The 57671-nt window shown below is 47.2% G+C and carries 54 protein-coding genes and 1 rRNA gene (1 of these 55 running past the window's edge); 10 read left to right on the top strand and 45 right to left on the bottom strand.

Annotated features, from left to right (window positions below):
* On the bottom strand, positions 1 to 2568 hold the 5' portion of the coding sequence (locus FTT64_RS07095) for a DNA translocase FtsK (RefSeq protein WP_160242864.1). 492 nt of this gene lie to the left of the window's left edge; the window shows 2568 of its 3060 coding nt (coding positions 1-2568); it begins with the start codon at positions 2566 to 2568; its stop codon lies beyond the left edge, outside the window.
* A gap of 247 nt (positions 2569 to 2815) precedes the next feature.
* Here FTT64_RS07095 and trxB point away from each other — a divergent pair, with 247 nt between their 5' ends.
* From trxB to FTT64_RS07080, 3 genes are all read left to right on the top strand, one after another.
* Positions 2816 to 3772 (top strand): thioredoxin-disulfide reductase, encoded by a 957-nt coding sequence (trxB, locus tag FTT64_RS07090; RefSeq protein WP_104472558.1) that lies wholly within the window; start codon positions 2816 to 2818, stop codon positions 3770 to 3772.
* 80 nt (positions 3773 to 3852) lie between these two features.
* Positions 3853 to 4584 (top strand): leucyl/phenylalanyl-tRNA--protein transferase, encoded by a 732-nt coding sequence (gene aat, locus FTT64_RS07085; RefSeq protein ID WP_005179830.1) that lies wholly within the window; start codon positions 3853 to 3855, stop codon positions 4582 to 4584.
* A gap of 16 nt (positions 4585 to 4600) precedes the next feature.
* Positions 4601 to 5416, top strand: a complete 816-nt coding sequence (locus FTT64_RS07080) for an arginyltransferase (RefSeq protein WP_005179833.1) — start codon at positions 4601 to 4603, stop codon at positions 5414 to 5416.
* 19 nt (positions 5417 to 5435) lie between these two features.
* Here FTT64_RS07080 and rimI read toward each other — a convergent pair whose 3' ends face one another.
* From rimI to FTT64_RS07045, 7 genes are all read right to left on the bottom strand, one after another.
* Positions 5436 to 5900 carry a ribosomal protein S18-alanine N-acetyltransferase gene (rimI, locus tag FTT64_RS07075; protein WP_160242862.1) on the bottom strand — a complete coding sequence of 155 codons (465 nt, stop codon included), beginning with the start codon at positions 5898 to 5900 and terminating at the stop codon, positions 5436 to 5438.
* Positions 5901 to 6003: 103 nt separating this feature from the next.
* Positions 6004 to 6885: a metal-dependent hydrolase gene (locus FTT64_RS07070; protein ID WP_045796116.1), complete on the bottom strand. Its 882-nt coding sequence runs from the start codon at positions 6883 to 6885 to the stop codon at positions 6004 to 6006.
* A gap of 212 nt (positions 6886 to 7097) precedes the next feature.
* Positions 7098 to 8288 (bottom strand): elongation factor Tu, encoded by a 1191-nt coding sequence (gene tuf / locus FTT64_RS07065; protein ID WP_160241040.1) that lies wholly within the window; start codon positions 8286 to 8288, stop codon positions 7098 to 7100.
* Between the two features lie 94 nt (positions 8289 to 8382).
* Positions 8383 to 10518, bottom strand: coding sequence for an elongation factor G (gene fusA, locus FTT64_RS07060; RefSeq protein WP_005179843.1), 2136 nt, complete (start codon positions 10516 to 10518; stop codon positions 8383 to 8385).
* Between the two features lie 132 nt (positions 10519 to 10650).
* Positions 10651 to 11121 carry a 30S ribosomal protein S7 gene (rpsG, locus tag FTT64_RS07055; RefSeq protein WP_005179845.1) on the bottom strand — a complete coding sequence of 157 codons (471 nt, stop codon included), beginning with the start codon at positions 11119 to 11121 and terminating at the stop codon, positions 10651 to 10653.
* A 179-nt stretch (positions 11122 to 11300) separates the two neighbouring features.
* Positions 11301 to 11675: a 30S ribosomal protein S12 gene (gene rpsL / locus FTT64_RS07050; RefSeq protein WP_002050319.1), complete on the bottom strand. Its 375-nt coding sequence runs from the start codon at positions 11673 to 11675 to the stop codon at positions 11301 to 11303.
* 163 nt (positions 11676 to 11838) lie between these two features.
* On the bottom strand, positions 11839 to 13287 hold the full coding sequence (locus tag FTT64_RS07045; RefSeq protein ID WP_180182212.1) for an EcsC family protein: 1449 nt from the start codon (positions 13285 to 13287) through the stop codon (positions 11839 to 11841).
* A 276-nt stretch (positions 13288 to 13563) separates the two neighbouring features.
* Between FTT64_RS07045 and FTT64_RS07040 the strand changes: the two genes are divergently transcribed.
* Positions 13564 to 14793, top strand: coding sequence for a beta-ketoacyl synthase N-terminal-like domain-containing protein (locus FTT64_RS07040; protein ID WP_180182211.1), 1230 nt, complete (start codon positions 13564 to 13566; stop codon positions 14791 to 14793).
* A gap of 19 nt (positions 14794 to 14812) precedes the next feature.
* The gene (locus tag FTT64_RS07035; protein ID WP_005179856.1) at positions 14813 to 15265 is read left to right on the top strand and encodes a CopD family protein; all 453 of its coding nucleotides are present in this window, start codon (positions 14813 to 14815) and stop codon (positions 15263 to 15265) included.
* A gap of 55 nt (positions 15266 to 15320) precedes the next feature.
* Here the strand turns inward: FTT64_RS07035 and FTT64_RS07030 are convergent, their stop codons facing one another.
* The 4 genes from FTT64_RS07030 to FTT64_RS07015 form a co-directional block, all read right to left on the bottom strand.
* Positions 15321 to 16784 carry an amino acid permease gene (locus tag FTT64_RS07030; RefSeq protein ID WP_016659472.1) on the bottom strand — a complete coding sequence of 488 codons (1464 nt, stop codon included), beginning with the start codon at positions 16782 to 16784 and terminating at the stop codon, positions 15321 to 15323.
* A 148-nt stretch (positions 16785 to 16932) separates the two neighbouring features.
* Positions 16933 to 17295, bottom strand: a complete 363-nt coding sequence (locus tag FTT64_RS07025; protein WP_005179861.1) for a RidA family protein — start codon at positions 17293 to 17295, stop codon at positions 16933 to 16935.
* A gap of 24 nt (positions 17296 to 17319) precedes the next feature.
* Positions 17320 to 18432 (bottom strand): alanine racemase, encoded by a 1113-nt coding sequence (gene alr, locus FTT64_RS07020; RefSeq protein WP_180182210.1) that lies wholly within the window; start codon positions 18430 to 18432, stop codon positions 17320 to 17322.
* A gap of 22 nt (positions 18433 to 18454) precedes the next feature.
* Complete coding sequence (locus tag FTT64_RS07015) at positions 18455 to 19708, bottom strand: D-amino acid dehydrogenase (protein ID WP_075167990.1); 1254 nt, start codon at positions 19706 to 19708, stop codon at positions 18455 to 18457.
* 139 nt (positions 19709 to 19847) lie between these two features.
* Here FTT64_RS07015 and FTT64_RS07010 point away from each other — a divergent pair, with 139 nt between their 5' ends.
* Entirely contained in the window at positions 19848 to 20315 is a 468-nt protein-coding gene (locus tag FTT64_RS07010) for an Lrp/AsnC ligand binding domain-containing protein (RefSeq protein WP_005179867.1), read from the top strand.
* Positions 20316 to 20413: 98 nt separating this feature from the next.
* Here FTT64_RS07010 and FTT64_RS07005 read toward each other — a convergent pair whose 3' ends face one another.
* Complete coding sequence (locus tag FTT64_RS07005) at positions 20414 to 21094, bottom strand: HAD-IA family hydrolase (protein WP_045795528.1); 681 nt, start codon at positions 21092 to 21094, stop codon at positions 20414 to 20416.
* A gap of 92 nt (positions 21095 to 21186) precedes the next feature.
* On the opposite strand from FTT64_RS07005, the gene FTT64_RS07000 reads away from it, so the two are divergent.
* Complete coding sequence (locus FTT64_RS07000; protein ID WP_016659477.1) at positions 21187 to 21954, top strand: hydroxymethylpyrimidine/phosphomethylpyrimidine kinase; 768 nt, start codon at positions 21187 to 21189, stop codon at positions 21952 to 21954.
* Positions 21955 to 22032: 78 nt separating this feature from the next.
* On the opposite strand, the gene FTT64_RS06995 is transcribed toward FTT64_RS07000, so the two are convergent.
* From FTT64_RS06995 to rpe, 8 genes are all read right to left on the bottom strand, one after another.
* On the bottom strand, positions 22033 to 23127 hold the full coding sequence (locus FTT64_RS06995) for a catalase family protein (protein WP_180182209.1): 1095 nt from the start codon (positions 23125 to 23127) through the stop codon (positions 22033 to 22035).
* Between the two features lie 153 nt (positions 23128 to 23280).
* The gene (locus tag FTT64_RS06990) at positions 23281 to 23937 is read right to left on the bottom strand and encodes a nuclease-related domain-containing protein (RefSeq protein WP_180182208.1); all 657 of its coding nucleotides are present in this window, start codon (positions 23935 to 23937) and stop codon (positions 23281 to 23283) included.
* A gap of 234 nt (positions 23938 to 24171) precedes the next feature.
* A complete protein-coding gene (locus FTT64_RS06985) occupies positions 24172 to 24657 on the bottom strand; it encodes a methylated-DNA--[protein]-cysteine S-methyltransferase (protein ID WP_005179878.1) in 486 nt (161 codons plus the stop codon).
* Between the two features lie 32 nt (positions 24658 to 24689).
* Positions 24690 to 25007 carry a multidrug efflux SMR transporter gene (locus FTT64_RS06980; protein ID WP_180182207.1) on the bottom strand — a complete coding sequence of 106 codons (318 nt, stop codon included), beginning with the start codon at positions 25005 to 25007 and terminating at the stop codon, positions 24690 to 24692.
* A 303-nt stretch (positions 25008 to 25310) separates the two neighbouring features.
* On the bottom strand, positions 25311 to 26012 hold the full coding sequence (locus FTT64_RS06975) for a copper resistance protein B (protein ID WP_286420608.1): 702 nt from the start codon (positions 26010 to 26012) through the stop codon (positions 25311 to 25313).
* Positions 26013 to 26268: 256 nt separating this feature from the next.
* Positions 26269 to 28083, bottom strand: coding sequence for a copper resistance system multicopper oxidase (locus FTT64_RS06970; RefSeq protein ID WP_180182205.1), 1815 nt, complete (start codon positions 28081 to 28083; stop codon positions 26269 to 26271).
* A 41-nt stretch (positions 28084 to 28124) separates the two neighbouring features.
* Positions 28125 to 28538 (bottom strand): hypothetical protein, encoded by a 414-nt coding sequence (locus FTT64_RS06965; protein WP_171525177.1) that lies wholly within the window; start codon positions 28536 to 28538, stop codon positions 28125 to 28127.
* A gap of 461 nt (positions 28539 to 28999) precedes the next feature.
* The gene (gene rpe, locus FTT64_RS06960; RefSeq protein WP_180182204.1) at positions 29000 to 29686 is read right to left on the bottom strand and encodes a ribulose-phosphate 3-epimerase; all 687 of its coding nucleotides are present in this window, start codon (positions 29684 to 29686) and stop codon (positions 29000 to 29002) included.
* Between the two features lie 178 nt (positions 29687 to 29864).
* On the opposite strand from rpe, the gene FTT64_RS06955 reads away from it, so the two are divergent.
* Positions 29865 to 30149: a DUF2218 domain-containing protein gene (locus FTT64_RS06955; RefSeq protein WP_104472524.1), complete on the top strand. Its 285-nt coding sequence runs from the start codon at positions 29865 to 29867 to the stop codon at positions 30147 to 30149.
* A gap of 16 nt (positions 30150 to 30165) precedes the next feature.
* On the opposite strand, the gene FTT64_RS06950 is transcribed toward FTT64_RS06955, so the two are convergent.
* The 9 genes from FTT64_RS06950 to FTT64_RS06910 form a co-directional block, all read right to left on the bottom strand.
* Positions 30166 to 31203, bottom strand: a complete 1038-nt coding sequence (locus FTT64_RS06950) for a M48 family metallopeptidase (RefSeq protein WP_180182203.1) — start codon at positions 31201 to 31203, stop codon at positions 30166 to 30168.
* Positions 31204 to 31214: 11 nt separating this feature from the next.
* Positions 31215 to 32318, bottom strand: coding sequence for a YjgN family protein (locus FTT64_RS06945; protein ID WP_104501053.1), 1104 nt, complete (start codon positions 32316 to 32318; stop codon positions 31215 to 31217).
* 119 nt (positions 32319 to 32437) lie between these two features.
* Complete coding sequence (gene fghA, locus FTT64_RS06940) at positions 32438 to 33274, bottom strand: S-formylglutathione hydrolase (protein ID WP_005179891.1); 837 nt, start codon at positions 33272 to 33274, stop codon at positions 32438 to 32440.
* Positions 33275 to 33288: 14 nt separating this feature from the next.
* Complete coding sequence (locus FTT64_RS06935) at positions 33289 to 34695, bottom strand: C13 family peptidase (protein ID WP_035363274.1); 1407 nt, start codon at positions 34693 to 34695, stop codon at positions 33289 to 33291.
* A 113-nt stretch (positions 34696 to 34808) separates the two neighbouring features.
* A complete protein-coding gene (locus FTT64_RS06930; protein WP_005179895.1) occupies positions 34809 to 35636 on the bottom strand; it encodes a class I SAM-dependent methyltransferase in 828 nt (275 codons plus the stop codon).
* Positions 35630 to 36454 carry an undecaprenyl-diphosphate phosphatase gene (locus FTT64_RS06925; protein ID WP_016659491.1) on the bottom strand — a complete coding sequence of 275 codons (825 nt, stop codon included), beginning with the start codon at positions 36452 to 36454 and terminating at the stop codon, positions 35630 to 35632. Before FTT64_RS06925 ends, FTT64_RS06930 begins: the two co-directional genes overlap by 7 nt.
* A gap of 12 nt (positions 36455 to 36466) precedes the next feature.
* On the bottom strand, positions 36467 to 37132 hold the full coding sequence (gene tsaB, locus FTT64_RS06920) for a tRNA (adenosine(37)-N6)-threonylcarbamoyltransferase complex dimerization subunit type 1 TsaB (RefSeq protein WP_005179899.1): 666 nt from the start codon (positions 37130 to 37132) through the stop codon (positions 36467 to 36469).
* Positions 37133 to 37255: 123 nt separating this feature from the next.
* On the bottom strand, positions 37256 to 37783 hold the full coding sequence (locus FTT64_RS06915) for a gamma carbonic anhydrase family protein (RefSeq protein WP_180182257.1): 528 nt from the start codon (positions 37781 to 37783) through the stop codon (positions 37256 to 37258).
* A gap of 12 nt (positions 37784 to 37795) precedes the next feature.
* Complete coding sequence (locus tag FTT64_RS06910) at positions 37796 to 38404, bottom strand: CoA pyrophosphatase (protein ID WP_005179902.1); 609 nt, start codon at positions 38402 to 38404, stop codon at positions 37796 to 37798.
* Positions 38405 to 38526: 122 nt separating this feature from the next.
* On the opposite strand from FTT64_RS06910, the gene FTT64_RS06905 reads away from it, so the two are divergent.
* A complete protein-coding gene (locus FTT64_RS06905; RefSeq protein WP_104470910.1) occupies positions 38527 to 39075 on the top strand; it encodes an NUDIX hydrolase in 549 nt (182 codons plus the stop codon).
* A 70-nt stretch (positions 39076 to 39145) separates the two neighbouring features.
* On the opposite strand, the gene FTT64_RS06900 is transcribed toward FTT64_RS06905, so the two are convergent.
* The 6 genes from FTT64_RS06900 to FTT64_RS06875 form a co-directional block, all read right to left on the bottom strand.
* A complete protein-coding gene (locus FTT64_RS06900) occupies positions 39146 to 41080 on the bottom strand; it encodes a flagellar protein FilF (protein ID WP_180182202.1) in 1935 nt (644 codons plus the stop codon).
* Between the two features lie 18 nt (positions 41081 to 41098).
* Positions 41099 to 42346, bottom strand: a complete 1248-nt coding sequence (filE, locus tag FTT64_RS06895) for a putative pilus assembly protein FilE (protein ID WP_005179905.1) — start codon at positions 42344 to 42346, stop codon at positions 41099 to 41101.
* Complete coding sequence (locus FTT64_RS06890) at positions 42340 to 44004, bottom strand: OmpP1/FadL family transporter (protein ID WP_016659496.1); 1665 nt, start codon at positions 44002 to 44004, stop codon at positions 42340 to 42342. Before FTT64_RS06890 ends, filE begins: the two co-directional genes overlap by 7 nt.
* Positions 44005 to 44016: 12 nt before the next feature.
* Entirely contained in the window at positions 44017 to 45186 is a 1170-nt protein-coding gene (locus FTT64_RS06885) for a hypothetical protein (protein WP_180182201.1), read from the bottom strand.
* Between the two features lie 48 nt (positions 45187 to 45234).
* The gene (locus tag FTT64_RS06880) at positions 45235 to 46068 is read right to left on the bottom strand and encodes a C39 family peptidase (protein WP_045795549.1); all 834 of its coding nucleotides are present in this window, start codon (positions 46066 to 46068) and stop codon (positions 45235 to 45237) included.
* 195 nt (positions 46069 to 46263) lie between these two features.
* Positions 46264 to 47232, bottom strand: coding sequence for a DUF6160 family protein (locus FTT64_RS06875; protein WP_180182200.1), 969 nt, complete (start codon positions 47230 to 47232; stop codon positions 46264 to 46266).
* Positions 47233 to 47481: 249 nt separating this feature from the next.
* Between FTT64_RS06875 and FTT64_RS06870 the strand changes: the two genes are divergently transcribed.
* Positions 47482 to 48819, top strand: coding sequence for an anthranilate synthase component I family protein (locus FTT64_RS06870; RefSeq protein ID WP_160242847.1), 1338 nt, complete (start codon positions 47482 to 47484; stop codon positions 48817 to 48819).
* Between the two features lie 122 nt (positions 48820 to 48941).
* On the opposite strand, the gene hisC is transcribed toward FTT64_RS06870, so the two are convergent.
* The 9 genes from hisC to rrf all read right to left on the bottom strand — a co-directional run bounded on the left by hisC (position 48942) and on the right by rrf (position 57664).
* Entirely contained in the window at positions 48942 to 50030 is a 1089-nt protein-coding gene (gene hisC / locus FTT64_RS06865; protein WP_005179917.1) for a histidinol-phosphate transaminase, read from the bottom strand.
* Positions 50031 to 50129: 99 nt separating this feature from the next.
* Positions 50130 to 51431 (bottom strand): histidinol dehydrogenase, encoded by a 1302-nt coding sequence (hisD, locus tag FTT64_RS06860; RefSeq protein WP_168370025.1) that lies wholly within the window; start codon positions 51429 to 51431, stop codon positions 50130 to 50132.
* Between the two features lie 184 nt (positions 51432 to 51615).
* Positions 51616 to 52317, bottom strand: coding sequence for an ATP phosphoribosyltransferase (gene hisG / locus FTT64_RS06855; RefSeq protein ID WP_005179926.1), 702 nt, complete (start codon positions 52315 to 52317; stop codon positions 51616 to 51618).
* Positions 52317 to 53573, bottom strand: a complete 1257-nt coding sequence (murA, locus tag FTT64_RS06850) for a UDP-N-acetylglucosamine 1-carboxyvinyltransferase (RefSeq protein ID WP_005179929.1) — start codon at positions 53571 to 53573, stop codon at positions 52317 to 52319. Before murA ends, hisG begins: the two co-directional genes overlap by 1 nt.
* A 7-nt stretch (positions 53574 to 53580) precedes the next feature.
* Positions 53581 to 53832, bottom strand: coding sequence for a BolA family iron metabolism protein IbaG (gene ibaG / locus FTT64_RS06845; protein WP_005179933.1), 252 nt, complete (start codon positions 53830 to 53832; stop codon positions 53581 to 53583).
* 136 nt (positions 53833 to 53968) lie between these two features.
* On the bottom strand, positions 53969 to 54301 hold the full coding sequence (gene hpf, locus FTT64_RS06840; protein ID WP_005179935.1) for a ribosome hibernation-promoting factor, HPF/YfiA family: 333 nt from the start codon (positions 54299 to 54301) through the stop codon (positions 53969 to 53971).
* Between the two features lie 175 nt (positions 54302 to 54476).
* Entirely contained in the window at positions 54477 to 55928 is a 1452-nt protein-coding gene (locus FTT64_RS06835; protein ID WP_127798820.1) for an RNA polymerase factor sigma-54, read from the bottom strand.
* 145 nt (positions 55929 to 56073) lie between these two features.
* Positions 56074 to 57324: an esterase-like activity of phytase family protein gene (locus FTT64_RS06830; RefSeq protein ID WP_227554608.1), complete on the bottom strand. Its 1251-nt coding sequence runs from the start codon at positions 57322 to 57324 to the stop codon at positions 56074 to 56076.
* A 225-nt stretch (positions 57325 to 57549) separates the two neighbouring features.
* Positions 57550 to 57664: ribosomal RNA gene (gene rrf / locus FTT64_RS06825) — 5S ribosomal RNA — on the bottom strand.
* Between the last annotated feature and the right edge of the window lie 7 nt (positions 57665 to 57671).

Raw genomic sequence — 57671 nt, 5'->3', positions numbered from 1 at the left:
GGTAATGACATCCACCGATGGACGCTGGGTAGCCAGCAATAAGTGAATCCCAGCTGCACGTGATTTCTGCGCCAGACGGGTAATCATTTCTTCGGCTTTTTTACCGACCTGCATAATCATGTCGGCAAACTCATCCGCCACAATCACAATTGATGGTAACGGCGTCAAGCGCGGTGCGCGTTCCTGGGTTGCTGAATCGCCCGGTTTCCAGGTCGGATCAATCAGGTCTTCGCCATTGGCTAGGGCTTCTTCGACTTTGCGGTTATAGTCGCTGAGTTTACGGATTTTCAGGAATGACATCAGCTTATAACGGCGTTCCATTTCATTGACACACCAGTTCAGGGCGCTGACGGCATCTTTCATATCCGTCACTACCGGCGTTAACAAATGCGGAATATCGTTATAGTTGGCCAGTTCCAGCTGTTTCGGGTCAATCAGAATTAAACGCAGTTGATCCGGCTTGTATTTAAGCAGCATCGACAGAATCATCGAGTTCACCGCCACCGATTTACCCGAACCGGTGGTCCCCGCAACCAGCATATGCGGCGCTTTGCCCAGTTCGGTAATCACCGGATTACCAGAAATATCTTTACCCATCGCCATCGACAGGATGCCATCCTGATCTTCAAATTTCGGGGTTTGCACCAGCTCAATCAGACGCACCATTTCACGGGTACTGTTTGGCACCTCAATACCGATATACGGTTTACCCGGAATCACCTCGACCACGCGTACCGAGGCCATCGACATGGAACGGGCCAGGTCACGGGAAATATTGGTGACTTTCGAGGCTTTTACCCCCGGCGCCAGATCCAGCTCAAAACGTGTAACTACCGGTCCCGGCTGCGCTTCCACCACTTTGGCTTTGACATTAAATTCCTGCAGCTTGATTTCCAGCAGTTCAGATAAACGCTCCAGCTGCTCTGCGGTGAAGTTGACCTTTTTATTTGGATCGACCTTATCCAGTAGCTCCAGACCCGGCAATGGTGATAAATCACGACGTTTCTCTGCGACCTGCATGGCACGCGACATTGGACGGCCCATGGCATCGGTTAATGGCGCATCAAAGTCAAATTCATCTTCTTCTTGCGGTTTGCCGGCAGTTTCATGCCACGCCTCAATGAATTCTTCTTTCGATAGGGCTTCTTTCACCGCGTCATTGACCACTGGTGCAGCCGCTGTGGCACTTACCGCAGCCTGATGCTGAATAGGCGCCTGTACAAAAGTCGAAGACTGCGCATAACTGCTGGTAGTTCTTGGGGCAGGTGCTTCTGGCTTCAGATCATCAACCAGCAGATCATCCAGCCCTTCAAATTCTTCATCACTCAGACGGTTTTTCGGGCTTGCATACTGCGCTGTGGCAGCCGATGGCATTTCAACCGCTTGTACGTCTGGCACCGGCTGGATGTGCGGTGCAGGTTCAGGCTGCGACTGACTATTAAATGGACTATGCAGATCCTGAGCAGCTTTCCCATTCGGTACAGCAGCCAGCAATTCGTCAAAGATTTCGTCATCATCCCAGTCAATATTAGACTGCGGCGTATTCGATGCAGGCGGTGCATCATGCACGGGCTGGACCACTGCATTAAAATGATCTTTCGGTGCGTGCGGAATCTGATCCTGAGAAGCACGTAACAGCTCATGAATATCCTGACTGTGCTTCTGGTCAGCATCATCATTCAGCGCACGCCAGACTTCACCGGTTGCCACCACACGCTGACTGTCCTGGGTCAGGCGATGGGCTTTTTCGACCGTCTGCTCAAAGACCTGCTCTTCTTCATCCAGCAGATCCTGCTCTGCAGAACGCTGCTGTTCACGCTCGACCATATCATCAAACAGACGCTCGGCCACTTGTTCATGACGGGACACCGCTGGTGCCACCGGAGCTTCTTCGACTTCACGATGTTCTGGTGCCGGCGTAACCACTTCGGCTGCAGCCGGTGCAGCGGCCACCACTGTTTTTTTAACGACCGGTGCCGGTTGATCAGCTTTAGGCACATCACGGTAAAACAGGTCTTGTAAATAAGCTGGCGTGGCTTTTAAAGTCACCCAGGTCCGGTTCCATTTAATCCCAAAGGCCAGTGTAAACAGGACACCCCAGAACACCAGCAGGAAAAAAGCTGCACCATAAATAGTGAGCAGCTGCGACAGGCTCTGCCCCAGTTCATACCCAATAATCCCGCCAGAAGCATTTTCCAGTGTATCGGCCGGCACTTGCCAGAACAAATACAATAGACTGGCAGTGGCCAGCAAAATAAAGAACTGCGCCGCATAACGGAAAGGACGGTTCAGGAAACTACGCGGCCACCACACCTGAATGGCTTCAATAAACAGGTACAGCGGAATCAGCAGACTGGCCCAGCCCAAAAAGCCGAACAACAGGTCGGCAATCCATGCGCCGGCGACCCCGCTGGCATTGGACACCTGCTGGGTATCACTAGACAAATGCATCCAGCCCGGATCAAAAGGGGTATAGGTGACTGTCGCAAGGAACAGATAAATCCCGAATGAAACCAAAAATAATGTCATTATTAAGCGCTGTGCATAAGCACCCGACACCGCAGTCATATACTGTCCTGTAACCAATTTTTCATAAATGTTCTTGTGCAACCCGCCAGTTTGGCATGGCCATAAAATAGATATTATGCACCTGTTGCAGCAAAAAAGATGCAAGATTATTGAAGTCTGTTGTTAACTTTTTCTATATAGCTTAAATCGATTTCTATGATCAATAATATCCACTGAATCTCACACAACTGTTATACAGTTTCACGTATAATTCCATAAATTGCTCAATAATAAAAGGATGCTACAGATGGGTGCTCGTCATTCACGTTTGATTATTTTAGGTTCAGGACCTGCAGGTTATAGTGCTGCCGTTTATGCTGCACGTGCCAATTTAAAACCGACCTTAATTGCAGGTTTACAACTCGGTGGTCAACTTACGACGACAACAGAAGTAGATAACTGGCCGGGTGATCCGGAAGGTCTGACAGGACCAGTGCTCATGGAACGTATGCAGGCCCATGCAGAACGTTTCGGGACCGAAATTGTCTATGACCATATCAATGAAGTCGATTTAAGTGTGCGTCCATTCGTCCTTAAAGGCGATATGGAAGAGTTCACCTGTGATGCCTTAATTATTGCCACCGGTGCTACGGCTCAATACCTCGGTCTGGAATCTGAAGCCAAATTCATGGGCCAAGGCGTTAGTGCCTGTGCTACCTGTGATGGTTTCTTCTACAAAAACCAGAACGTGATGGTAGTCGGTGGTGGTAATACCGCAGTTGAAGAAGCGCTGTATCTTTCCAATATCGCCTCTCACGTGACCCTGGTACACCGCCGTGACAGCCTGCGTTCAGAGAAAATTCTGCAAGATCATATTTTTGCCAAAGAAAAAGAAGGCAAAATCAGCATTCTCTGGAACAACCAGGTCGATGAAGTCCTGGGTGATGCACAATCTGGTGTGACTGCCGTACGTTTGAAATCTACTGTCGATGGTTCAACCCAGAATGTAGATGTATCTGGTATGTTCGTGGCGATTGGTCACAAGCCAAATACGGGCATGTTCGAAGGCCAGTTAAACCTGCGTGATGGTTATATTCAGGTTCAAAGTGGTACTGCCGGTAACGCAACCCAAACCTCTGTACCGGGCGTATTCGCAGCCGGTGACGTGGCAGACAGCGTCTATCGTCAAGCGATTACATCAGCTGGTTCAGGCTGTATGGCAGCCCTAGATGCTGAAAAATATCTGGATGCCCTAGGTGAATAATTTTGCCTAAAGCACGAGCCGCCCAATCCGGGCGGCTTTTTTATGTATGATAGAGATCTGTTTCGATTCAGAGTAGCTGTATGACCGCACTTGCACCCTCACAATTTATTTTCCCCCATCCTGATGAAGCTGATCCACAGGGTGAAGGACTGATTTGTATTGGTGCAGACCTGTCCCCCTCGACCCTGTTTGAAGCTTATACCCACGGCCTGTTTCCGTGGTTTTCCGACGGTGATCCGATTTGCTGGTGGAGTCCCGAGCCGCGCTGCATTATCCGCCCTCAGGATTATCATCCAAGCAAGTCACTGCTGCGTAACATGAAAAAAGGTGATTACCGGATTAGCATCAATCAGGCCTTTGAACGGGTGATTCGCTGTTGTTCGCTGCCACGGGCCTATGCCAATGACACCTGGATTTCCGAAGACATCATTCAGGGCTATATTGACCTGTTTGAGGCCGGTTATGGCTATAGTGTCGAAGTCTGGGAGCAGGATGCGCTGGTCGGTGGTTTGTATGGCGTCACCATTGGCCGCGGCTGCTTTGGCGAGTCAATGTTTAGCCAGCGCACAGATGTCTCTAAAATGGCGTTTTATACCTTAATGCTGATTGGCCGCGACAACGCCCTGCCCTGGATTGACTGCCAGCTGGTCAATGACCATCTATTAAGTCTGGGCGCCTGTACAATAACTCGCCAAGCATACTTAAAATCGTTACAAGATGTTGTAAAACAGCCGGCGATAGATTGGAAAAAATACCAGGAGGGTGTATTTTCAAGTAAAACAATAGCGCAAAACGACTCACTGGATGAATAAATAAAGAGGGATTGCCATGAATTCATATCAACCGAAATCCCTGCTCAACGAATTACAATATTATATTACGCCGCCGCATAACTGCAGTTATCTGGATGATAAATCTGCTCGCATGGTGTTTTTAGATCCGGCGCACCGGATTGATGTGGTGACCCTGTCTGAACTGTCACGCATGGGCTTTCGTCGTAGCGGTGACTTTGTCTATCGGCCGGAATGCCATTTATGCCGTCAATGTCTGTCTTCGCGCGTGCCGGTACACGAATTTCAAATGAACAGCACCCAGAAAAAAGCCTGGAAACGCAATCAGGACCTGCACGTCACCATCCGCTCTACCCAAGAAGCCAATGAACAGCATTATGCGCTGTATGAGCGTTATATTAATGAACGCCATGCCGATGGCGATATGTATCCGCCAAGTCAGGATCAGTTTGAAAAATTTCTGGTGCACAGCTGCACCGACAGTTTCTTTTTAGAGCTTTGGCACCAAGACCGGCTAATTGCGGTCTCGACCTGCGACCTGCTCGATGATGGCCTGTCTGCGGTGTATACCTTCTTTGATCCGGATGAAAACCGCCGCTCCTTGGGCGTATTTGCGATCTTAAAGCAGATTGAACACACCCAGAAACTCGGACTGCCTTATGTTTATTTAGGCTATTGGGTGCCGCATTCCAATAAAATGAATTATAAATCGCAGTATGTACCGCTGGAATTGCTGATTGATGGCCAATGGCGCCGGCTCAACCGCAGCTTAAGCAGCGAAGAAATCCGGCAATTGGGAAACTCTCTCATGACCACCCTGCCCAGTGGTTGGAATAATTCGATTATCAAATAAAACCCAATAATTTTAAAAATTAAGGTGATGAGAAGAGCGCGGCAAAATCATCACTACAGGCTTTAACCATAATAACCGCATGTTCACGTGTGCCATCCGGATTTGGATAATAATTTTTGCGCACATCAATCTGATGAAAGCCAGCTTTTTCATACAGACGGATAGCCGCGGTATTGCTTTCACGCACTTCCAGAAAAATTTGTACCGGCTGATTCGGCAACTGCTCAATCGAATGCTCCAACAGCTGATAACCTAGTCCCTTCCCCTGCTGGTCAGGCGCAACCGCCATCAGCAACAGGTTGGCTTCATCCAGCACCGGCTGCAAAATACAGAACCCGACCAGCTGTCCTTGCTGCTCGATTACGGTACATTGATAGCTGTCTACCGCTTCAGCAAACTGTTTCAAGCTCCAGGGATGGCTTTGTACCTGTTGCTCAATGTTAAATACACTATGGATATCAGCGTGTTGCATTAAACGAATCATCTTCGTTCATCATCGGTCAAAACAAAGTTCGCATTATAAGAGCTCTGGATAAAAAATCGAGCAAAAAAAAGGGCAATTTTCATTGCCCCAAGAGTCAACACCGTTAGAAGCCCAATTTGGCTTTCCATGTGTCCAGCAGACTGACGGTATCTAAATCGTTCGGATGAAAGCCCGGGCGGAAATATGCCAGCATCTCACGGCCCATACCGGTAATAATGCCCTTAGAGGGACTATAAGCATAGGTATAAATGGCCTTGAACGCCTCCAGATTTAGCTGTTTGTCTTCTTTTAACAGACGGAACAGGAAATAGTTTTGCACCACAAATAAGGTCAGCATGGCGGCCACCAGTGAGCTGGTGCGCAGTAAATAGGCTTTGGTGCCTTGGCCGAATACACCCTCAAACACATCATAAGCTACCGCTTTATGCTCGTTTTCTTCAATCGCATGCCACAGCCACATGGTTTTCATGGTGTCATCGCTCATCAGTTCCTGAATATGCGAATTACGCAGCAACTGGGTGGCAATGGTCGCGGTAAAATGTTCCAGTGCGGTGGTTGCAGTCAAATCAACCATTTCTTGGGTAATGCCAAAGGGTTTACCGACACCGGCAAATACCTTACGCGCACCTTGAATCACTTTATCGGTATAACGATCTAAACGTTCTACATCATGGCCATATTTTTGTGCCGAGGCATTAAAGCCAACATGCTCCTGGGTATGCATGGCTTCCTGGCCAATAAAGGCTGAAATTTCTTTTTGCAGCTCCTGATTATCTTTAATTGCCGGGTGGTAACGCACTGCACGTACACTATCAATAAAGAATTTTTCACCGGCTGGAAACAAGGCAGATAAAGCGGTCATAAAATGCGTCAGGCCAGCCGAACCTTGCATCCAGTATTCTGGAACCTGATCAAACTCAAACGCCATACGACGTACCGGGAAACTGGCACCTGCGCGGTTGGTAATATTTACTTTAGCATTCATGACCTCAACTCCTTTCAAGTGAAGCGTCTCACCTGAAACTTTTATTTATTTTCTTCAGCTTTATCTTACGTGGTTCTGATATGGGGATAAGTGCAGTTAAGGTCAGGCGAATATCAGTTTAGGACAGCTTACAATTAAATTGTCTGACAATTTAATCTGCAGAGATAAAAAAAGCGTCCCAAAGGGACGCTTTTTTCACACTATAGAAGTGATTATGCAGTTACTTTAGAAACTACACCAGCACCTACAGTACGGCCACCTTCACGGATCGCGAAGCGTAAGCCAGCGTCCATTGCGATTGGGTGGATTAATTCTACTGACATTTCAACGTTGTCACCTGGCATAACCATTTCAACGCCTTCTTTCAGCTGGATCGCACCAGTTACGTCCGTAGTACGGAAGTAGAACTGTGGACGGTAACCATTTAAGAATGGAGTGTGACGGCCACCTTCGTCTTTAGAAAGTACGTATACTTCTGCGTCGAATTTAGTGTGCGGCTTGATTGAACCTGGTTTAGCAAGTACTTGACCACGTTGAACTTCTTCACGCTTAGTACCACGTAGAAGAACACCACAGTTCTCGCCAGCACGACCTTCGTCAAGAAGCTTACGGAACATTTCAACGCCAGTAACAGTTGTTTTCGCTGTATCTTTGATACCCACGATTTCAACTTCTTCACCTACTTTAACGATACCAGTTTCTACACGGCCAGTTACAACTGTACCACGACCAGAAATAGAGAATACGTCTTCGATTGGCATTAAGAATGCTTGGTCGATTGCACGTACTGGCTCTGGAATGTAAGTGTCAAGCGCTTCAACAAGAGCTACAACAGCGTCTTCGCCATATTGACCTGATTCACCGTTAAGTGCTGCAAGAGCAGAACCACGGATTACTGGAGTGTCGTCGCCTGGGAAGTCGTAAGTAGAAAGAAGTTCACGAACTTCCATTTCAACTAATTCGATTAACTCTTCGTCATCTACGATATCGCATTTGTTTAAGAATACAACGATATAAGGTACACCTACCTGACGAGAAAGAAGGATGTGTTCACGAGTTTGTGGCATTGGACCATCAGTCGCTGAACAAACAAGGATCGCACCGTCCATCTGAGCAGCACCAGTGATCATGTTTTTAACATAGTCGGCGTGACCTGGGCAGTCAACGTGAGCGTAGTGACGAGTTGGAGAATCGTATTCTACGTGAGAAGTATTAATTGTAATACCACGTGCTTTTTCTTCTGGAGCAGAGTCGATTGCAGCGTAATCTTTCGCTTCACCACCGAATTTCTTCGCACATACAGTTGCAATTGCAGCTGTTAAAGTTGTTTTACCATGGTCAACGTGACCGATTGTGCCCACGTTAACGTGTGGCTTATTACGTTCAAACTTAGCCTTAGCCATGTTCATCTTCCTTTGTAGATTACTCATGCAGGATCACTGCATGAGCATTAGATTTTAACTATAAAATTAGTTAGGCAATATAGTAATCGAAAGATTACTCGTCGTCACCTTTTTTACCGCCAGCTTGGAACTTAGCGATGATGCCTTCCGCCACGTTACGTGGAGTTTCAGCGTATTTAGCAAATTCCATAGAGTAAGTCGCACGACCTTGAGACATAGAACGCATTTGAGTCGCGTAACCGAACATCTCAGCCAGTGGAACTTCAGCACGGATTGCTTTAGTACCGCCAGGTAAATCGTCCATACCTTGAACCATACCACGACGACGGTTTAAGTCACCCATGATATCGCCCATGTAGTCTTCTGGAGTTTCTACTTCAACTTTCATGATTGGTTCAAGAAGAACAGGATCTGCTTTCATGAAACCGTCACGGAATGCGTAAGAACCCGCCATTTTGAACGATAATTCGTCAGAGTCGACATCGTGGTAAGAACCGTCGAACAATGTCGCTTTGATGCCAACGACTGGATAACCAGCAAGGACACCATTCTTCATACGTTCTTGGATACCTTTGTCAACCGCACCGAAGAATTCTTTAGGTACTACACCACCAACAACTTCTTCAGCGAACTCGTAGTCTTTACCAGTTTCAGGATCAAGCGGTTCTAAACGTACGTATACGTGACCGAATTTACCTTTACCACCAGTTTGACGAACGAATTTACCTTCTTGTTCGATTGATTTCTTGATCGTTTCACGGTAAGCAACCATTGGTTTACCAATGTTCGCTTCAACGTTGAATTCACGCTTCATACGGTCAACGATGATGTCAAGGTGAAGCTCACCCATACCAGCGATGATAGTCTGACCAGATTCTTCGTCTGTGAATACGCGGAACGATGGATCTTCTTTCGCTAAACGGCCAAGCGCAACTGACATTTTTTCTTGGTCAGCTTTGGTCTTAGGTTCAACAGCCAATTGAATTACTGGCTCTGGGAATTCCATACGCTCAAGTGTGATTACGTTGTTTTCGTCACACAGTGTATCACCCGTAGTCGTGTCTTTAAGACCTACACACGCCGCGATGTCGCCCGCACGAATTTCTTCGATGTCGTGACGGTCGTTTGCGTGCATCTGTACAATACGGCCAATACGTTCACGTTTCATTTTCACTGGGTTGTAAACAGGGCTACCTGCTTTCAGAACACCTGAGTAAACACGTACGAACGTTAAGTTACCTACGAATTTGTCGTTCATGATTTTGAACGCAAGCGCAGAGAACGGAGCATCGTCAGACGCTTCACGAGAACCTTCAGTTTCGTCTTTGTCGTCTAGGATACCTTTGATCGCTTCTACGTCTGTAGGCGCTGGAAGGAATTCAATCACTGCGTCCAACATACGTTGAACACCTTTGTTTTTGAACGCCGAACCACACATCATTGGTTGGATTTCACCAGCCAAAGTACGTTGACGAAGACCAGCTACGATTTCTTCTTTAGAAAGGTCGCCTTCTTCCAGGTATTTGTCCATGAGTTCTTCTGATGCTTCAGCAGCAGCTTCAACCATGTTTGTACGCCATTCTTCAGCTGTATCTTGCAGATCAGCAGGAATGTCGCCGTATTCAAACTTCATACCTTGAGAAGCTTCGTCCCAGATGATTGACTTCATTTCGATTAAGTCAACAACACCTGTGAATGTGTCTTCTGCGCCCACTGGAACAACGATTGGCACGGGGTTCGCACCAAGACGTGTTTTCATTTGCTCAACAACGCGGAAGAAGTTCGCACCAGTACGGTCCATTTTGTTTACGAACGCAATACGAGGCACTTTATATTTGTTTGCTTGACGCCATACAGTTTCAGACTGAGGCTGTACACCACCTACAGCACAGTAAACCATACACGCACCGTCAAGAACACGCATAGAACGCTCAACTTCGATTGTGAAGTCAACGTGTCCCGGGGTGTCAATTACGTTAATACGGTGTTGGTCGAACTGGTTAGCCATACCTTTCCAGAAGCATGTTACAGCTGCTGAAGTAATGGTAATACCACGTTCCTGCTCTTGTTCCATCCAGTCAGTTGTTGCTGAACCTTCGTGAGTTTCACCTAGTTTGTGGCTCTCACCTGTGTAGAACAAAATACGTTCAGAAGTGGTTGTTTTACCTGCGTCAATGTGCGCAGAGATACCAATGTTACGGTAACGAGAAATTGGGGTTTGACGTGCCATGATTTCTAGCATTCCTAAATTTTGTTGTTTAAAACAGGACGCTTTAAGCTGCATAGCAACTTAAAGCGCTTTGATGACAAACTAGTGACAACTAAATTCATCACCCTCCTGATTAGGTCCTGTTTTATCCGCTTAGAAACGGTAGTGAGAGAAGGCTTTGTTGGCTTCAGCCATACGGTGCACATCTTCACGTTTTTTAACCGCTGCGCCTTTACCTTCAGCTGCATCAAGCAACTCACCAGCAAGACGTAAAGCCATAGTTTTTTCAGAACGCTTAGCAGCAGCATCTACTAACCAACGCATCGCTAGAGCAGTACGACGGGATGGGCGTACTTCCATAGGAACTTGATAAGTAGCACCACCAACACGGCGTGCTTTTACTTCAACCATAGGACGAACTTTTTCAAGCGTAGCTTCAAAAAATTCAACTGGGTCTACTTTGTTTTTTTCTTGAACGCGGTCTAAAGCACCGTAAACGATACTTTCAGCAATAGATTTTTTACCATCTTGCATTACGTGGTTCATGAATTTAGCGATTGTTTGGCTGCTGAACTTAGGATCCGGAAGGATTTCACGAGCAGCGACTACGCGACGTCTTGGCATTTTAAAACTACCTATAAATATGACACTTCAGGTTAATCCAGCAGTAGCATAAAGTGTCGTATGCATTCGCTGGCCTTACTATACGTCGCTTGAATATTCACAAAATAAATGCAGAAATCAGACAAGCGAGACGATAAAGGATTGCAGTTCTAACGAACTAAGAGCTTAATCTCGAAAGATTATTTCTTAGGACGTTTAGTACCGTATTTAGAACGTGACTGGTTACGATCTTTCACGCCAGCACAGTCTAAAGAACCACGAACGGTATGGTAACGTACACCTGGCAAGTCTTTAACACGACCACCACGGATCAGAACAACACTGTGCTCTTGCAGGTTATGGCCTTCACCACCGATATAGCTAGAAACTTCGAAACCTGAAGTTAAGCGAACACGGCAAACTTTACGCATTGCTGAGTTAGGTTTTTTAGGTGTAGTTGTGTAAACACGTGTACAAACACCACGACGTTGTGGACAAGCCTTCAACGCAGGAACTTTAGATTTTTCAACTAAAGTCGTACGACCCTTACGGATCAACTGATTTGTTGTTGCCATGTGGCAATTCTCCCGTTAATAAAAAGCCCCAAAAACATACTACTTTTTGAGGGCATGCAATTGTAAGTCAAGATACTAAAATGGTCAATATTCGACAGACCGGCAAATATTGACCATTCCCGCATTAAAGGCTGATTTTACTGCTTTTTAAGGTATTAGCACCTTATTGCGCTTTTTGCTTTTTTGTAACCTTCTTCGCTACCGGTTTCTCAGCGTCTGCTTTTTGCGGTTCAGCCTCCGTTTCAGGTGGCTCTTCCACTGCCGGTGGCGTGTCGTCAAACTCGTCATCCTCTTCAGGTTCCGGCTCAATCGATTCCGGTGGAATTGCCGGTTTTTGCGGCTCTACCGCAGCATTCGGTTCAACCATTTTATCGGCCAGTTGCTCTAAGCCCTGCTGGATATCCTGATCGACCTGTTCCGGCTCCGGCTTTTCCTCTGCCGATTTTTTCTGGATTTTCACCTTGGAGATGGTGCTGTTTTGCTGCAGCTCAATATCCTGATCCAGCTTTAGCTCCTCGACGGCTGGTGTAGCCGCAGCTGGCTGTTCCAGTAATTTTGGTGCGGCCTGTGCCAGTAAGGCTGCGGCTTTTTCATAGGCATCGACCGGGGACAGCTGACTGCCCTTATGCTGGATGAGATATTCACGGGCATGCGAGAACACTTCCTGCGCTTTCTGGTGCACATGCTCGACCAGCTTCCAGCTGTAGGCGGCACTGACCGAGGCTGTCGCTACCGGGGTTAATTTGCTTAACAGCGAGAACTTCGGCATTGAGTTCATCCATTGCCATTTCATTTCGCCCTGCTCATTGACCAGATATTTGCGTAGCGCTTCCATGTCATTGCTGGAACCAACCAGCTGCTGCAGCTGATGCACATCATGGGTTTGCAGCATGTTCAGCACGCTTTTAATGCCCAGCAAGACCGCCTGCTTTTCGGCAATCAGGCCCAGATCGACCTGTTTGAAAATATATTGCACAATGGCCTGGCCTTCTTCTTTATTCAGCTCAAAGCCATACGAACGTCCAACCTGATAGATGGTACGTAACGACATGATCATCGAAACCGGCACATCTACCGCGGTTCCAATCACGCCGGTAGCCCCGGTAATTGCGCCCTGAATTGAGGCCAGCCATTTATTCTGCTCTGCCAGCGCCTGGCTGATGCGTTTGGAACGGTTCACATCCTGGGTCAGTTCTTCTAGATCACGTACCCCGGCTTCATCTAGAACTGCATCGACCGAACTGATATTGGAGGTAAAGGTATTTAGCTGGTGAAAGAAGTAATCCGACACCTTGTCAGAAAACTGAGGCGCCACAAAATGGGCAAGATTATTGACCTTATTATAATGACGACCTAGCAATTGACGTGAGACCTGCGGCAAATGTGCCTTCAGTACCTGCTGCGGATTGTCATAACGCGATGAATGGCGGCCGAATACCGGGCTGGCACTGCCTTCCACCACCCGCCCCTGACTGCTACCCGCCTCTTCTTTACTGGTCGAACCGGGCGCCACATGCTGAACCAGGTCAATGCCGGTATGACTGAGCTTTTTAGCCACTCCAAACGCACTCGAGAGGAATCCGCCTGATTGCTTATTATTAGAATCTGTCATTCTTGCTCCTCATTTTCTTTCTTAAGATTTATTGCTAAATACTAGGTATAGTCTGCGTTTATCTCAACCTTATTGTGTTTCTTTTGGTTATGTTCACGTAGTCTGCTCCCCAAATCTGGTCATTCCCAAAGAGGCATAGGATTTGCCATAAGAATTCAAAATTCTTTCTGTTATTATGAATCCAATTGAAAAACTTGGGAAATGCACTGGACACCGGCATTTGCGCCGACAGTCTCCAGGGTTGGACCCGATAATATCACCATAAGGGAACTGTAGATGAAACGTGTTGTAATCACTGGCATGGGCATTAATTCGTGCATTGGTAATACATTAGAAGATGTAACCCACTCTTTGCAAAATGGTATTTCAGGCACACGTTTTAACCAGACTTATGCTGAACTGAATTTTAAGAGCCATGTCAGTGCAGCTGCAGAACAGAATTTTGACAATATCGACCGTCGTTTAAAACGCTTCATGGGCGTGTGTGCAATGTATGCCTATAACGCAGCGGCAGCAGCCATTGAACATGCCGGCCTGAAAGTTGAAGATTTAGCTGGTAACCCGCGTTACGGTATTGCCGGTGGTTCAGGCGGCAACTCGACTGCATCTGTGGTTGAAATGGTGGAATTACTGGAAGAAAAAGGCGCGCGTAAAATTGGCCCATTCTTTGTACCACGTAACATGTCAAACACCATTACGGCCAACCTGGGCGTTGCCTTTAAACTGCAAGGCGTTGCACACTCGATTACCAGCGCATGTGCAACTTCTGCCGATGCGATTGGTTATGCCTACAACCTGATTCAACTGGGTAAACAGGATCTTATGCTGGCTGGCGGTGGTGAAGAAGATCACTGGTCACAAAGCCTGCTGTTTGATGCGATGGGTGCGCTGTGTGCCAAATACAATGACTCCCCAGAAACTGCTTCTCGTCCATATTCAGCAGACCGTGATGGTTTCGTGATTGCCGGCGGCGGTGGCTTCCTGGTACTGGAATCGCTGGAACATGCACAAGCACGTGGTGCCAACATTCTGGCAGAAGTGGTCGCGTATGCAGCCAACTCGGATGGTGCTGACATGGTTGCGCCAAGCGGTGAAGGTGCAACACGCTGTATCCTGATGGCGCTGGATGAAGCCAAACAGCATGGTGTTGAATCGATTGACTATGTGAACACACACGGTACATCTACCCCTGCAGGTGACGTGACTGAACTGAAAGCCATGGAACGTGCCTTTGGTGAAGGCCAGGTACCAGCCCTGAGCTCGACCAAATCTATGACCGGTCACAGCCTGGGTGCTGCCGGTGTACAGGAAGCGATCTACTCTGTCCTGATGATGCAAAACGACTTTATTGCGCCAAACATCAACGTGACCGAGCTGGATGAAGGCGCGAAAGGCTTTGATATCGTACTTGAAAAACGTGACGCAAAATTGAATACTGTGATGAGTAACAGTTTTGGTTTTGGCGGCGTAAACGCTTGTCTGATTTTCAAGAAATGGGATGCATAATCCCTAAATAGGATTTTCGATGGATGCACCTTCTGATGCTTTTTTATGGGTAAAAGCATTACATATTATTGCCGTGGTGTGCTGGTTCGCTGCACTGTTCTATCTGCCACGGTTATATGTTTACCATGCCATGAGTGAAGATGCGGTCAGTCATCAGCGTTTTGAAGTCATGGAACGCAAGTTGTACCGCGGAATTATGTGGCCTTCCATGATTGCCACCCTAATTACCGCCCACTTTCTGGTAGATTGGGGTGATGCCACCCGGAACTACCACGATGCCTTGTGGTTTTACCTGAAAGTGGCACTGGTCGGATTATTGGTGATTTACCATCTGGTTTGCGGTTATTACCGTCTGAAACTGATTGGCAATGCCCATTACAAGTCACACAAGTTCTGGCGCTTTTTCAATGAAATGCCGACAGTGCTGTTATTTGCAATTGTGATTCTGGTGGTGGTGAAACCTGTGTTCTAGCTCCATCGAAGAACAGATAAAAAAAGCCTCGTTTGATACGAGGCTTTTTTGTGGGCTAGCGAAGGGTTTCTGACTTGGCATATTGCTCGGTCTGGGCATATTGCTGGTATTTACGCAGCCGCGGTTTATATAGACCATAGTAAGTCACGGTTAAAATCACCAGCCACAACGGACTGACCAGCAGTGCTTTCAGCGTATCCGGCTCCAGACTGAGAATCACCAGTGCAAACAGCAGGAAGGCCAACACCACATAGCTCATCAGCACCCCGCCCGGCATTTTAAAGCGTGAAGCAGCGTGTAACTGCGGCTGCAGTTTACGATAGCGCAGGTAACACACCATAATAATGCCCCAGATGCTAATAAACAGAATCACGCACAGCGAGCTGGCCAAGGTAAAGGCTTCAACGGTATTCGGCACAAAATACTGCAAGGCTGCACCGGCCATAATAAACAGACAGGAGAACAGCAGACCTTTGGCCGGTACTGCCCGTTTTGACAAGGTCGCCAACGCCTGTGGCGCCTGCCGGCCACGCGCTAGGCCAAACAGCATGCGGCTGGTCGAAAACACACCGCTGTTCATGGAAGACATCACCGAAGATAACACCACCAGATTCATAATAATCGCAGAGGTGGGAATACCGGCATGTAAAAACAACGACACAAACGGACTACGGTCTGCCGGAATCTGGTTCCACGGCGTCACCGACATCACCACAAATAAAGACAGCACATAAAACAGGATAATCCGGGTCGGAATTGCATTGACTGCTTTGGGTAAATTCTTTTCCGGATCTTTGGTTTCAGCCGCCATGGTGCCCAGCAGCTCCACCCCGACAAAGGCAAACAGCGCAATCTGGAAACCGGCCAGAAAACCGTTACCGCCTTGTGGAAACATACCACCATGTGACCAGACATGCTGAAAACTGGCAGTGGTGCCATCTGGCGCGGCAAACTGGTTAAAGACCATATAGCCACCAATACCAATCAGGCCTAAGATGGCCAGAATCTTGATCAGGGCAAACCAGAACTCGATTTCACCAAACAGCTTGACCGTCAGTAAATTCAGTCCCAGTACAAACAGCACACAACCAACACTGATCAGCGCCTGCCCCATGGGAGTAAACGTGGTATCTGGTGGCAGCCAGAAACCGAGATAATTGATGATGGCTGCCAGATCGGCAATTCCGACCAGAATCCAGCCCAGCCAGTAGGACCAGCCAATATAGTAGCCCGCACCCGGCCCGATCAGCTCATGCGCCATATCAATAAAGGATTTATAGTGCAGATTGGACAGCAGGATTTCACCCAATGCGCGCATCAGGAAGAAAAACATCAGGCCAATAATCATATAAATAAACAGGATGGACGGGCCAGCCAAGGCAATGGTTTTGCCGGAGCCCATAAACAGTCCGGTGCCAATAGCGCCGCCAATGGCAATTAACTGCAGATGCCGGTTGGAGAGTTTGCGTTGTAATTCATGTGGCGACGAATGAACGTCATCGTGACGAGAGGAAGTCATGTTCAATATCCTTATTGTGCCCTGACCCTGCCATCAGCGCAGGCTGTGCATACGTCATCCTGCAATGATGGTCCTGTACATCCCAACAAATCCTATCTTGGGCTGTACGCAGCGTCAGTGGCTGGGAGAGAAAACCAAACCAGACGGCTTATTTCTGTGCAGCGGTCACTGCAATTTCAATCAGCCAGTCCGGGTTGACCAGTTCCGCCTGAATGGTTGCGCGTGCCGGTGTGGCATGGCCCTGCAACCATTCAATCCAGAGCGCATTCACGGTCTGGAAATCGGACAGATTCTTTAAAAAGAGTTGCGCAGATAAAATCCGGCTTTTATCGCTATTGGTTTCGGCCAGCAGCGTATCAATAGTCTGCAGCACTTCTTGCGTTTGCGCAGTGATGTCCTGCCCGGCAGTGGTTTTCGGAATCTGACCCGACAGATAGACCACCTGATTAAATACCGTTGCCGCACTCATCACTTCAGTGCTGTGAATACGTTGAATATCTTGAGAACTCATGTTGTGATCCTGTTGAATAAAATTTTATGCCTGCACCACAAACGGCACCCGGGCGGTGATTGCGCACATCAGCTCATAGCCAACGGTACCGGCTGCCTGACTGACCTCATCGACCGGCAAGATGGCACCACTGCTGGAATAGCCCCACAGCACCACTTCAGCGCCAATATCGGCGTCAGGAAGATGGCTGAGATCGACCGCCAGCATATCCATACTGACCCGACCCAGCGTCTGGCTGCGCTGCGAATTGACCAGTACCGGTGTACCGCTTGGAGAAATTCGCTGATAGCCATCGGCATAGCCACAGGCCACTACGCCAATCCGCATGGCTTGTTCAGCAACAAAGCTGGAGCCATAGCCAATACTTTCTCCAGCCTTCAGCTGCTGGACAGCAATAATTTCACTGCGCAGGCTCATGCTCGGTTTCAGGTTCCAGTCCTGAATTGTGTGCTGTGGAAAATCGGGGGAACTGCCGTACAGCATGATGCCGCTACGCATCACATCGCTGTGCAGGGCCGGCGCATGACGTAGCAGCGCCGCGCTATTACAGAGCGAACGCTGGCCAGGCAGGCCGGCAATGGTCTGTTCAAAACACTGCTGCTGATAGTCAATGCCCGGCGCGCCAAAACGTTCGCCGTCGGCATCGGAGAAATGCATCATGTGGGTAATAGAGGCGATAATTTCCAATGCCTGTAACTGGGCGAAGGCGTCCCGGTAAGTGGCGGGTGCAAAACCCAGACGGTTCATGCCACTGTTCATTTTCAGATAGACATGAAAACGTGCTTCCGGATGCTGGCGCTGGAACTGCTGTAACCAGTCAATTTGATGGGCGCTGTGAATGCTAAAGCTCAAGCAATGTTGCTGACAGACAAATAAATCTTCCAGACAGAAAATACCTTCCAGCAACAGAATATCGCCCTGCCAGCCCAGCTGGCGTAATCTCAGCGCCTCGGCCAGATCCAGCAAGGCAAAGCCATCGGCGGACTGAAAAGCCGGATAGACCCGCTCGATGCCATGACCATAGGCATTGGCCTTGACCACGGCATAAACTTGGCTGTCCCCGGCATACTGCCGGGCAATCTGCAGGTTATGGCGCAGTGCATCGAGATGCACCACCGCCTGAATTGATCTGGACATCGTTCTTCCTTGAATCAATACCTTAAGCAGCGTAACGCTGTAACGATAAGCCTTCAGTGCTAATTTCCGGTTGCTGCTGCATCACCAGATCACTGATTAACTTGCCCGAACCACAGGCCATGGTCCAGCCTAAAGTCCCGTGACCGGTATTCAGGAACAGGTTTTTATAGCGGGTGCCACCAATAATCGGGGTGCTGTCTGGCGTCATTGGACGTAAACCGGTCCAGAAGCTGGCCTGCGGTAAATCACCACCCGGGAATAAATCTTTGGTGACCATTTCTAAAGTGGCACGACGATCCTGATTCAGACCGAGGTTAAAGCCGCTTAATTCAGCCATACCACCAACACGAATCCGCTGGTCAAAACGGGTAATGGCAATCTTGTAAGTTTCATCCAGAACTGTTGATTGTGGCGCCATGGCCGGATCGACAATTGGCACAGTCAGCGAATAACCTTTCACCGGATAGACCGGCAGGTCCAGATGCAGCGGTTTCAGGAATTCACGTGAATAACTGCCAAACGCCAGCACATAACGGTCTGCGGTCAGCACTTTGCCATTGACCAGCACGCCTTTAATCTCGTCGCCTTCAACCAGCAGTTTTTCTACATTCTGGTTAAACTGGAAATCGACACCCATCTCCTGTGCCAGTTTGGCCAGCGCATTGGTAAACAGATAGCAATCACCGGTTTCATCATTAGGCAAGTGCAAGCCACCAACCAGTTTATCTTTGGCCGCAGCCAAAGCCGGTTCAACCCGGGCCAGACCATCACGGTCTAACAGCTCATATTCCACACCGCTTTCTTTTAATACTTCAATGTCACGCTGTACGGCATCGAGCTGGGCATCTTTACGGAACAGCTGCAGCGTGCCTTTAGAGCGGTTTTCATAGCTGATTCCGGTGTCTTGGCGTAACTGTCTCAGGCAATCGCGGCTATATTCGGCTACCCGCACCATCCGCTCTTTATTAATAGCATAGTGCTGCGCATTACAGTTTTTCAGCATTTGCGCCATCCACTGTAACTGCCACATACTGCCATCCAAATTCACGGCCAAAGGTGCATGATGCTGGAACATCCACTTCACGGCTTTAAATGGAATCCCCGGCGCTGCCCACGGCGTTGAATAGCCCGGTGAAACCTGTCCGGCATTCCCGAAGCTGGTTTCTTCCGCCGGCCCGGTTTGACGATCCAGCACCGTCACACTTGCACCCTGCTGCGCCAGATAATATGCGCTGGTCACCCCAATGACACCGCTTCCCAACACAATTACACGCATAGACTTGACCTCAAATACATTCCAGTTTATTTAACTAGTATATTTTCGGATCAATAGTGAATTTTGCTATTTTTAGTGGGTATTTTCAGATAATCCACCCATTTTTTCAGGATATTTTTTGGAATAAAGGAATTTTTAGATGCGTAAATTAGACCGGATTGATCGCATGATTTTGGACATCCTGCAAAACAATGGCCGGATTGCGATTAGTGAGCTGGCGGCCAAGGTCAATTTATCCACCACGCCCTGCTCGGAACGGGTTAAACGGCTGGAACGCGATGGCATTATTATGGGCTATTATGCCCGCCTGAATCCTGAACTGGTGGACAAGAAACTGCTGGTATTTCTGGAGATTAAACTGTCGGCCAAATCGGGCGATGTGTTTGATCAGGTGGCGCGAGATCTGGTGGATATTCCGGAAGTGCTCGAGTGTCATCTGATTTCCGGCGAGTTTGATTATCTGGTTAAAGCACGGCTCAAAGAAATGAGCGCCTACCGGCGTTTACTTGGCGATTTACTGAAAAAATTGCCGGCCTCAGCCTCTTCACACAGTTATGTGGTAATGGAAGAAGTTAAAGAAAGTCTGTATTTAAATATTGAAGGCTGATGTTTCAGAGAGTCGATAGATCCGTCGATGTGATTAGGCGCATGGAAAATCCAGCCACCGGCTGATGAATACAGCATCAGCCGAATGGATTTTTTATATTAAGCCTGACAGGATGCCAATGCACTATTTAAGTCAGCCACCACATTCGGCAACTGGGAAAACTGCTGAATACGGGCTTTTGGTGCAGCATGATCCAGCTCTTGCATCGTGCCATAACCATATTCGACCGCGACCGCTTCAATCCCGTTATGTCGCGCCCCCAGCACATCATATTCCCGGTCGCCGACCATAAGACATTGGCTGGCCTGCAGCTGTTCCTGCTCCAGAATATAGGCAATTAATTCATCTTTATGGGTCCGATCACCATTCAGCTCGCTGCCATAAATGCCGGTAAAATACTGTTCCAGCTCAAAATGCTCCAGAATCTGCCGTGCATAAATGGTCGGCTTGGCCGTGGCTAAAAACAGCTGATAGCCCTGGAGTTTCAAGGTTTGCAAGGTTTCCGCCACAGTCGGATAAACCTTATTTTCATATAAACCGGTCACGGCAAAACGCTCGCGATAACCCATCAGTGCCTGTTCCGCCAGCACATCATTCGGTTCAACCTGTAAAATTTTTGCCAGTGAAGCTTTCAGTGGCGGACCAATAATCCAGTCAATATTTTCAGATTCTGGTAGTGGATGACCAATTTTTGCCAGTCCATAACGCGCCGAGGTGGTAATACCCACTTTTGGATCGGTCAGGGTGCCATCCAAATCAATCAGCAGATGTTTAATCATGAATTTTTCTCCCCCTTCGACCGTGAAATACACTCGAGACTTGATTCAAAGTTGCCTATACTAACGTAAATTCATGATTGAAGGATATGGATGTGCGTCCAACGGTACTTTGCTTTTCTGGTTTAGATCCCTCTGGGGGCGCGGGCTTACAGGCTGATATTGAAGCGATTGGTCAAAGTGGCGCACATGCGGCCATTGCCTGTACCGCCCTCACGGTGCAAAACTCGCAGCAGGTGTTTGGCTTTGAAGCCACTTCCAAAGCATTGCTACTGGCCCAGGCCAATGCCGTGGTGAACGATCTGCCAATTCGCTGTGTTAAATCGGGAATGCTCGGCACCACCGACAATATTGCAGCGCTGGCAGATTTCTTGAGAGAACATCCGGACTATTACTATGTGCTGGACCCGGTTCTGGTCGCCAACAGCGGTGGCTCTCTGGGTGATCAGGCGACTTTGGTCAAGGCCTTTGTCGAGCTGATTCCACTGGCAACCTTACTGACCCCGAATACGGTAGAACTGCGTGCCCTGACCGGTGAAGATGATCTGGAACTGGCCACCCAGAAACTGTTTGCGATGGGTGCCAAGGCGGTTTTGGTTAAAGGCGGCCATGAAGATACCCCGGATCACATCCGCAATGCTTTATATATAGATGGTGAACTGATTTCAGAAACCCGTTGCCCGCGTTTAGAAGGCGAATACCACGGTTCGGGCTGCTCGCTGGCCAGCTTTATTGCCGGCCGTTTAGCACTAGGTGATGAACTGCAAGCCGCTGTGAATTATGCTGAAACCTGGCTGTTTGGGGTACTAAAACAGGCAGAAAGTCCGGTACCGAATGGTCAGAAGATTCCAAAACGCTTTTAATCCTTAATATAAAAAATACCTGCTATAAAAAATACCTGCCCCATGGCAGGTATTTTTTCGACCTGAATCTGAAGCCCTTTAATCCGGCATATCATCCAGCTGCTGCGGTTCGGCTCGCGGCTGGGTATTCATCCGGTGCCGGAACGAGGCGGAACGTTCATAAGCCTGTTTACGTACCCGCATAATTGAACCCAAAGGTTGATGCGCCTGCACGCCATGCCACGGGTTAAACGACAACACATCATCGGCATAAACCCGCCGCTCCGGACTATAGCTGTCCTGTTTGGGAAAATGCAAAGTGCCAATGGTCTGATGCGCAGATTCTTCTTCCGGCCATAATACCGAGGCATCTTCAATGGGCATCCGTTCCAGACTGGTACATAATTGCGCACGCAATACATAATCGGCGCTATGGTGCTTAAAGAAATCCCGAACCAGATCGCGGATGCTGGAGTCATGGCTAATCTGCATTGGAATATTGGTCAGCTGACGTACCGAGGTCGATTCCGGCGCCACACTGATTTTTGCCATATAGTCGCCATAACGCAGTGCAGCCATGGTGTGATAGGTTTCACCGAGAATATGGTTCTGACTGCGCGCCCAGCCTTTTAAAGTTACCGGTACTTCTAAACCGGCTTTATCCACCAGTGTATTTAAACTGCGCGCCATACTGCGCATGCCTTTTAACATCGGATCGGGCGCCTGTTCCGCGCGTGTCACCAGGGGCAGCATCTGCTGGTATTTACGCAGCGTGCCAAAGGCCAGCACCGGAATATTCACCATCAGAATATCCTGGTTTTTACCATCACTCGGATCATCGGCCAGTAAGCGTGCGCCCGGCACATTCAGGATTTTTAAGGCAAAGCCATGCGGTACTGGCACCTGGTCACTGCGTAAATCTCCCGGCGCAGCCGATAAACGCACCATCACATCATAATGTCCTGGCTCGGCAAAAATTCCCTGCGCCAAATGCGGCGGCAACATCGGCACGGTCAAAATACCTTTCAGAAATGCATGTGATTTGGCATGCGCATCGCGGACTGCATGGCGATGCTTGTCAAACACCTGTTGTCGGGCTTGGGCCATATGCTCGATAATATCTTCAATCAAGCGGCTTTCATTCGGCTGTTCCTGTTCAACCTGCGGGGTATACGGTAGATACGGCTCTGACATCGTGAACGCTCCTGTTCCGGCCTGAACATCTGGCAAAAATTGGCTAATATCCACCAATCTAGCAAGCTGAGAGCCAGAAAAATATAGTGCTTATTCAACAGTTCAGGAGAGTTTGGTAAGCGTAGACGACTCAGCTCAACACGATACTTGGGTTCAGTCTTGATGATGTCTGGATTTAAGCTGCGCCACATGCGCGCGCCGGGTTTGCCAGGACGGGTCCAGTACTTCTTTTTCCAGTCGTAATTGCAAACGTTTTAAGCGCATGGCGGAGATGACTTCGGTCTGGAACTCCTGTACGTAATTTACCCAGCCTGTCCCTTGAAATACCTGCTTTGGCATCTCTGTTTTAAATTCGCAGCCCGGCATAAATACCACTATTGAATGTAAATGTTCCGGCTCCAGCAGATCAGCCAGCAAATGACTCAACACCTGAGTATGTTTGTAATTCTGATGCAAGGGATTCTGGAATTTATAACTCTTTTTATAAATTTTCTGGGTCCACATTTTTTGCCGCGCACTGCCAAAAATCCAGCCCTTATAGTTTTTGCTTTCTATCACAAAGACGCCAAAAGGACTTAATAGCACATGATCAATTTGTGTGGTGCCACCATCCTGATCGGGCAAGGTCAAATCATTAAGTAAAATATAACGCTCATCCAGATGTTGCTTGGCCTGTCGCTGAACAGCCCACTCCCCGATTTTGCCTTTTAAGTCCGGCAGGAACACCCGCAGCAGGCTCAAGCCCAGCAGAATCAGCAACAGCCACCACAGCTGTGAAATCAACATACGCAAAATATTTACATCATGCATTGCGGTTTTATTTTAATGGTGATGATCTTGACCTGACGCTAACATAAAACGGTGTTTCATTCAGGAATGATAATGCTGGTTTAATCTTCATTATCAGGCAGATACTGAAAGATTCCATCTGCTTGAGGGCACTCAATCTGGATAGTGATCTATTTTTTTAATCAACGGATGCTTACTGATTTAAGCTGTTTATTGGCCTGCACTAAGCGATGCAACACCATAAAATATCTATATTTATTTTTGTTGTTGTTCCAGTTTTAACAGAATCTCTTTATTGTCTAATCCGCCGGCAAAGCCAACCAGTTTACCGCCGCTGCCAATCACCCGATGACAGGGTGCAATAATTGAAATTGGATTTTGGCCATTGGCCGCACCGACAGCCCGTACCGCTTTGGGACTGCCGACCTGCTCAGCAATTTGCCGATAACTGCGGGTTTCGCCAAAAGGAATATTCAGCAGTGCCTGCCAAACTTTTTTCTGAAATTCTGTGCCTTCAAAATCTAAAGGCAGTTCAAAAGTCTGACGCTGGCCCTGAAAATATTCATTCAGCTGTTGTTGCGCATCCAGCAAAATCGGATGATCCAGCTGCTCTACCAGCTCGGCCTGCCGGACCCGTTTGGGATTTTCATTGTCCCAGATCACGGCGACCAGCGCGCTGTCTGTGGCCACCAGTTTTAAACGCCCGACCGGAGAAGGCATATACATAAATGCAAGTTTCATCTCCTTCTCCTGTTCAGTTTAGTCTAGCTTGATTATGCCGATGAAAGTTTCATCAGCACAAGACCGGAAATAATTAACACTGCCGCCAGCATACGCATGGCCGATGCCGGCTCGCTCAGTACCAAAATACCCACCAGAAAAGAACCGACCGCGCCAATCCCGGTCCAGATGGTATAGGCCGTGCCCAGTGGCAGACTGCGCATGGCATAGGCCAGCAGGCCAAAACTGAGCACCATAAAGAAAATGGTCAGAATGCTTGGGGTAAGTTTGGTAAAACCATCTGAAAGCTTCATAAAATAAGCCCAGACAATTTCAAAAATACCGGCAAAAATTAATACGATCCAGGCCATCACGCCCTCCTCCATTATTCAGATAGAGTCAGGCCGTCCTGACGATTTTTCTTAAAGACAACGTCTTTAAGGGAGGTCGTTCCTCCAAAATTACGGTATCAGTATAGCAAAAATCCACCGCCTGCCAGTAGAACGCCGTTGAAGGGGAATAAGCTTCAGCTCAAGAGGGACTGAAAATCACAACCCAGATAAGGCGATTCAAACTTATTCACTTGAGTGAATAAATTGCTTACTGGAGCATAGGTCGTTTCTCCAGCAAGCAAAAGGATGAACCAAAGCCCATCCAGTGTATGGATAAATGCTTTAAAACTTCAACCGTAATCCGGCACCATATTGCCAGCCCTGTTCCGACTCCGTCGCATCCTGCTCAGCTGTCTGGGCCAGCCCTTTATGATAGCCATAGGCCACATCTACAAACGGCATGACTTTTTTGCTGATTTCATAACGCATCTGTAGCCCGGTCTGCAGCTGGTTTAAACCAGTTTTCTGCGCTTGCACCGATTCATCTGAAAGTACCAGCTTGGCCTGCAAATAAGGTGCCAGAATCAGTTTCTGGGTCAGCAAAAGATCTCGCTCAGTGTCCAGACTCAGCAGCACCTGCTGATCTTCGGCAAGCGACAAATAGGCCTCAGATTCAAAGAAATACGGCGCCAGCCCATGCAGGCCAACCACACCACGCCATTGCTGTGCCGAAGTCTGATCCTCCTGATAGGCCACACCAGCCTGGATATCCCAAAAATCAGAAATCATCCGGCTATATAAAACCTGTGCCTCATATTCAGCTTGTTGCGACTCGGCCTGCTGGGTATGCAGTTTGAAAAACAGCTTGTGTTCATCCGTTCCGACCCGGCTTTCCAGCTCGGACTGCCACACTCCGCGTCCACCCGCATGCTGCATCCATTTTGATTCCAGCATACTGGACTGATACCACTGCCCGCCATGCTCCTGTCGGTGATCATGCGTTGTTGCCGTTGCAGCCTTCTCCACCAGATGAGGCATGCTCATGAGCTGATGTTGCTGATGTTGCTGATGTTGCTGATGTTGCTGATGTTGCTGATGTTGCTGATGTTGCTGATGTTGCTGATGTTGCTGATGTTCAGCCTGCATCATCTGCTTGTGTTGTGCATGTTTATCGACAGATTTTACTGACGTCTGCGGTACAACTTCATGTTCTGTAACATGGGAAGATGGGTGCTGTGTCTGCGCCGATAACATCGGTGTCGCAAACAGCATGGCTCCCAACAAATTGAAACGGGCAAAATTAGTGATGTGCATGTGGATCTCCCGAAGACTGAACAGCAGCTGGCAGCGCAGATGGAGCTGCGGGTAATGAAGCCGTCTGCTCTGGCATCACCTGTGCCACCACTAACTTATTCATCATGCCCGAACTCATGTGATACAGCAGATGACAATGGATTGCCCATTCCCCCAGCTCATCGGCGGTCAATAACGCGCTCACGATTTTTCCAGGCGGTACAATCAGGGTATGTTTATTTGGCAGGTCGGCAGCGGCCTGGCCATTTTCCAGCTGCATAAACATGCCATGCAAATGCATCGGATGCGCCATCATGCTGTCATTGATAAATTTCAGCCGAATCCGTTCGCCATAGGCCACCTGCAACGGTTCAGCCTCGCTAAATTTCTTGCTATTGATGGTCCAGATATAACGTTCCATCGTGCCGCCCAAACGAATCACCAGCTCTTGCACCGGCGCGCGCGTATCCGGCTGCGGCTTTAAGGCTTTTAAGTCCGCATAGCGAAGTGCTTTATGTCCGGCGGGTGTTGAGGCATTGGCCCAACCTTGAGGGACCGAACTGGCCGAAGATTTTGACTGCGCCTGCGTTGCATGCGATGAATGCACTGCAGGATGATCTTCGGCTACCGTTAAAGATTCAGTCTCTTTAATGGCAGCATGCGTCATCGATGGATGCTGCAGGGTCGAAGATGTGGATGACGCACTATGTACCGCATGTGGCGCAGTACTTTCTGCACCATGAGCAGCATGTCCCATATCTTCCATGGTCAATACCGCACGTGGTCGTGCGGTTGGCATGTGCAGTGGCGGTGGTTGCATGCCCTGTTGCAATAAACTACCAATGGCAAAGCCTGAACGGTCAATTGATTCTGCTTCAATCTGGTAATGGCCGGCTTTTGGTTCCACCAGTACATCATAGGTTTCAGCCGTCCCGATTCGGAACTCATCTACAGGCACCGGCTGGACCGGCTGGCCATCAGCGCTGATGACGGTCATTTTGAGCTGCGGAATGCGTACATCAAAAAACGACATGGCCGAGGCATTAATAAAACGTAAACGCACTTTTTCATTCGGTCGGAACAGCCCGGTCCAGGCCTGTTCCGGTGTTTTGCCATTGATTAAAAACTGATAACCGGTGACATCCGACAAATCGGTTCTAAGCATACGCATCTGGTTCCACATGGAACGTTGCTGCCAGGTCTGTTTCAGGCCCTGCTGTTTCACCTGCTGCAACACATCGGCCAGGGTTTCACGCTGGTTCTGATAATACTCGGCCGACTTTTTCAGATTATTTAAAATCGTGTCGCTGGAAGATGCGTGAAAATCGGACAGCATCACCACATAATCCCGCTCGGCCTGCTCATGCGCAGCCACAGGCTGTTTGCCTTTGGGATAAATGACTAGCGGGCCATATAGCCCATCCTGCTCCTGACCTTTGGAATGGGCGTGATACCAGTAGGTGCCCTGCTGCCGTAGCTGAAAGCGATAAGTAAAATGTCCCTTCGGCGCAATGCCCTGAAAGCCGTTAAAGCCCGGCACGCCATCCATTACACCCGGCAATAACAGACCATGCCAGTGAATGGAAGAATCGCGATTTTGAAGCTGGTTATGCACATGAATCACCGCTTCATCACCTTCCTCAAATTCAAGCAAGGGGGCTGTGAATTGGCCATTCACACTTATTTTTTTGACAGTTTTTCCGGTCAGCTTGACCGGCTGCTCATCAATATACAGATGATATTCCCGGACTGCGGCCATCGCCCAGGACGATGCGCACAGACATAAGCCAAGCACGATGGCCTGACGCAATTGAATTGACATGATTTATCCTTAAAACAATAAAAAAAGAAAAGTTTTTAAAGTCAGGATAAGGTTTTCGGTGGACGCAGGATTTCCTGCCAGTAGCCGGGTAAATGCTGGGCATGATAGAGATGAAAGTGCGGCTCAGACTCAAAGGTCGGGCTTGCCTGTTCCAGCACAGGGAGCGCAATCTTGAGATAGCTCAGACCCGGCTGGCAATGTAGGGGTGGACAATCCTGACAGTTTAAATGCTGCTCTGGATGATGTACCTGCTCGCAGTCGGGTAACTGTGCAGATGGACTGGTGCTATGATGGCTTGGGTGATGTTGTTCTACAGGAGAATCTGCCTTTTCAGCATGACAAGGTGTAGGTGATGAAACGGATGATTTCGCACTGGTGATCGCGGCAGAGTTAGACAGTTGCATGGCCGCATGCGCTGGTTGTACAACCGCCAGCACAAGACTACTCCATCCCATGACAAATGCCATCAGATAGCTGAACCACACCGGTTGTCTGCGCTGTGTATACAACAGGATTTCCTCACCCCATAAGACCAAACCCCAGCGTTGAAGCTGCTTAAAACAGCTAAACGCCTGTGCAAACCAGCATAGAGAAATTCAAAGTTATACACAATGCTTTAAATTTTAAATTGCTGCTGCCGGGAAGATTGTTTTACATATCAATAAAAAAATAAAGTTATTTATTGTGCAGTATAACTCTTAAGCAGAGCTGAATAAAAAGGCAGGAATTTTAGGGCTTTTGCTCAAATAAAAAGGACTCATTTGAGTCCTTTTTATACATTTTATGTCTAATTGGCAAACGATTGATGCACAACTGTTTATAAATTAATCCGGTTATCCATACTGTTATCAACATAGATATCCATAGAGTTAATCACAAAGTTATCCACAGGGTGCCGATAACTTATCCAGTTTTATTAGGTATTCACGGCACCGACTTTGGCCAGTTCGGCACGCATCTCATCAATCACAGCTTTATAATCCGGTTTGCCAAAAATCGCTGAACCGGCCACAAACATATCGGCACCGGCTTCGGCAATTTCACGGATATTGGCCGGGCCAACACCACCATCAACCTCAAGGCGAATATCACGGCCTGAGGCATCAATGATCTGACGCGCCTGACGTAATTTTTCCAGGGTCATAGGAATAAATTTCTGGCCACCAAAGCCCGGGTTCACACTCATCAATAAAATCTGGTCGACTTTATCCAGCACATAATCCAGATAATGCAGCGGCGTTGCCGGGTTAAAAACCAGACCCGCCTTGGCACCGCCCGATTTGATCAGTTGCAGCGAACGGTCAATATGGTCCGAAGCTTCCGGGTGGAAGGTAATAATATCGGCACCGGCTTCCAAGAAGTCGCCAATCATGCGATCCACCGGAGAGACCATTAAATGCACATCAATTGGCGCCTGAATCCCATAATTTTTCAGGGCCTTACATACGTCTGCACCAAAGGTGAGGTTGGGTACATAGTGATTGTCCATGACATCAAAGTGGACAACATCAGCACCGGCTTCAAGCACTTTTTCTACCTCTTCCCCTAAACGGGCAAAGTCTGCAGAAAGAATAGAAGGCGCAATTAAATATGGCTTGGACATGGGAGACCCTGGCTAAGTATTTGAGTGACTGCGCCATTATAACAAATTGTCCCCGGCTCTGGGGCGGCAGATGGCCACCTGCGGCAAGATTGCAAATCTACAACGCTGTGTTGCAACACGCGGCTTTGTCTGGGCGCTCTTTTCTCTTAGGCTTAAGGCTTACTGAACAGGATTTTTCATGAAACGTTATAGTCATATTGCCACCACACAAGCGGCCCGTCTGGCCAAACGCCTGGGTAACCACTGGAAACACAAATTTGAAGTACAGGAAACAGCACAGGAACTGCGTATTTTGATGCCAAGCGCGACCATTGTGTTACAGCCACAATCTGATGCGCTCTATACCGAAATTATTGCTTTAGATGAACATACCGACCTGAACCGGCTGGAACAGGTGGTGCTGGATCATCTGCAACGCATGGGACAGGAACAGTTAAGTGCTGACTGGCAGCAGGCCGATTAAACCTACTTAGATCTGCTCATTTTACTTCGGCAGATTGCTTGGCTTCAAAGGCCTTGACTGCTTCAATACGCTCCTGCGTGGCCGGATGGCTTTGCAGAAAATCCCAGACCGACTTACCCTGCTCGCTTTCGCCGCTTTCATCTGCCAGCCGTTGTAACAGGTTGGCATAATGGATGGTTGGCACCTGCTTGTGCTGCATGGTGGTTAAGGCATAATGATCGGCTTCGGCTTCAAAATTACGCGAATAACTGGCACCCACCAAAGCCAGAGGCAGGCTGGTCATTAAATCGGAGCCATCACCGGTAATCGCAATCAGGATGACCCCAAAACCTAAACTGGCCAGGGCCTGTTGCAGACTGTGCCGCTCGACCAGATGGCCCTGCTCATGTGCCAGCACCCCCAGAATTTCCCGGTCATCCTGTGCCAGCTCAACCAGTTCATCGGTCAGAATAATAGTATTGTTGGGAATCGCCACCGCATTGGCACCTAACCGATTCCCTTCACGAAACAGCAGTTTTGCCGGCCAGTCTTCTGCCACCAGGGCCTGATACTGCTGTAAAATCGCCTGCTGGCGCGCTGCACTTAAACGGCTTGGACCCGTCATCTCCAGCACATAGTGTTCTGCTTCATTACCGACACGGTTCAGGGTGGTTTCCGGTAACTGATTGGCCACCACATGCGAGGCCCACGGAATGCCCCACTTCACCGTGGCAAAGGCCAGCGCTACAATAAAAACAGTACTAAACAGAATCAGGCTGGGGGTACGCTCCAGCTTCCAGATCGACTGATAGATATTCTTTTGCTTCAGCTGAAACCAGTCCGGTAAAGGCTGCTGAAACTCCAGACGTGCATCATCCTGGAGTTCAATTACCGGCTGGATACGGCCCAATGCGCCTATCAGCAGCATGTCCTGATAACGATAACGGCGCTGCAAGGCAAAGTTTTCACCATACTGGACCCAGATACTGTCTGCATCAGCTGCCAATACCTGAGCAGTATAAGGCTTGGCACTCTGACCATCATAAAACACGGCTTCAACCGTCATCTGTTGCATCAGGGCTTTCCTTATAAAGACACATCAATATCAAAGATATCGCTAATTTCTTCCGCAATCGCGCTTGGATCACCCTGTAACTGGTTCATCAGCAGGTCCGGATCATTGTTTAAATGCAGGCTTAAAGACTCCACCTGATAGCGATATAAACGGATTGCCGCCCACGGCGTCATAAGGCCGAGGGTTAAAATTTTCACCATCCAGTTGCTGAGCACAATCCAGGCATAGCGCCACTGGTTGCAACTGGTCTGAAACTGGCTACGACTGATGGTGGTATTATTCCAGCTGGTCATAAAAATCCGCGCCAGCATTAATGGCCAGATGAATAAAGCCGCCAGCAAATAGATGCCCATAAAAATCCAGACATACTGCACCGCACTCAGACTGGAAAAATCGGCCAGCAAGGCCAGTACCAGCGCTGCCGCCCCCAGCAAGCCGATAAACAGAAACAGCGGCACATACATGGCGCGCATATAGGCCGGCCAGTCGGCCTGTAATTTAAACTGCAATTGCCCCGCATAAAGATGATCGAGGCAATAACGCTTATACAGCCAGATCAGCACCGGGAAAAATATACCCAGGGTCAAGATATACACCAGAATCCCTTTTAAAAATTCGATATAGGCTTTCTTGCTAGTGCCGGAAAAGAAAAAGCGGCTGTTACCAAATTTACTGTTACGTGCATTAAAGCGGATGGTGGCCCGAATCAGCCAGGGCACGGCCAGATACAGAATCAGCACCCCAATCAGGGTAGCACGCACCGAGTAGTTGGATAACAGCGAAATGGCCAGATACAGGCCAATTGCAATCAGCCGGCCAATTAAGATCTTGCTCGGCACACCGGTAAAGTCAAAACGGCGCTGGATAAATTCGGTATTGCCATAAAAATAGCGCAAGCGGCGTACTTTGGCCCACGGCGCATACAGTCCCAGCGTGACAATAATCAACAGAATATTGACAATCCAGATGCCGAAATATTCCATGGCAGTACCATAAAAATGAAAGGGATGGCGCTGTCCAAGCAGCTGCGGTTCAGGTGAATCAAGCACAAGCGCCGGCGGCAGCTGGGTCTGTTCCTCTGCGGTAAAAGTCGGATGTATATCTTGGTTTTGCATATCAGGCCTTATAATTATTTTTTAAAATAAAGACACGGTTAAAAATTAAAAAACAAAAAATCACAGACCGCCTTCACCCTGCAACAGGTCGAAAGCGGTGTTCTGCGTGATGGATTATATTAGGATTGTAATTGGACTGCATGAAATTGCAGATGGTCATCAATAAAACTTTGAATAAAGTAATAACCATGATCATAGCCAGCATGTTCACGTAAGCTCAGCGGCTGTCCGGCCTGCGCACAAGCGGCCTGGAACAGCGCCGGATTCAACTGGCTATAGAACTGATCCTGCAAGCCCTGATCAATTAAAATATCGGCAAATTGCTTGCCTTTTTGCTGGACCAGTGCGGTGGCATCATGTGCTTGCCAGCCTTGACGATCCTCACCTAAATAGGCACTAAAAGCTTTCTCTCCCCACGGGCATTGGCTTGGCGCACAAATCGGCGCAAAGGCAGAAACTGATTTAAATTTTTCCGGATATTTAAAAGCTAGCGTTAACGCACCATGGCCGCCCATACTGTGGCCGAAAATACCAATACTGTCGGTTTGCACCGCAAACTGTTCACACACCAGCTTATACAGCTCTTCTGCAACAAACTGTTCCATCTGGTAATGCGCTGCCCAGGGTGCCTGGGTTGCATTAATATAAAAACCTGCCCCCTGCCCGATATCCCAGTGATCGCCCTGCGCCACCTGCTCACCGCGAGGTGAAGTGTCCGGGCTAATCAGAATAAAGCCCAACTGTGCCGCCAGACGCTGGGCATGCGCTTTAATTGCAAAAGTTTCTTCGGTACAGGTTAAACCCGCCAGGTAAAAAAGCGCCGGACAGTCCTGACCGGCCAAGGCTTGTGCCGGCAGAAAAATACCAAAACGGCTTTCCCCGTTTAAGCTGCTGGAATTAAAACGGTAAATTCGCTGTTCGCCATCAAAGCATCGATTGTTCTGTATTAATTCCATCGTCTTATCCTGTTTTAAGGGCTGTCTAAAGTTAAAGGCATTTCATTTGGCTGCGCCACCATGGCTTGCGGGAATAAACGCTGCTCCAGTTGCGGCAACATCAGCTGCATGTTCTTGCCCATCGACCATTGCGGTTCAGATGGTTCAAAACCTTGTGCCTGCTCCCATTTTGCCACGGTCAGCTTGGCCTGTGCAAAAGCCTCGGCAAAGCTGTTATTTTCACGCATGGCCTGATCAAAGAAAGCCCGGCCAAAATAGGTATAATCGGCTTCGTTGGAACAGCCGAATGAAGCGCGATCTGCGGCCGATGCGGTAATTACCAAAGTATTGTCATTTTGCAGGGCCGAAACAAAACTGCCCGAATAACAGGCCGAGATCACAATTACGCGCCAGCGGATACCGGATTTATCCAGCGCATCGCGCAGCCATTTTGGATCAACCTGTTGCAGTTCCAGCGGCGCATTTTCCATTTCAAACTGGTTCGGCAAGCCATGTGAAGTCATGTATAAAAACAGCACATCGCTTTCCGGATTCATCTGCTGGCCTATACGGCGCAGTGCCAGTTCCATACTGGTGCGTGAGGCAATCGGGGTGACATTGCGTGTCATCGGGTTATTCACCAGAATCATCGAGCGGCCAAAAGTGCCAAAGCGGGTATCGAACTGTTCCCGAATCCGCTCGACTTCGGACATAAACACATCCTGATAACTGGCCCCGGCCACGCCCAGAAAATACCAGTGTGATTGTGCAAATTCACCATACTGAATCTTCTCCAGCGCCTGATTCAGTATCTTGCTTTGTGCATAAAAGGCTTCTTCGCTAAACGTCGGCGGGACCTCTTCCACCTTCCAGATTGGCTGGCTCTTGACCGACATCTGCCACACCACCAGGGTAAACAGCGTGGCCAGAACAATCAGCGCACGTTCCCACCACGGCCATTTCAGTTCACGGGAAAATACCCAGACCACGGCCAGACTCTGCCAGACAAACAGCACCATGAAAATCAGCGGCAGATAGTCATAGAACACATAGGGCAGCACATCAATCATGCCCAGATATTGAATCAGGCTTTGCAATAAGGCGATGTGAGTATCTAACACCAGCCACAGTAAAGCCGGCACCAGCATGAGGCGTGGATTATTGACGCGCTGGGACAGGAAAATCCCGACAATTAAGGCAATAAACGGCCACAAGGCATAACTGACCAGACCTTGCGGGTTAAAATCACCGGTTTCACCGGCGCTGAGCCAGCTAAATAAAGTGTTGGCCAGACCGCCTAAAATGCCCCAGAAAATCAGTTGCAGAATGGAAGGACGGACAATCTGTAAAGATCGGCGCGAACCAAAAAATAACCACATCCCCGCTGTTTGGTTGCTTTTAAAATCATGCCAAAAATTGATGGAGGGTTTAAAGTCGATCATAAGATTGTCGTTAGCAGTGGCTCGCTTTGTGCAGACTTAGTTTATGCCTGATGTCATAATTATCAATGCTCTTTTTTAACTATATAACAAATCTTTGCCCAGTTTTGAAGCGATTACCCGTTTACTTTGGTCGCGTCCTGCTGGAAGTAGGCATCGAAGCGGCAGGCATCTCCCGTCCATTGATGATCCGGTGTTTGCCCGGCCAAATATACCGCCAGACGTGGTCGCTTGACCACCACACGTTTGGCGATTTTTTGCGCCAGCGGCAACAAGGCATCGCCCAAATCCATTTCACCATGTTCCGGCAATAACAAATGCAGCAGCTGCATCTGCTTTTTGACTTGTGCCTGTTTTTTTACCGCCTGCTGGTTCTGGTCACGCTGTGGAAACATCGGATCCAGATACACCACATCAACAGCCTGCCCTGCTTCTGCCTGCGCTTTTAAGTAATCAGCCGAATCAGAAAAGACCAAGTGGATGCGTGCGGCAACCTTGCTTAAAAACGGGTCCTGTAGGGCGCGCTGGTAGCTGTCTTCCAATAAACTAAACAGAATCGGATGCCGTTCTACCAGCGTTACTTCAGCCCCCAAATGCGCCATCAGCAAACTGTCATGGCCCAGACCTGCAGTTGCATCAATCAGCTGCGGTTTTTCCGCCAGGTTACAGGCACGGGCCAGCATTTCTGACTTTAATGACGCGCGTTTTAAACGCGGAATTTCAGCCTGCCAGTCTGGCTGCATTTTCATGCCCAGCGCACATAGCCACAGGCCATCGGCATCAACGCACAGCGCCATGTCTGGATGCAGTCTTAAAAAACGTGCATTCAGTTTGTCGATGACATCAATTTGAAGGGTAACCCCACGTGAAGAAAGCACAGCCTGATAGTGCTGTGCTTTCTCAAAAAATGCGGGTTCGGTATAGCAGCGAAGTTCGCTTACCATAAGGTCCAGCCTGTATATGCAAAGAGTAAAATCAGAAGGCCTGACACAATACGATACCAGGCAAAAATCATAAAGTCGCGTTTGGCCACATACGCCACTAGCGCGCGAATTAAGATTAATGCGGAGATAAAGGAAACAATAATCCCGACGCTCAGTACGGTCCAGTCCTGCGTGGTCTGGAAGACATCATAACTTTGATATAAATCCAGCAAGCCTGCGCCAATAATCACCGGAATTCCCAGAAAGAACGAGAATTCTGTCGCCGCTTTACGTGATACGCCCAGGAACATCGCCCCAATAATGGTCGCGCCCGAACGTGAAGTGCCCGGAATTAAAGACAGTACCTGAATCAGACCAATCCAGATCGCATCTTTATAGGTCAGGTCTTCAACTTCCTGTGCCCGTACTTGAGGTGGATGCTTCTCAATCCAGATAATGATCAGACCACCAATAATCAGACCAATGGCCACGGCGATATCATTAAACAACATCGCTTTCACGGTTTGCCCGAAAGTCAAACCAATCAGAATAATCGGCAGCGAGGCCAGAATCAGGCCAAAGCCCAGACGGCGTCCGGTTTCTTCGCCGGTGAACATGCCGGTGGCTGCGCCCCAAAGCCGGGTCCAGTATTCATAAATCACTGCTGCAATTGCCCCCATTTGAATGGCAATTACAAAAACATCACTTTTTTCTTTGGTCCAGAAGTTCATCAGTTCTGAAGCCAAAATTAAATGGCCGGTACTGGAAATTGGTAAGAATTCTGTGATTCCTTCAACAATTCCCATAATTGCCGCTTTCAGCAGCAGTAAAAAATCCATAGAAAATCCTAGTTATGATTTGCCTTGTTCTGGAATTTTTTTCCAAGCATTATCCCGCAAATACACCGGTAATGCGTATTCCGCACTGACCCATGCTTCACGTTGGGCCAATACGCGTGCAATGGTAGCAATATCTTGCGCCGTTGCACTTAAGTCTTTGTATTGTGTTTGTTCTTGTTGCAATAAGGTTGAACCTGAGCCTACTAATGGGGACTGCGCTACGGCCGCCGCATCACTATAGCCCAATAACTGTTCTTCGCTCACCGGCTGCATAATGCCTTCTGCATCTAACTGGAAACTGGCGATATAGACTTCATTCATCCGTGCATCCAGCACTGCTGTTACCGCGCTTAAACCTGCTAGCCGATAAGCCGCTTGCGCCAGCGCCTGCAAGGTCGAGACTGGAATGACCGGTAGATCATGTGACCAGGCCAGTGCCTGTGCCACCGCGGCATTAATCCGCACGCCACTGAACGAGCCCGGGCCACGGCTAAAGGCCACTGCGGTTAAATCGGCAGTGGCCGTTTCGGTCTGAGCAAAACCTTGCTCAATCATCGGGAGAATGGTTTGGGTTTGTGCCTTGGCGCGCTCATCCAACTGAAAAAACAGTTCCTGCGTGTCATTTACAATCGAAACGGAACACTGCTCATTGGCAGTTTCCAATGCCAGTAACTTCATGCACAACCTTAAAATTAAATTTTAAAAACTGGCCGCTATCATACTCCACTCCTAGACACTAGGCGAGAACTTCACCGGCTTTCACACAGAAAAAAGCCAGTTTCAAACTGGCTTTTAGGTATCTTAAAGTTCGACTTTTTCCAGCTGCTGGAAATGCTGAAAGTGCTCGGCATAATATAAGGCGCTCAGTTTCAGACGGGCCGCTCCTGCTTCATCCAGGGTTTTTACAATCTTGCCGGGAGAACCCATCACCACCGAATTATCCGGGATGACTTTGCCTTCCGGAATCAGCGCATTGGCACCAATAATACAGTTTTTTCCAATCACGGCATGATTCAGCACCACCGCGTTAATACCAATCAGGCTGTTATCGCCGATGGTACAGCCATGCAGCATGGCCTGATGACCAATGGTGACATAGTTGCCAATCTGCATCTCAATACCCGCATCGGTATGCAGCACTGCATTTTCCTGAATATTGCTAAAATCTCCAAGGCGAATCAGGCTGTTATCGCCACGCACCACCGCGCCAAACCAGATACTGACCTGCCGGCCCAGCTCGACCTGACCAATAACCGTTGCAGTTTCGGCGACCCAACCATCCCATGGTTGATGTAATGCTTTTGGGGCAATGCCCTGAAATTTATACAACATTAAAATTCCCTATTTAGATGATTTAAATCGAAACGTCGGTGAATTCAGTAAAAATGGCCATTCTTTTTGATAATCCAGCCCATACTGAAATAAAGCCACCAGCATCCGTGCGGTTAATCCCCAGACAATCTCATTTTCAACACGCATACTGGGAAAATATAAGGACTGATGGGCATAGCGTACCTCATATGGCACGGGCGGCGCTTCCATCAGATTTTTTAAAGAAGCAAAGAAAATACGGTCAATTTCGGTCGGTTGCGCTGACAGCTGCACCTCGGGTGGAATCAAGCCGACAATGGGTTTGACCAGCATGCCATTACGCGATTTTTGCATTGGCAAATCGCCAATCAGTTCCACATCAAAAGGATTCAGCGCGGTTTCTTCCTGTGCTTCGCGCAGTGCCACCACAATATTACTGGTATCCTGTGGATCGCGCTTGCCGCCCGGGAAAGACACCTCACCGGCATGGCTGTTTAAATAGGCCGAGCGGCGGGTCAGCAGGACTTTCGGCTGAGCTTCATCGGTAATCGCAATCAACACGGCCGCATGCGCCTCACGCATACTTCGCGAGAAGCGTAAGCGCTGTTGCAATTCCTGTGTCAATGAATGCTCTACCATCTTTTATTATCCTGATTGCCTGACTTTCATCATAGCTGAAATTCTGGGCAAAAGGATAGAAATGATGCCAAAGTTCATTTTTTCAGTTATGCTGATCAGCAACTTTATCGTTGATGCTGAATATGAACTTTTGCGGAACGTGTGGACATAAAACAACGGAAAAAATTCCTTTAGGCGATCATCAGTTACGCCGTGTTTGCAGCCATTGTGGCAGTATTCATTATGTGAATCCGAAAGTGATTTGCGGTGCTTTGGTGCTGTGGGAAGATCAGGTGTTATTATGCCGCCGTGCCATTGAACCGCGTTATGGACTCTGGACCCTACCTGCCGGTTATATGGAACTGTTTGAAACCATGGAACAAGGCGCGGCACGTGAAACCCGTGAAGAAGCAGAAGCGGAAATCGAGATTGAGCAGCTGTACTGCATGTACAACATTCCACGGATTGGCCAGATTTATGTGCTGTTTAAAGCGCAGCTGATTGAAGGTCAATTTGGGGCGGGTGAAGAAACTATTGAATCGCGTCTGTTTAGCGAAGATGAAATTCCATGGGCAGAACTAGCCTTCCCAAGCGTGGAACATACCTTAAGACATTATTTTGAAGACCGCAAAAACCAGCATTTCCCGACTCATCTGGAAACCTTGGGTACGCGTTTGGATCATACTGGTTAACAATAAATATCCCCGCCAAGAAAAAGCCCATCCGTAGATGGGCTTTTGTATTTTAATGAATATATTGCTGTTACTGGATACGCACCTGTTCCGGGTTATAACAGTCCGCCACTTCGATGCTCACGGTTCCACCGGTGAGTTTAGCCAGTTCTTTATCGGCATCCGTAGCATTGTTGCTATCCTGATTGGTAAAAGTCTTGAGCTGCAAGGTATACAGGTTACTCCATGACACGGTATTGTTGCCGGAGAAGTCACTCAGGCTAATCCGGGTCGAGGTATGATTGACCAGATTACCCATATTCAGCCGCGCACCACCTACCACCATGGCCTGCTCGCCCTGGGTATTGTCAACCCGGGTATTCAGACCAATTACGGCACCATTCAGCTGGTTAAAGACCGGATTGGCCAGAATCATCCGCAGGGTAATCGCCTGCGCCTGATTGCTCAGATCGGTTGCTCCCAGCACACCAATACGATATTGCGTGACATTATTACTATCCACAATCTCTGGCGTGCTGCTATCTGTAGCGACTGCGCAGGTCCCCGACAGATCGGTTGCGGTCGGATTTGGGCCAATATCGGTACGGATATTGCCCTGCTCATCCAGCACAATCCCGAGCTTAATTGCTGGCGCGGCATTATTAGCAAAATTGAAATTCAGAGTGGCATATAATGGGAAAATATAACGCTCACCCAAGGCCACATTTTTCGCCGAAGTAAAAATCCGGTTATCCAGGAAATTCACCTGAAAATATTTATAGATATCCAGTGAGCCCTTAAACTGATCCGTGCCAATAGTCTGGGTCCAGCGGCCATATTCTTCCGGCTTTCCTGTCGGGAACTTGGTCAGGGTTTTATAAATGCCTTCGGTGCCGGCAATCATATAATCGTTATACAGTTTCCCCTGGGTCACGGTAAAATCTTCAGTCCGGTTACTGTTGATGCTAAAACGATAAGGCCCCTGGATCGTTTCATTCAGTGGATTAATCCAGTTATTTTGTGCCGCTGCGGTCATCAGTTCCGGACGGACACGTTTCAAGAAATCGGCCGTAATGGTCAATAACGGGTTTTCATTACTGGTCGACATGGTTCCACGCCACTGCATGCCATAACCGAAAGTATAACCCGAGCGATCGGTCATCAACTGGAACTGGCCAATCAGGTGTCTTAAGGTATTCGAGTTCTGTTTACAATCATCCTGATTACAGCCATATAAACCTTGTGGTAAGGTCGAACCCTCCACAGCCAGTACCGGATAGTTGGCCTGATAAGAGGCAGAGTTGGTCATATAAACCAGGGTTTTCAGCGCGTCAAAGGCCTGCGCATCACTGACGGTGCTCAAGTCAACCCAAGGACTTAACTTGCTGACATAGGCACCGGACCGGTAATCCTCCAGCGTCACCGAACCCAAAATATCATCCAGCTGTTCTTTTTTTAGCGCAGAAATATAAAGTGGCTGCACATCACCGGCAATGGTCGGCCGTTCTTGGTTCTTGGAACTTTCAATTGATAAAGCCTGTAAAATACGTGTAATTGCCTGTGCCACTTGAACAGTTGAATCCGATGGGGTCAGTTCGGTTGCGGCCTGTCCGGTTAAGCCACGGGCAATATCCAGCAGGGTTAAACGCGGCAAGCTGGCACTGACCGAATTGGCCAGACCAATATCAGCTAGGCTTACTGTCCCCAGATTAATTGATTTTTCTGTTTTTTCCTGAATAAAGAAATGGACTTTATCACCGGCACTACATTTACCGGTGGCGGCATTGGTGGTTGGCGCAATCAGGGTAATATAGGTTTTGCTTGGATCACTGCTACAGGTGAAATTCAGGCCATCCACCGGATAATCCAGGGCAAACTCCACACAGTTTTGCCCGCTAACACAACTGCCATTAATTTCCGGCACAATATTCGGCTCTGGAATGACATTGGCACTTTCACCACCACAGCCACTGAGTGCCATCATCAAGGCGGTACTGCTCAAGGCTAAAATATTTGATTTCTTCATCCTGATGTCTCATGTTTTTTATTGATCTAAGGCAATAATTTTCAATTGGCCCTGATTACTTAACTGGCGGTTTTCCATATCGATTGCCGATGCCAGCGGGGTTAAAAGAAGATAACGGGTTTGAGCCGGCAATTGAATCACCCCTTCCACCTGCTCATGTTGCAATAAGGTGGATTGAGTATCCTGGCTCTTGTAGCCGCCTGCACCTTCAATCACACAGCCTTGCGCATCCAGAAAAACGGCAAAAGGCCAGTAAAATGTAGGTTGCCGGGTTTTAGAAGCGTATGAATTCACCTGAAGATGGCGTAAATCTCCCTCCAGCTTCACCACCTCATAATCAAATTCATCTGTTAATGGTGCACGTGGCCAGAGATTGACGTCTTTCTGTACGGCCAGGGTCTTGGCATGTTTAATTTTTTTATTGTTAAAACAGGACTGGCCTAAACTGCTGATGGCATCGGCCTGTGCAATACGATAATAAGTCGATGACAGCACCATTGGCTTGACACTTTCTGGCTGGCGTTTCTTGAACAGGCGATCCAGCACCGATTGTCCGACTCCTTTTTCACGTTCTACCACCTGCACCCGGGTCGCACCACCGCCCAATTTACTGTCAACTACGCCTTCCGGCATCATATAAAAACGCTTTTTCCCCTCCAGGTTAAATTCACTGTGTTCCAGGTATTCATTATTGACGTACTGCTCCCCTTCCATTTCGGTAAAACCGGAAGATGAAGTACGGTCTGGTTGATCAGCTTGCACAGTCTTCAATACTTTCTGAGATTCAGTTTGCGGGATGACAGATGTAATCGTTGGAGATGATGAAGCTGATACCGGTTTTGTGGTTGCCGATACAACTGGTGTGACGACAGGCTGTTCCACAACTGCTGTATCTGGTGTTTTTTGTGGGATACTTTCTGTGAGTTTTACCGTAGTGACTGGTTGAGTCGGTACAGTACTAACTGTGGGTACGACTGCAACAGCAGGAGCTCTGACAGGTTCAGAAACGGGAATTTGCGCTTGCGGCTGCGCCGGATTCAAAGCAGACGATGCTCTACTTTGTGCCTGCGTTTTGTTTACCGGCACAGCTTCTTTTTTCGCGGCCGGCCGGGTTTCGGCCTTACGCTGTACCACCATCGGCCGGCCATCCGGGCCAATAATGGTATAAAACTCATTGGCATAACTTACACTGGCCGAGCCCAAAGACAGCGCCCAGAGTGAAGACAGGCAAATCAAGCCAGATAAACGCTTTGTCACTTTTACCATCGTGTTCTATAGCTCAGACCTAAAATTGTAATGTTGCTAGCGGTTTTGACATTCAGTCCCGCATACGGGTTGAGTAATAAGTTATTCACCCCTTCTTTGTTGGCTAGGCTACTGGTATTGGCTGGAATTTTGTCCCGGCTTTGCAGAAAGCCGATCGATAAATCCAGGTCAGTATCGGCATCAAAACGATAGCCCACACCTAAACCAAACAGACGTGCATTATTAATGGGTACCATGGTATTACGCTTGTCATCTGGAATCGCACTGGTTCGTGGTTCATAACCGGCACGCAGCTTTAAACGGTCGGTAGCAGAATATTCAATCCCGATGCCCCAACTCCATGGTGACTGGAAGCCCATCGGCAAGGCCAGTGAGCTGTCAGAGACATGTTCAGACAATAATTTGGCAATTTTCAGGGCAGAAATCTGGCGGTCAAATTCAAACTTGAACTTGTCCCAAGCAGCATAATCGGTCCAGCCGACATCAAAGTTCACCTGTAAATCTGGCATTACCTTGTATTTAATCCCGGCCTGGAAATGCGCTGGATATTCAAAATCCATCGCCACCAGCCCTGACTCACTGGCCGGAATATAGTTCGGGAAGCCTAAAATTGCCGCCAAAATTTGCCCGGTTGGGGAAGACATCAAGCCTTTAATCAGCTCACTCGGCGCCTTGGCATTATCAATATGATATTTACCTTTGAGCCGCATTTTGGCGGAGCTTTGATAGACCATACCAAAGCTGAAATCTTCACGTGGCTCCCATAACACCCCGAGGTTATAGCTTGGGCTCAGACTTTGCTCGACGGCCAGATCCATTTGTCCAAAACGACCAAACGGATTCATGCCTTCCTGTGCGTTACAAATCCCCAGCAACAGAATATCGGTAATAATATCGGAGTTTTCTTTAAACGGGGTACAGACGACTTCATCAATCATCCGCAGCATCCCGATCAGGTCATTCGGGAAACGCAAGTCGGTATTCATGGCAATGGCCTGGTAGGACATTCCCACCGATGCCCCGACTGATAGCTCATCATTGACCTGATAGGCAATTGACGGTGACAGATAGGTAATCCGTTCCAGTGCCACCTGCTGCCCCATGAAGTTACCTGGGTTGCCATCTTCAGCACCAAAACCGGCAATTAACGGCGCATACATCGCAGTAGCAAAGGTGGTTTTAGACCCCGGCGGATTGTAGGCAATCCCTGCTGTTGGTGCGGCCAGTGGCATGCCTTCACCCAGATCAACAAACTTTTTCAGTACCGGCACATACAGCGATGCATATTCCACATCACCCGATACTTCACCTTTAAAGTCGGTACAAAAGTCAGCCAGAATTTCCGGTCCATCATGACAGACCAGTGGATCATCGGAATAACCAAATACGTTATAGTCGGCTGGCGCAGAAAACTCACGCTGTACATCAAAGTGCGCCAGCACCCCTTGTACATCGGTTTGCAAGCCTTCAATTTTAGTTAAGGCTGCCGGGTTAAAATGAATGGCACTAATGCCCGGTGGATCTGCCGTGACCGCGTTGCCCATGGTCAAGGAACGGATATCGACAGACAGGTTTTGTCCCAATTGTGCAAAAGCAGCACTCGAACAGCCCGATAAGATCAGCGCAGACACTAACGGGCGAAGTCGAATTATTTTCATACGACCAGCCTCTTAGCGAAGTTTCTTACCAAAGCCCAGAATATCGAGTGGGAAAGACAGACCTAAAGACACATCCGGTGCATCTTCTGTCAAACCAATACCAACAGTACCATTGACAATCGTTTCAGGAGAAACGCGCACCCCTAAAGAAATGGCCAGGGTAGAACTGGTCTGATCGGCCGGAGAATAGCTTTCGCCGGTGTGATAGAGGAATTCAGCGCCAGTATTAAAACTCTGCTGATACGACATGGTCATTGAAACATCGTAGTTAAAGGAATAGGCAAAACCAAAGGCGAAACCACCACTAATGCCCGGCTCAAATTCCTCAATAATACGTGGGCCACGAACCTGGTTTAAGCCCGACTCCTTAAAACCATAATTGGCGGAGACCGAAGCGAATAACACCACTGGGTCGATATATTTACGGGTACTGGCTCCAATCCCTGCAGAATAATAGCCCTTACCGGTCGCAAGTTCGGTAGTGCTATTAATTTCATACGGGCTATCACCGGTTTTGGTCGAAAGATTTCCGAATAAAATTAGTGGCAAACGGCCGGCTTTTAAAGGGAAAGGTTCCCAGCGTGCGCCTAAAGAAATATCTCCCAGACCCGCGGTATTCGCATCTTTTAATTGATCGGTCTTGGCCACCAAAGGTAAAGAGGCGGTTAAGGTCAGGTTATCCAATAATCCATATTGAACGGTGAAGGTGTTGGTCAATGCATGCGATGCATTTTCCTGAACACGCAACTGATAGATTTGGCCTTGCGCCATTTCCATATCAATTTGCGTATCACGATAATAGGTATAATCAATATCGTAATAAGATGAGATATTGCCTTTTTTGATTAAGGAATATTGGCGTTCATTGGAGGTAAAGACTTCTTCCAGATTGGCTTCTTTGGTGGCATCCCCTTCCTGCTGCTGTAACGCAGTTGATGCAGCCTGCTCAGCACTCGGTGCAGTCGCTGTTGCTGTTTCAATATTGGCCTCAGCAACTGCTTCAGTGCTAACTTCTTCAGGGCTTGAGTTTTCTGCTGGAGCTGTGGCTTCTGACGCAAGCTGCTGCTCTTCTACTGCTTCATATTGTCCTAACTGTGGCTCTTCTGCAGCATAAGCAGCTGCTCCCCAGACCATTTGGATACTGATAGCCAATACGGTTTTATTCATCCATTTAGATTTCATCTTCTTCCCTTCCAATTTTTAATTTTTTTTCGTTTTTAAAGTAAATATTTATTTACTTTTATAATAGAGTCTTAAAAAGTTGTACTGATGTTCGCCGAAATTCTCTGACTCAGGATTCATGTTTCGTTCTAAACGAATGGTCGAGGCTTTATCAGCAATTTTGTCCATATAGAATTGCGGATATTGAATATTGACAAAGGCATGATGGTTAACAGTGGCATCTTCAACATGGCGCATATCACTGTCCTGTAAAGCCAGGAAGTCTTTACGATATTCAGGCGCCACATTAATCAGGAACAAGGTATTGTTTTCCCACACCTCTTTAAAACGCTGCTCATCAAAACTGATATTCCCCAGTGCCGGGTCGGCCACATAGACCCGGCCATCCTTATAGGCCTTATACACCACAAAATGCTTAAAACCGGCATAGGAAATCGGCACAATTGCGGGCTGGCCCTGCTTGACCAGATCTGAAAATTCCCCACGATAGCCGCCACTTTCCATGCCCAATGCAGCAACAAAACGTTTCATATCCAGCAAAGAGAAACTACGCCGTTCAATAATGCGCTCATATTCCCCATAACGTAGCAAACCACTCATGGTCTGCTGCTCTGTCAATCGGGTTCCGACATAACCATTTAACAGCGTGGTTAAAGCGGCCGATCCACAGCTATAGTCATAAGCCTGACGTACAATGCCCCGGAATTGATCTTGTAAAGCAGGTTGAATACGTACAGGCTCACGATGCATACGGGTAAAAGAAGAATTGCGGGAATCCAGTGTTTCCGTATAGCGTACGGTTTCCGGATGTTGTTCCTTTAAGTCGAAGGCTTGTGTGGCAGCGTAATACATCAATGCCGAGCCTAATGCGATCTCTAACATAATTTTTAACTTTTCAAGTTCCAGGCAGCTCTGCCAGTTCATTTTTTATTTTTAGAGTAAGAACTCTACTTCCATGTATTTAGCAAGATACCTTTTTTTTAGAAAAAAAACAGTATTTTTTTATATTTTTGCCAACTTTTACAGTTTTTGTGTAAAAAAAAGCGCGTGAAAACACGCGCTTTTTCAATAGAAGACTTAGTGACCACGAATAGTGATAACCGCCCCCGGAAGATATTCACCAGCCGCTCGGCTGTAATAGGTTTGCATACCTTGAATTTCAACATCACCGATAGATGCAGCATCTCGGCTACCTAAATGAACACCTTGTACATAGTGATCTTTAGCACCACCATGGCTAATCATCTGGATATAACCTTTGTCATCCGTGTTGCTGACACTTGCACCCATAACACGCACATCTTGTGTAATGGTTAAGTCATTAGCATCTGCATCGGCAATTTTAATACTTTCAATAAAGATCTCACCTGCTGCACGCTCAGCACTTGCCGTTGAGTTATCAAGAATACCCAAATTATTAATTTCAAGACCACCAATCATCTTAGTATTCAGTTTAATCATCGCCCCTTGTGGTGCAGCACCTAACTGGATATTGGCTGACATTGGGCCTGTCTTAAGCGATAAGCCTGAAATAATGGCATTATAATTCGAATCTACACCACCACGGCGAAGTGTCGAGGTTGTGCTTGCGCTACCTTGTACACCCGAAGCAGTTACACCAATTTCACCAATTTTAATATCCAGACCAGACACATCAGCTGCGATGTTAATAAAGGCTGTGTTACCACTACCTGCACCGGCATCAGAGTCAATTTTTAAATCTGCCAAGTTACGAGAGTCAAGTAGATAAGCACCTGCATCATCATAGTTAGCACCAACGACGATACCAAAGTTTTCATTCGCATCACCAGCAATGCCATTCCCTTGAATAACAATCGCACCAGCATTATCAATGGTACCATTTAAACCATCATTATCATGGATAAAGAGCTTTTCAATTTCAATTTTTGAAATACCGATACCAATCGATAAACCATCTTGACCTGTGGTTGCGCTAAGTGCTGAATCATCCATTGCCTGCATTGCAAATGCATTTGCACTTAATGCCATTGAAGATACTAAAGCTAGTTTAGTAAATGTTTTCATATTTACTCTCCCAAGAGTATTATTTTTTTGATTGTTACCACTCTTGTGCAGCGGGTTGATTATTTGTTTTTAGCAACCTGCTACGTATTTCCTTGAGCGGCTGGATAGCACTAACAAAGTTATCCCCCTGTCAATTTTTGTTCAACTGCTATTGATCATATTTTTCAGCTTGCCGATAAACGGTCATAAGCATTTTCTTGGCGCAGAATCAGGTAAAATAGATATTTATTGTTGATTTTCTCCAAATTTATGGCCACCTCATCTTTCTACAAACAAGTACTTTGTGAATCCTCCTATACCCCAGCAGAAATTTTAAAGGCGCTGGGTTCACTCTCACATCTTGTTTATTTAGAAAATAATGGCCAACCGATTATTGGCTTATCGGCAAAACATTACTACCTTATTCAACAAAATAAATGGCAGTATTTTAAGCAACACAGTTTTAATCATTATCTTGAAGAAACAGCAGCGCCTTCTTTAGATGACTTTTTGCAGCCAACTGGTTGTATTGGCGACAGTTATTTTAAAGGCGGGCTGATCGGTTTTATCAGCTACGATTATGCCGCCCAACAGCACATTCATACTCAAAGCAAAGCTCAACCGTGTTTATTTCTAGGACAATTTCACAGTTTTCTAACTCTGGAAAATGGGCACTGGTATTTCACCAGCGATGAGCAGCAAGCCGAATTTTTATTGACTTATATTCAAAATTTGTTGGCTCAAAAACAGGAGAATTCATTTAAATTAACTCAGGCCTGTACCGCACGCTGGAATAAAACTGAATATCAACAGGCCTTTAATCAAGTCCAGGATTATATTGTTGCAGGTGATTGTTATCAGATTAATTTAACCCAGGAATTTAAAGGTTCTGCGGAAGGATTATTATTAGATACCGCTGCAGATTTCTGGGCGCTAACCCATGCTCCATATGCCGGTTATTTAAAAATAAATGACTTTGAATTACTTAGCTGTTCACCTGAATTATTTATTGATTTTCTGCCTCATCGGCAACTCCTCACCAAACCGATTAAAGGCACCATGCCACGTTATACAGACCCAATATTAGATGAACAATCTAAACAGACCTTAAAAAATTCTGAAAAAGATCAGGCTGAAAATGTGATGATCGTCGATTTACTGCGTAATGATCTGAGTGTCTATGCCGAAACCGGTTCAGTAAAAACGCCGAAGTTATTCAATATTGAATCATTTAAACAAGTGCATCATATGGTGAGTGAAATCACTGCGACGTTAAAAGCAGAAATCAATCCACTGGATGTATTGCTATCTGCACTTCCGGGCGGCTCGATTACTGGCGCCCCTAAAATTCGCGCCATGCAGATTATTGATGAACTCGAAGGCGCACCACGCGGGGCCTATTGTGGATCGATGGGTTATTTTAATTTTGATGGTACTGGTTCCTGGAATATTCTGATTCGCTCGATTCAAAAATACCAACACGAAGTTTCGTTATGGGCCGGCGGTGGTATTACCATTGCTTCTGATTGTGATGCAGAATATCAGGAATGTTTTGATAAGGTTTCGGCGATGCTGGATTTACTCAATACCTGGTACACACCTGAATAAATAAAAAGCGACTCAATTGAGTCGCTTTTTTATGAATCCCTCCCCTTGAGAACCATTGTTTCTCACCTTTTCTAGAGGGAAGAGTTCCCTCCTTTATCAAAGGAGGGTTAGGGTGGATTCACTTAAGCCAAAATCTCGTTTTTCAAAGTATCCACTAAACGCTGGTTTTGTTCATCGGTACCGATGGTGATCCGAAGGAATTGGTTAATCCGTGGCTTGTTAAAATAACGCACAATGATGCCACGTTCACGCAATTCAGCTGCCAATTCACCCGCATCTTTACTTGGCAGTGAAGCAAAAATAAAGTTGGCACTCGATGGCAATACCTTAAAACCCAGCTCAGCCAGCTGAGCTACCAGTGTTTCGCGACTCGCAATCACTTTCTGGTTCTGCGCTTCAAAGTATTCCTGATCTTCAAACGATGCGACAGCTGCTGCAATCGCGAAACGATCCATTGGATAAGAGTTAAAGCTGTTTTTCACCGCTTCCAGCGCAGCAATTAAATGTGGCTGGGCAATCGCAAAACCGACCCGTAAACCAGCCAAAGAACGCGATTTAGATGTGGTTTGACATACCACTAAATTCTCGTATTTTTCCACCAGGCTGACCGCAGATTCAGCACCGAAATCCACATAGGCCTCATCAATCACCACAACTGAGTTTGGATTGGCTTGAAGCACTTCCTCAATGGCAGCCAGGCCCATATCAATACTGGTTGGTGCATTCGGATTGGTAATAATAATGCCGCCATTTGGCTGCTTATAATCATCCACCACAATTTCAAAATTGTCATTTAGAGGGATGACCTGGGTATTGACCCCAAAAAACTGGCTATAGACCGGGTAGAAACTATAGGTAATATCCGGATACAACAGCGGCAGATCCTGAACAAAGAAGGCTTTAAAAATATGCGCCAGCACTTCATCAGAACCATTGCCGACAAAAACCTGCTCAACCGGCACCTGCTGCTGTTTGGCAATGGCCTGTTTTAACTCGGAGGCATCCGGGTCTGGATACAAACGTAACGCATCCGCCGAGTTTGCCAGTACCTTCTGCACTGCTTCCACCACTTTTGGCGATGGCGGATACGGGTTTTCATTGGTATTCAGTTTAAGTAAATTCTGGATTTTCGGTTGTTCGCCCGGTACGTACGGTTCTAATTCACGTACTGCCGGACTCCAGAAACGCATTTGTTCGGTGGTGATATTCATTTTTAAATTCTCAAAGTTCCCTCTCCTGAGCAAGTTTTAAAGCACAGCTTTAAAATGAAGCGCAAGTGAGGGCTAGGGAGAGGTTTTCTATTTCTTTAATTACTGATAACGATAACGTGCTGATCTCGCATGTGCATCCAGGTTCTCTTGCTGCGCCAATACATCCGCAGTTTTGGCCAGAGTTTTCACCCCTTCTTGCGAACACATGATCAGGCTAGAACGTTTCTGGAAATCATACACACCCAGCGGTGAGGAGAAACGGGCAGTACCTGAGGTTGGCAGCACGTGGTTTGGACCAGCGCAGTAATCCCCAATCGCTTCAGGGGTATAACGCCCCATAAAGATTGCCCCGGCATGACGAATATCTTCTGCCATCACTTGCGGATCATCCATGCATAATTCCAGGTGTTCAGGTGCCACCTGATTAATTAACTCAATCGCTTCCTGACGATCCTTCACCAATACCAATGCACCACGGTTTTCAATCGAGGTACGGGCGATCTCAGCTTTTGGCAATGCTTCTAGGTGCTTTTCAATCCAGCCATCAACAGCATTCAATAATTCCTCATCCGGTGTAATGAATACTGCTTGTGCGACGGTATCGTGCTCGGCTTGTGACAATAAATCCATCGCCAACCACTCTGCATTATTCTCGCCTTCGGCATAAACTAAAATTTCCGAAGGTCCGGCGATCATATCAATACCGACTTGACCAAATACCGCACGTTTTGCTGCTGCGACAAAACGGTTACCTGGACCGGTAATTTTGTCGACCGATGGAATGGTTTCTGTACCATAGGCCAGCGCCGCGACCGCTTGTGCACCACCAATGGTAAACAGACGTGTCACGCCCGCTAAATAGGCCGCCGCCAGCACCAGTGGATTCAACTCACCATTCGGCGCCGGAACCACCATGATAATTTCAGGCACACCCGCGACATGCGCAGGAACAGCATTCATGAGTACTGAAGATGGATAAGACGCCAGACCACCCGGCACGTAAATGCCCACGCGGTCCAGTGGCGTGACTTTCTGACCCAAGGTATTGCCCAAGGCATCAACATAGGTCCAGCCATCCTGCTTTTGCGCCTGGTGGAATTCACGGATACGTGCTGCAGCCAGCTCTAGTGCCTCACGCACTTCAGTGTTTAATGCGTCAAAGGCAGCTTTAAGCTGTTCCTGGGTCAGTTCTAGATCTGAAAATTGATGCGCGGGATGTCGATCGAACTGCTGAGTTAATTTAAGAACATGAGCATCACCATGCTGACGGACATCAGCAATGATTTGGTCTACGGTTTTTAACAGTTCTGGATCACTCACTGTTTCAAAAGCCAACAAGTCAGCAAACACCTGCTTGAAGTTCTGATCTTGAGTCGATAAACGTCGCATCAATTTACCCACAAGGTTGATATGGAAAAGATTAGTTTACCTGTTTTCAAGGCTTTTGTGGGTATCAATCGCGTATTGGGCCACGGACTTTTATGGAAAATTACTTTTGCTCAAATTGAAGAAAAGTATTAACAGGACTGTTCTCATAGACCGCCATAAAAAACCGCTCTCAAGAGCGGTCTTTTATTTGAACAACTTACGCCTGTTTGGCCTGTTCACGATCAGCCACAGCCTGTTCTAGCTGGGCAATAATCGGATTTAACAACGCCTGTTTACGTTTAAAACTGGCTTTATTGACGATTAAACGGGAAGATACTTTACAGATTTCTTCCAGTGGTTCTAAACCATTGGCACGTAACGTATTTCCGGTATCGACCACATCGACAATGTAATCACCCAGGCCGACCAGCGGTGCCAGTTCCATCGAACCGTAAAGCTTGATCACATCAACCTGTTCACCCAGGCTGGCATAGTATTGACGGGTCAGGTTCACATATTTGGTCGCAATTTTTAAGCGGCCTTTTGGACGAACCATACCGACTTTACCCGCTGTCATCAGTTTACAGTTGGCAATTTTTAAATCTAATGGTTCATAGACATTTTGTGCGCCATGTTCCATCAAGACATCTTTACCTGCCACACCTAAATCTGCTGCGCCATTTTCCACATAGGTCGGCACATCAGAAGCACGTAAAATCAGAATACGCACCTGTTTATGAGTGGTTGGAAAAATTAACTTACGGGATTTTTCAGGATCTTCCAGCAAGTTAATGCCCGCTGTTTCCAGCAGCGGCAGTGTCTCTTTTAAAATACGTCCCTTACTTAATGCTAAAGTTAAACCATGATCAAAATTGCCCATTACGTCAAAGTTTGGATCATCGTTTCTCATATCGCTCATTAACTTACTCGCTTAATTTGGGCACCTAAACCTTGTAACTTCGCTTCGACATTTTCATAACCGCGATCAATATGATAAATACGGTCAATCAGTGTTTCCCCTTCAGCCGCCAGAGCTGCTAACACTAAAGAGAACGAAGCACGTAAATCTGTAGCCATGACAGGTGCTGCAGATAATTTTTCTACACCGGTTACCACAGCATCATTGCCTTCAACCTGAATATTGGCGCCCATACGTGCCAATTCAGGAACATGCATAAAACGGTTTTCAAAAATCGTTTCAGAGATGGTGGCAAAACCACGACCAACGGCATTCACTGCCATCAACTGGGCCTGCATATCGGTCGGGAAATCTGGATGTGGCAAAGTACGGAAGCTGACCGCTTTCGGACGTTTACCCATCATATCCAGTTCAATCCAGTCATCCCCACGGGTGACTTCTGCGCCCATCTCTTCAAATTTGTCTAGCACCGATTCCAGCAGGGCCGGATCGGTATGCGTGGTTTTAATCTTGCCACCAGTAATGGCTGCCGCCGCCAGATAGGAACCGGTTTCAATCCGGTCCGCCACTACCGCATATTCACAGCCGTGCAGACTTTCTACACCAGTTACCACCAAAGTATCGGTATCCAGGCCTTCGATTTTGGCACCCATCTTAATCAGCATTTGTGCCAGATCGGTGATTTCCGGTTCACGCGCAGCATTCCGGATGGTGGTGACACCATCCGCCAGCACGGCAGCCATCAAGATATTTTCAGTGCCGCCTACGGTTACCATATCAAAAACCACTTCGCCGCCTTTTAAGCGGCCATCGACTTTGGCATGTACATAGCCATTTTCGACCTGGATTTCTGCACCTAAAGCTTCTAAAGCTTTTAAATGCTGATCGACCGGACGCGAACCAATCGCACAGCCGCCCGGGAGTGATACTTGTGCACTGCCATAGCGCGCCAATAGCGGTCCAAGCACCAAAATAGACGCACGCATGGTTTTAACGAGCTCATACGGTGCAAACTGGTTGTTCAGGGTCGAGGTATCGGCCACCACAGTATCGCCTTCATAAGACATGGTGATACCGAGGCCCGCAATGAGTTTAACCAGTGTGTTTACATCTTTCAGATTAGGCACATTGGTCAGGGTAATAGGTGAGTCGGCCAGAATCATGGCAGCCAGTAATGGCAATGCTGCATTCTTTGCACCAGAAATGCGCACTTCACCTTCGAGCTTAATACCGCCCTGAATTAAAAATTTATCCATTAATTTATTAAGCTCCGAATAAGCTTGCTTTACGCCATTCTTCTTTGGTCATTGCTTTAATTGTTACCGCATGAACTTCACCGCTGGCGATCAAGGCATTAATCGGCGCATACACTGCCTGTTGGCGTGCAACAAGACGTTTGCCTTCAAACTGATCATCGACAATACGAAGATCAAATTTACCACCCTGCCCACTAACGACTACATCTGCCTCTGGAAAAGCAGCTTTTAAAATTTCAGCGAGCTGTTCATTATTCATCACAAGACCTCTTATAGGACCAACGGTGTAAAACCGGTCATTTTACTATAAATGAAAAAAATAATTCATTAGTCACATACATTATATATATAAAAAAAGAGGTTTTTTAAAAACCTCTTTTTGCCGATTGTTTCAGCTAAATCGCGACAGGCTGATAAACCAGCTGCATTTTGCGATGCTTGTCTAATTGGCGTTTTAATTTTTCTGACATTTTCTTAATCGATGTATACATATCATCAGCACAGGCCTGGGCAAACAGCTCCGTTCCAGGTAAACGGATAATCGCTTCTGCGATATGGTTGGCACTGCCTTTTTTAGAATGCTTATCGATCTGATGATCTTTACTGAGCTTCACCTGCATACTATTGACTTGATCCAGATGTTTGGTCATTTGCGCGAACTTTGCTTTTATATTTTCTTCAATTGCAGGTGTAATTGATAAATGATGGCCACGAATTGTTATTTGCATAATTCTATCCCTCACCTTCGTTAGGATTAGACGAGTCATCATCAAAATGATTCACGTACAGGACCAGAACTGCTGCTCAGTGATACCTTCATGCAATCATTTTGACTCATCCTCATAGAAAAAAAGATTCATTATGTTGTCATAATGAATCTCTAGAATAGGCAGATTTTCAAAACTAGATCAAGACTTTTCTTTCAGAAGAAGATGGAATATGTAAAGATTCGCGATATTTTGCAACCGTACGTCGCGCCACATCAATTCCCTCTTCTTTTAAAATATTGGCAATTGCGTTATCAGACAAAGGCTTACGCAGGTTCTCTTCAGCAATCAGTTTTTTGATCTTGGCACGAATCGCAGTTGACGATGCTTCACCGCCCGATGTAGTGCCAACATGACTTGAAAAGAAATATTTCAACTCAAACAGGCCACGTGGAGTCAGCATATATTTGTTGGTGGTCACGCGGGATACCGTGGATTCATGCAGCTCCACCTCTTCGGCAATATCGCGTAGCACCAAGGGTTTCATGCCTTCTGCGCCAATTTCCAGAAAAGTACGCTGATGCTCAACAATACAGGTTGCCACTTTGAGTAAGGTTTTATGCCGCTCATCAATACTCTTGATAAAGTTTTTGGCTTCCAGCATCTGGTTACGCAAATACTGATTGTCATCACTCTGATCGGCACGACGAATCATATTGGCATAAAACGAGTTAACCCGGAGCTTTGGCATGACATCCGGATTCAGCTGTACCTGCCAGCTGTCATTTTTCTTCATCACCACCACATCTGGAATCTGATAATCCGACTCTTTATCTTCAAACTCCATACCCGGATGCGGTTTCAAGGTTTTCAGCAACTCGACCGCACATTTCAGCTGATCGGTGTTTAAACCGGTCTGCTTGAGTAGTTTTGGAATTTCATTGCTGATTAATAACTCATAATGGGTCATCAGCTGCATAGCATCCTGACGGCATGGGGTATTCGCCGGCAGACTTTCCAGCTGGATCAACAGACATTCCGCCAGATGACGCGAGCCAACCCCCACCGGCTCCAGCCGTTGAATATGTTTCAACACCACCAGCACTTCATCGTCTTCGATGCTGTCTTCATACTCCATCGAATCGAGCAGATGCTGGACTGAAGCAGTAATCTCGCTGATATCGCTTTCCAGAAAACCCTTATCATCCAGAGAATCAATAATGCAGTAAGCAATCAGCTGGTCAATTTTAGAAAAATGCAGCAGGTTAATCTGCTCCAGCATATGCTCTTTTAAACCCAGTACACCCTGACGGTTATCTTCACGCTCTTCATATTCTGGCGTACCTAAACTAGTCGGCTGATGGGTATAGACATCATCCCAGTCGGTATCGACCGGTAAATCATCTGGCAGATGATCGGCATTTAATTCATTGGTTAAATCTTTTTGATCACGATCTGTATCTGCCGCTGACAGACTCTCAACATCGGCCTGTTCTTCAACTTTCTCTAATAATGGATTACTATCGAGCTGTAATTGAATTTCTTGCTCAAGTTCTAAACTTGATAATTGAAGTAAACGAATGGCCTGTTGCAACTGGGGTGTCAATGACAGGGAGTTGGCAACTTTTAATCCCACTGATAACTTCATACTACCCACCTTTTTTAATACCGCGTTTTATAAGCAATTTTTATGCCTGTTTTGATTTTTATAGCATGCTTTTGTTAAAAAATATACAAAAAAATTTTCATAAAGAAAGGCCACCCGAGGTGACCTTCTGTAATTGCTGATAAATTTAGAATAATGCTTTTGGCAAACGGATCTGAATAATTTCATTATCATCGGCCAGATTGGCATTTCGCCCGCTTGAACCTGGAAAGTTATTATCATTCAGCACAGTAATCAGGTCTGGACCTTCAATGACAATATCTTCAATGGTCTGAAACGGAAAACCAAAACGCTCACCGGTCGCAATATCGCCCGCTCGCGCAGTGCCATAAAGTAAATCCGGATTGGCAATATCCATCAAATTGACCAGATCTTCTCTCTGCATATTCTGACCAGCGGTGCTGAGCGTGACTTTAATCAGCTTTTTATAGCCCAGCAGATCGTTTTCACTATCATCCCGTTCAATAATAATTCCTTCAGTCGGGCTATACAGCTGAAAATCACCAATCGCGGTGGCGCTAGTATGCAATGGAAAATAATAATATTTGCCTGTATAGGCTTTTTTTGCCAAATCAAATTCAGACACGATTAAACGATTAGAACTATCGTTCAGTAATGGCTTTTCCAACAGCGGATACAGATATTTTCCATCTTGAGAGATCGCCATGCCTTCAAAACCACCGCTACGCTGTACCAGTGGTTCAACAAAATTCAGCTGTTCTTTATTGAACTGATTCTGAGGTGAACGCAGCTCTTGCGCCGGATTCAGTGGATTCGGTAATGGAATTGGTGGACTCAGCAATATACCGTCGGCAGAAAAATGCAGTAAATAGGGTCCAAACTCATCCCCAATCCAGATCTCGCCATTCGGTGCACGCTGCATCGATTCCGGGTCAAAATCCGCCCCGGTTAATAAACGTTCGGCAGTATCTTGATGGACAATAGAAAAGGGAATGAGTTTATTCGGATCACGCAGCTGCACATAACTTAAATGTTTCACTTCAGCGTTAGTTGCTGTTTTTGTTCTAAAGGTCGGTTGAATCAGATGCAAACGCAGCAGATAGTCAGCCGAGTTATCTTGTGTGCCAAAACCATTGTCAGACATCACCAGATAAGTCCCATCATTATTTTTTACGGCAGCCGAAAAACCTTGCACAGGCTGCCCTGGAAATGGCGGCAAAATCCCATTTGCACCAGTCACATACGCACCGGAATCTGGTCCTTCTGCATAGGTGGCCACATCCAGTTTTGCAAAAGCCACCAAAGTTGGCTCAGTGATCAAGGGTATAGGCGTCACCTGCGCCTTTTCATCAGACTCATTACATCCGTTCAAACCCAACACAGCGGCCATAACAAGGCCAAGAGATCTTTTTTTCATAAAGTTTAAAAATAGCAATTGGGGAAAACCATTCAAACAGGAAAAAATGACAGTGCTGGGATGATTCAGTGACAATTTAAAGACCGGCTTTTACGGCCAAATATTAATTTTCTATTTATTGAATACAACACCTAGATACCTTTCTGGAAATTATAATTCTTTTAGTTTTATTTTCTGCATAAAAAAATCCCCCTGCTGTTTTAGCTAGGGGGATTTTGAATAATGAGCTGGCGATGACTTACTCTCACATGGGTAACCCCACACTACCATCAGCGCTAAGAGGTTTCACTTCTGAGTTCGGGAAGGGATCAGGTGGTTCACTCTTGCTATTGTCGCCAGCACAACTG

This window comes from Acinetobacter sp. Q186-3, from assembly GCF_013420655.1.
In the GTDB taxonomy this organism is placed as follows: Bacteria; Pseudomonadota; Gammaproteobacteria; order Pseudomonadales; family Moraxellaceae; genus Acinetobacter; species Acinetobacter indicus.
Note: the sequence above shows the minus strand (reverse complement) of the source record. Positions and strands in the feature narration are given on the sequence as shown.

Coding starts and splice junctions, on each gene's coding strand:
- trxB (WP_104472558.1), top strand. CDS start 2,816: ATGGGTGCTCGTCATTCACGTTTGATTATTTTAGGTTCAGGACCTGCA.
- aat (WP_005179830.1), top strand. CDS start 3,853: ATGACCGCACTTGCACCCTCACAATTTATTTTCCCCCATCCTGATGAA.
- FTT64_RS07080 (WP_005179833.1), top strand. CDS start 4,601: ATGAATTCATATCAACCGAAATCCCTGCTCAACGAATTACAATATTAT.
- rimI (WP_160242862.1), bottom strand. CDS start 5,900: ATGATTCGTTTAATGCAACACGCTGATATCCATAGTGTATTTAACATT.
- FTT64_RS07070 (WP_045796116.1), bottom strand. CDS start 6,885: ATGAATGCTAAAGTAAATATTACCAACCGCGCAGGTGCCAGTTTCCCG.
- tuf (WP_160241040.1), bottom strand. CDS start 8,288: ATGGCTAAGGCTAAGTTTGAACGTAATAAGCCACACGTTAACGTGGGC.
- fusA (WP_005179843.1), bottom strand. CDS start 10,518: ATGGCACGTCAAACCCCAATTTCTCGTTACCGTAACATTGGTATCTCT.
- rpsG (WP_005179845.1), bottom strand. CDS start 11,121: ATGCCAAGACGTCGCGTAGTCGCTGCTCGTGAAATCCTTCCGGATCCT.
- rpsL (WP_002050319.1), bottom strand. CDS start 11,675: ATGGCAACAACAAATCAGTTGATCCGTAAGGGTCGTACGACTTTAGTT.
- FTT64_RS07045 (WP_180182212.1), bottom strand. CDS start 13,287: ATGACAGATTCTAATAATAAGCAATCAGGCGGATTCCTCTCGAGTGCG.
- FTT64_RS07040 (WP_180182211.1), top strand. CDS start 13,564: ATGAAACGTGTTGTAATCACTGGCATGGGCATTAATTCGTGCATTGGT.
- FTT64_RS07035 (WP_005179856.1), top strand. CDS start 14,813: ATGGATGCACCTTCTGATGCTTTTTTATGGGTAAAAGCATTACATATT.
- FTT64_RS07030 (WP_016659472.1), bottom strand. CDS start 16,784: ATGACTTCCTCTCGTCACGATGACGTTCATTCGTCGCCACATGAATTA.
- FTT64_RS07025 (WP_005179861.1), bottom strand. CDS start 17,295: ATGAGTTCTCAAGATATTCAACGTATTCACAGCACTGAAGTGATGAGT.
- alr (WP_180182210.1), bottom strand. CDS start 18,432: ATGTCCAGATCAATTCAGGCGGTGGTGCATCTCGATGCACTGCGCCAT.
- FTT64_RS07015 (WP_075167990.1), bottom strand. CDS start 19,708: ATGCGTGTAATTGTGTTGGGAAGCGGTGTCATTGGGGTGACCAGCGCA.
- FTT64_RS07010 (WP_005179867.1), top strand. CDS start 19,848: ATGCGTAAATTAGACCGGATTGATCGCATGATTTTGGACATCCTGCAA.
- FTT64_RS07005 (WP_045795528.1), bottom strand. CDS start 21,094: ATGATTAAACATCTGCTGATTGATTTGGATGGCACCCTGACCGATCCA.
- FTT64_RS06995 (WP_180182209.1), bottom strand. CDS start 23,127: ATGTCAGAGCCGTATCTACCGTATACCCCGCAGGTTGAACAGGAACAG.
- FTT64_RS06990 (WP_180182208.1), bottom strand. CDS start 23,937: ATGCATGATGTAAATATTTTGCGTATGTTGATTTCACAGCTGTGGTGG.
- FTT64_RS06985 (WP_005179878.1), bottom strand. CDS start 24,657: ATGAAACTTGCATTTATGTATATGCCTTCTCCGGTCGGGCGTTTAAAA.
- FTT64_RS06980 (WP_180182207.1), bottom strand. CDS start 25,007: ATGGCCTGGATCGTATTAATTTTTGCCGGTATTTTTGAAATTGTCTGG.
- FTT64_RS06975 (WP_286420608.1), bottom strand. CDS start 26,012: ATGAGCATGCCTCATCTGGTGGAGAAGGCTGCAACGGCAACAACGCAT.
- FTT64_RS06970 (WP_180182205.1), bottom strand. CDS start 28,083: ATGTCAATTCAATTGCGTCAGGCCATCGTGCTTGGCTTATGTCTGTGC.
- FTT64_RS06965 (WP_171525177.1), bottom strand. CDS start 28,538: ATGGGATGGAGTAGTCTTGTGCTGGCGGTTGTACAACCAGCGCATGCG.
- rpe (WP_180182204.1), bottom strand. CDS start 29,686: ATGTCCAAGCCATATTTAATTGCGCCTTCTATTCTTTCTGCAGACTTT.
- FTT64_RS06955 (WP_104472524.1), top strand. CDS start 29,865: ATGAAACGTTATAGTCATATTGCCACCACACAAGCGGCCCGTCTGGCC.
- FTT64_RS06950 (WP_180182203.1), bottom strand. CDS start 31,203: ATGCAACAGATGACGGTTGAAGCCGTGTTTTATGATGGTCAGAGTGCC.
- FTT64_RS06945 (WP_104501053.1), bottom strand. CDS start 32,318: ATGCAAAACCAAGATATACATCCGACTTTTACCGCAGAGGAACAGACC.
- fghA (WP_005179891.1), bottom strand. CDS start 33,274: ATGGAATTAATACAGAACAATCGATGCTTTGATGGCGAACAGCGAATT.
- FTT64_RS06935 (WP_035363274.1), bottom strand. CDS start 34,695: ATGATCGACTTTAAACCCTCCATCAATTTTTGGCATGATTTTAAAAGC.
- FTT64_RS06930 (WP_005179895.1), bottom strand. CDS start 35,636: ATGGTAAGCGAACTTCGCTGCTATACCGAACCCGCATTTTTTGAGAAA.
- FTT64_RS06925 (WP_016659491.1), bottom strand. CDS start 36,454: ATGGATTTTTTACTGCTGCTGAAAGCGGCAATTATGGGAATTGTTGAA.
- tsaB (WP_005179899.1), bottom strand. CDS start 37,132: ATGAAGTTACTGGCATTGGAAACTGCCAATGAGCAGTGTTCCGTTTCG.
- FTT64_RS06910 (WP_005179902.1), bottom strand. CDS start 38,404: ATGGTAGAGCATTCATTGACACAGGAATTGCAACAGCGCTTACGCTTC.
- FTT64_RS06905 (WP_104470910.1), top strand. CDS start 38,527: ATGAACTTTTGCGGAACGTGTGGACATAAAACAACGGAAAAAATTCCT.
- FTT64_RS06900 (WP_180182202.1), bottom strand. CDS start 41,080: ATGAAGAAATCAAATATTTTAGCCTTGAGCAGTACCGCCTTGATGATG.
- filE (WP_005179905.1), bottom strand. CDS start 42,346: ATGGTAAAAGTGACAAAGCGTTTATCTGGCTTGATTTGCCTGTCTTCA.
- FTT64_RS06890 (WP_016659496.1), bottom strand. CDS start 44,004: ATGAAAATAATTCGACTTCGCCCGTTAGTGTCTGCGCTGATCTTATCG.
- FTT64_RS06885 (WP_180182201.1), bottom strand. CDS start 45,186: ATGAAATCTAAATGGATGAATAAAACCGTATTGGCTATCAGTATCCAA.
- FTT64_RS06880 (WP_045795549.1), bottom strand. CDS start 46,068: ATGTTAGAGATCGCATTAGGCTCGGCATTGATGTATTACGCTGCCACA.
- FTT64_RS06875 (WP_180182200.1), bottom strand. CDS start 47,232: ATGAAAACATTTACTAAACTAGCTTTAGTATCTTCAATGGCATTAAGT.
- FTT64_RS06870 (WP_160242847.1), top strand. CDS start 47,482: ATGGCCACCTCATCTTTCTACAAACAAGTACTTTGTGAATCCTCCTAT.
- hisC (WP_005179917.1), bottom strand. CDS start 50,030: ATGAATATCACCACCGAACAAATGCGTTTCTGGAGTCCGGCAGTACGT.
- hisG (WP_005179926.1), bottom strand. CDS start 52,317: ATGAGCGATATGAGAAACGATGATCCAAACTTTGACGTAATGGGCAAT.
- murA (WP_005179929.1), bottom strand. CDS start 53,573: ATGGATAAATTTTTAATTCAGGGCGGTATTAAGCTCGAAGGTGAAGTG.
- ibaG (WP_005179933.1), bottom strand. CDS start 53,832: ATGAATAATGAACAGCTCGCTGAAATTTTAAAAGCTGCTTTTCCAGAG.
- hpf (WP_005179935.1), bottom strand. CDS start 54,301: ATGCAAATAACAATTCGTGGCCATCATTTATCAATTACACCTGCAATT.
- FTT64_RS06835 (WP_127798820.1), bottom strand. CDS start 55,928: ATGAAGTTATCAGTGGGATTAAAAGTTGCCAACTCCCTGTCATTGACA.
- FTT64_RS06830 (WP_227554608.1), bottom strand. CDS start 57,324: ATGAAAAAAAGATCTCTTGGCCTTGTTATGGCCGCTGTGTTGGGTTTG.